The organism is Mycolicibacterium boenickei (assembly GCF_010731295.1).
Classification (GTDB): Bacteria; Actinomycetota; Actinomycetes; order Mycobacteriales; family Mycobacteriaceae; genus Mycobacterium; species Mycobacterium boenickei.
In genome coordinates this window covers 4,947,936-5,002,526 of record NZ_AP022579.1, presented here as the reverse complement: position 1 = coordinate 5,002,526, position 54,591 = coordinate 4,947,936, and the positions used below count along the sequence as shown (strand labels likewise).

Genomic DNA, 54,591 nt, shown 5'->3' with positions numbered 1-54,591 from the left:
GCGGGCCGATGTGCGGTGGGCGCAGGTCGCCGCGGTGCGGGTGGACCGCCGCGGACAGGGCTGGTCGGTGCTCGACGACGAGGGCGCGAGTTGGTATGCCGACGCGGTGATGCTGGCGGTCCCGGCCCCGCACCTGCCCTCGCTGATCGAACACATCGCCCCGCGTACTGCGGCGGCGGCCCGGCGTATCCGGGTGGCCTCGGCGGCGGTGGTGGCCCTGGCTCTGCCGGGCGGAACGCCGTTGCCGCAGCAGTCCGGGGTCCTGGTGGCCGCGGGCGAACGGCTCAATGCAAAGGCGATCACGATGTCCTCGCGCAAGTGGGGCCGGCGCGGGAATGTCGAGATGGTGCGGTTGTCCTTCGGCCGCTACGGCGACGACATGGCTCGCAGTACTGGGGACGAGGACCTGCTGGCCTGGTCGGCGCGCGATCTGAACGCGCTGTTCGGGGTCGCGGTGGAGCCGGTGGACAGTCACGTGCACCGGTGGATCGACGCGATGCCCCAGTACGGCCCCGGCCACCCCGATCTGGTCGCTGAACTTCGTGCGGGCCTGCCCCCGACGCTCGCCGTGGCCGGCGCATATCTGGACGGGATCGGGGTGCCGGCGTGTGTGGGCACCGCCACCCGGGCGGCCGCGGAACTGGTGTACAGCGGCGTGGCACGATAGGCGTATGGCCAAGCTCGACTACGACGAACTCAACTCCACGATCCGCTACCTGATGTTCTCGGTGTTCGCGGTGAGCCCGGGGGAACTGGGTGAGGAACGCACCCAGATCACCGAAGAGGCCGCGGCGTTCTTCAAGACCCAGGAAGAGCGTGGAGTGGTCGTGCGCGGCCTGTACGACGTGGCCGGCCTGCGGGCCGACGCCGACTTCATGGTCTGGACCCACGCCGACAACATCGAGGCGCTGCAGGCGACCTACTCGGACTTCCGCCGCACCACCGCGCTGGGCCGGATCAGCGACCCGGTGTGGAGCAGCGTTGCGCTGCACCGCCCGGCCGAGTTCAACAAGAGCCATGTCCCGGCGTTCATCGCCGGTGAGGATCCGGGCAACTACATCTGCGTGTACCCGTTCGTGCGCTCCTACGAGTGGTACCTGCTGCCCGACGAGGAGCGTCGCCGCATGCTGTCCGAGCACGGCATGGCCGCCCGCGGCTACAAGGACGTGCGGGCCAACACCGTGCCCGCGTTCGCCCTGGGCGACTACGAGTGGATCCTGGCCTTCGAGGCGCCCGAACTGCACCGAATCGTCGACCTCATGCGCGATCTGCGGGCCACCGACGCCCGTCGCCACACCCGCGAGGAGACGCCGTTCTTCACCGGCCCGCGGGTCAGCGTCGAGGATCTGGTCGCCAAGCTGCCCTGACCAGGGTCTTTAGTTAGCGGGTCTACCCTCGCGGGCATGACTGCTCCGCAAGAATCCGATCATTTCGAAGAGATGTACCGCGACGAGCGGACATCGCACGGCCTGCCCGCCGCGACCCCGTGGGATATCGGTGGGCCGCAGCCGGTCGTGCAGCAGCTCGTCGCCTTGGGTGCGGTCAAGGGGGAGGTGCTGGATCCGGGTACCGGTCCCGGTCACCACGCCATCCACTATGCGTCAAAAGGGTTGTCGGCCACGGGTGTTGACGCGTCACCGGCCGCGATCGAGCGGGCCCGGCAGAACGCGCAGAAGGCCGGCGTGACGGTGGATTTCCGGGTGGCCGACGCCACGAGGCTCGACGGGCTGGAGGGGAAGTTCGACACCGTCGTCGACACCGCGTTCTACCACGTCTTCACCGGTGAGCCCGAAATGCAGAAGTCGTACGTACGCGCCCTGCACCGGGCCACCAAACCTGGTGCGCGGCTGTACATGTACGAGTTCGGTGAGCACAACGTGAACGGCTTCAAGATGCCGCGTTCGATGACTGCCGACGATTTCCGCGGGGTGCTTCCCGACGCCGGGTGGGAGATCACCTATCTCGGCACCACGACGTATCAGGGCAACGTCAGCGTCGAGGTCTTCGAGACGATGGCTGCGCGTGACACCGACATGGCCGACCAGATGGCCCCGGTGCTGGAGCGACTGCGCGTCATCGAGCCGTGGCTGGTCGACGGCCGGGTGCACATGCCGTTCTGGGAGGTGCACGCCACCCGCGTCGACTGACCCCCGCCTTTGGGGTCAGGTGGTCTTGGGCACCAGCTTCAGCGAGATGGAGTTGATGCAGTACCGCTGATCGGTCGGGGTGGGGTAGCCCTCGCCTTCGAACACATGACCCAGGTGGCTGTGGCAGTTGGCGCACAGCACTTCGACGCGGCGCATGCCGAGCGAGGTGTCCGAGCGTAGGATCACCGCGGCCGAATCGGCCGGATCGAAGAACGACGGCCACCCGCAATGGGATTCGAACTTCTCGCTGCTGCGGAACAACTCGGCGCCGCAGGCCCGGCACTCGTACACGCCTTCGGTCTTGGTGTCGGTGTACTCACCGGTGAAGGGCCGTTCGGTGCCGGCCCGGCGCAGCACCGCGAACTCCTCGGGGGTCAGCTTCTCGCGCCACTCGTCATCGGTCAGTTGCAGCTTGGGACCGTCGGTCGTCATGAACCCAAATTACGTGGTGTCCGCCGGTGCGCGCCAGGTACGACGGATCCGTACAAGCGCAGGCCGCCGTCGGCGCGCTAGCCTGCGGTATGGGCGGCAGCTGGCTCACCAGGCCCGGCATGACGGCGGTGGTGGGTTCGTTCGGTGACATCGAGGTGCACCACCATCCCGCGGTGCAGCTCGCGGTCGGGATCGGTGGCCCACTGGTGTTGGTGTCCGGCGACGGTGCCGAACAGCGCTGCTCCGTCGCGGCGGTGGCCGGCGGTACCCGGCATGCGATGCGGCCGGGCGGCGCGAGTGCGGCGCTTTCGGTGTATCTGGGTGCTGAAACATCCACTGCGACAACGCTCAACGCCGTGATCCGGGCGCACGGTGACCATGCCGGCCTGTGGGCGATCGGCGGTGCCGATTCACTGGCGGCGTCGGTGGCCGACGCGGTGCGGGCCGAGGATCTCGCCGGTGCGGCGGAGATGGTCATCGACGCGCTGCTGGGCTGGTTCGGCGCCGACACCGAGGCAGCGGTGCACCCGCAGGTGCGCGAGGCGATCCAACTCGTCACGGCCCGGATCCCGAGTCGCACCGATCTGGGCTCGGTGGCCGGCGAGGTGGCGATGTCGGCGGACCATCTTGGCCGGCTTTTCCGCAAACAGACCGGGACGTCGTTCGGGGCGATGGCGCGGTGGACGCGCCTGCTGTCCGCGCTCGAGCATCTCGGCGCGGGGGCGTCGATCACCGATGCGGCGCATCTGGCCGGGTTCGCCGACGGCGCGCATGCCACCCGGGTGTGTCGTGAGCTGACCGGTATCGCCCCCAGTGACGTGGCGCGGGCATTGGGCTGATCGGACGGATCCGTTCAAGCGTTGCCCCGCGATTCGGCGCGATGCTCGACGCACACACCGAGGACAGGAGCTCCCATGCCGGCAATGTCACAGATCGAGCGCGCCTTCTGCAAGACGGCGCTGTGGCGAACGGGGACCGGGCAGGCAGTGCTCGGCAGCATCCCGATCGATCGGCTGGGCCACGATGTGCTCGAAATCGGCTCGGGCAGTGGCGATATCGCAGTTCGACTGCGGCAGGCGAAACCGGAGCTGGCCATCACCGCGACCGACTTCGACCCGGCCATGGTGCGCACCGCGGCCCGGCGATTGCAGAGGTTCCCGGATGTGACGGTGCGCGGGGCCGACGCCACCGATCTGCCGTTCGCCGACGACTCCTTCGACTCCGTGCTCAGTTGCCTGATGCTGCACCACATCGTGGAGTGGGAGAAGGCGATCGCCGAGATCGCCCGGGTGCTGCGGCCCGGTGGTGTGTTCACCGGCTACGACCTGACCCGCACTCCGATGGCGACGGCGATCCACCGGCTCGACCGGTCACCGTTCCGGTTGGTGAATCCCGGCGAACTCGACGACGTCTGCGCGCGCCACGGTCTGCAGATGCAGACCCGGACCCGGCTGGCGGGTCAGGTCATGCAGTTCACCTCAGACTGACGCGGCTTCCTTGTCCTTGGCCTCGGGACGGCTCAGCCACGGCGGGTCGATACCTCCGTCGAGCCTGCCGTCCTGTTTGGCGTCCAGATACCGGAAGTACAGCACGCAGAACACCACGACCAGCATCAGCGACCAGCCGTAGGTGATCTTCATGTACTCCAGGAACCGCCCGGTGGTGGGCCAGCGCCACAGCAGCCAGCGGTCCATCGTCATGAACCCGTAGACCGCCAGCCAGGCCGGCCAGTTACGGAGAACCGAGTTCGGCAGGACCACGGTCATCAGGAACGGGAACAGCGTCATCGAGTAGTAGCCCTGGGCCAGCGAGAGCACCAGCCACGAGGTGATCAGCAGCACGCCCGAGGACGTCAGCATCCAGAACAGTTGATCGCGCTCGCGGTAGTAGCGGTACAGCAGCCACAGGCTGACCGCGGCGAGTACCACGAATGTCACCCGCAGCGCGACGATCAGCCACATCGGCAGCCCGTAGTAGATGCCGTTGCCCAGGATGGCGGAGTTGAAGTAGTCGCGGGTCTCCATGATGTAGGGCAGCGTGTTGCGGACGAAGCCCATCGGGTCTGCCGACAGCGGCCAGGCGACGGCGTTGAACACGACGGGCACCGCGATCGCCGTCACCAATGCACGCCACTGCCGGTTGAGCAGCGGCAGGAGCAGCAGCACGCCGAGCAGTGGTTTGACCACCAGCGTCATCCCGATCGCCGCGCCGGCCCACCACTGATGTCCCACCTTCCCCGACAGCAGCCAGGTGAAGAACAGCACCTCGGCGAGCAGGATGCAGCCGTTGATGTTGGTGAAAACCAATGTGTTGGTCACCGATTCGGTGCAGAACATGGCCAGCAGCAGAGCCGGCAGCGCCACCGAGGTGAGCGAGAACTTGAAGAGGCGCACCAGAAGGGCGGCCGCAATGATGACGGCCACCGCGTTGATCGCGACGAACCAGAAGCGGGAGGCGAACTCCGGCAGGAAGCCGAACGGGGACAGCAGCAGCGTGCCGCCCGGGGGATACAGGTAGTGCGGGTCGACGTAGCTGAAGTGCTCGTTGTAGATGGCCCAGTGCCGTCGGAAGTTCGACACCGCGCGGTACACCGGACCGAAGTCGTCGGTGATGTAGCCGTTGGTGGCCAGCACGTAGCTGCGATGGATGATCGACAGGATCGCGAGCGGCCACAGCACCGAACGCAGCACCGAGGCGGTGCTCGGCGGGGTGGTGCGAGGACGGAAAAGGTTCAGAAGACCGAATCTGACTGGATTGGTCGTGGATTCTGCTTCGGCCACCAGCGAACCTTATACCGACGCCGATCAGGCCCGGCGTCAGGCGGGACAGTACGTGTCGGTCTCGGGCAGTTTGCCGCTGTCGAGATAGCCCGTCAACGGGGGCAGAGCGCACGCGGTGTAGATGCTGGCGCCGTGGCCGATGCCCTGCCACATCACCCGGCGGTTGTTGGCACCGGCGTTGATGATGGTCGCGGCGACGGCCGCGACGCCCTCGCTGCCGACGATCGGATCGTTGCGCACGCCGAGCAGCAGCACCGGAATCTTGAGGTCCTGCGGGTCTTTCGGTGCGGTGCCGCTGGGCCAGTTGAGGCATTTGACGAGGTTCAGTGCGCCGACGGCGCCGAACTGCGGGTAGAGCTTGCCCCAGGCGACCACCAGCTCACGGACGCGGTCCGGGGTCGGCCGGTTCAGCGCGTCGCTGCAGGAGTTGACGAATTGGCCGTCGGTCTGGCGCAGGCCGTCGGTCTGGGTGATCAGGGCCGAGATCGGGCCTGCGTCACCGGCGCGAGCCGCGGCCAGGGCCGTCGCCAGGTTGTTGGTCGCGGCGATCCGGTCGCCTTGCGGGAAGCCCATTCCGGTGGTGATCGCGTCGGCCAGGGTGGCCACCGAGGCCCCGCCGGGGCCGCGTCCGGCGCGCGCATCGGCCAGTAGCGCGTCGACGGCGCCCTTCGGATCGGGAGCCAGCGGGCAGTTGGTGGCCACGCACTGCGCGGCGAACGCGTCCAGCGCGGCCTGCTGGCCCTTGACGCGTTGCTCGGCGGCGGTCTCGGCACCGACTGCCAGCGGCAGCGGGGAGTCGAGGGCCAGTCGCGACACCTTGTTGGGATGCAAACCGGCGTAGGCCAGGGCCACCTGTGCGCCGTTGCCGATGCCCAGCAGCGCCAGGGTCGGCACGTCCCAGGTGCTGCGCAGCCGCTCCAGATCCTCGGCCGCGTGCGCGTTGTCGTAGGCCGAGTCGCCAGGGGCGATGGTGTCGGTGCAACTGGTGGTGGCGGTCATGGTGACCGCGCCGAGGTTGGCCACCGGATCGTCGCCGGCCTGAAACTGGGTCTGGTCCAGCATTTCCTGACGGTCGTAGACGTCGCGGCAATCGAGTGCGCCGGACATGCCCATGCCGCGCCGGTCGACGGCGACGATGGGGTGGGTCTTGAGGATGTCGGTTCCCGAGCGCGCCAACCAGGTCGGCAGCTGCACCGAGCTTGGGATGTCGGATCCGGTGGTCATCACCAGCGGACCGGCGTCGGGCGGGGTCTGGGGCGAACGGGCCCGCACCACGCCGATGCTGACCGTGCCGGTGGCCCCGTTGATCGAGTCGAGGTCGGCGTCATAGCTCGCGCACTCCAGCGTGACGTCGGCGGGCGGCTGGATTCCGGCGCTGTTGAACACCCGGGGGGTGCAGTCCCGCCAGGACAGGTCGTTCTTGGGCGCGTCGATACCGGGCGGACCGGGCGGGGCCGCCGACGTGGACTCGGGCTGTCCCTGCGGGTGGGCGCCGGAGTTGGTGGCGTAGCGCGGATCTGCGGCGAACAGTGGTGAGCAGGAGGTGAGCAGTAATGACAGGACGGGCGCGGCGACCGCCGATCTCCTCAGGGCTTTCACCAGCTGATGACGCATGCTGACCACAGTAGCGACACGTGCTGAGCCGATGCTCCTTGCGCAAGCGCTCGTCGGCGCTACCCGCGGACGTAGCGCGTGTAGAGGTAGCCCTCGTCGTCGGTGAGCAGGTGTGCCGGCCGCATCCGGGTGTGCGCCTGGCCCGGACCGGTGGCGATGCGCCGGGCCACCCCGCCGACCAGGATCGGTGCCACGGTCAGGCACAGCTCGTCGAGTAGGTCGTTCTCGATGAGCAGACTCAGCAGCGACGGGCCGCCCTCGGTCAGCACCCGGAAGAGCTTGCGTTCGGCCAGGATTCGCAGTGCCACGCCCGGGTCGACGCGCGTCGGGTCCGCGCCGGACGCGTCGAGTACCTCGGCGACCGCGCCCAGCCGGTGCCGTGCATCGGCGACGGTCTTGGCGGCGGTGAGGATCAGCGGCGGTGTCTCGGTGCGGGTGAAGAACTTGGCGTCATGGTCGAGCTCGGCCGATGCGGTGATGACGGCGATCGGCGGCACCTCTGCCTGCCCGCGGCGCTGGCGTTCCTGCCGTTGCGCCGGCGACAACTGCACACCGGAGTAGTTCTCGATCCGCACCGTCGCCGCGCCCATCAGGATGACGTCGGCGGTGTGGCGCATGAGATTGAACACAGCCCGATCGCCCGGGCTGCCCAGCCCACCGGACTTGCCGTCCTCGGTCGCACCACCGTCCAGGCTGCTGATCATGTTGCCACGCACCCAACATCTCTGCAGGTCATCGGGATATGCGTAGTAGTCGGCCAGTTGTCCGTCGGCGATCTTTTCGACGTTTCCCAGCACGGTCAGGTCAGTCCCGGCGGTGTCATCGGACATGAACTGAATTGGAGCACGTCGTTACGCTGCCTGAATGCACGGGTCCAGCGGCGTCGCTCATCTCGCCGATCGTCATCCCACTGTCACGCCGGAGCGGCTGGTCGCACAGCTGATCCCGCCGCCGACGTTCGCCGACGTCAGCTTCGACAGCTACCGCCCGGATCCCGCCGAACCCTCCCAGGCCGCCGCGGTGGAGTCCTGCCGCAGCTTCTGCGAACAGGCCGCGATTCGACGGGCGGGCAAGAAGAAGCTGTTCGGCAAGCGCGAGGTGCTGCCCGGGGTCGGGCTGTACCTGGACGGCGGATTCGGCGTCGGCAAGACCCACCTGTTGGCCTCGACGTATTACACGCTGTCGCAGGGGGAGGCGCCGACGGCGTTCGCCACGTTCGGCGAGCTGACCCAGCTGGCCGGCGTGTTCGGCTACAACGAGTGCATCGACCTGCTGTCGGAGTACTCGGTGGTGTGCATCGACGAGTTCGAGCTCGACGACCCGGGCAACACGACGCTGATCTCGCGGTTGCTCTCGGCGTTGGTGGAGCGCGGTGTGTCGATCGCGGCCACCTCGAACACCCTGCCCGAACAGCTCGGCGAGGGCCGATTCGCCGCCCAGGACTTCCTGCGGGAGATCAACACGCTGGCTCAGATCTTCACCACGGTGCGGATCGAGGGGCCTGACTACCGCCATCGCGACCTGCCGCCTGCCCCCGAGCCGTTGTCGGACGACGAGGTGGCGCAGCGGGCCGAGGGCGTCGTCGGCGCGACCCTCGACGATTTCGACGGCCTGTGCGCGCATCTGGCCACCATGCACCCGTCGCGCTACCACGCGCTGATCGAAGGAGTCACCGAGGTGTTCATCACCGGGGTGCACCCGATCGAGGATCAGAGCGTGGCGCTGCGGCTCGTGGCGTTGACCGACCGGCTGTACGACGCGGGCGTGCCGGTGCTGGCCTCAGGGACCAAGCTGGACACCATTTTCAGCCCGGAGATGGTGGCCGGTGGGTTCCGGAAGAAGTACCTGCGAGCGACCTCGCGTCTGCTGGCCCTGACCGCTGCCGCGCAGAAGACCGCTTAGACCGGTCGGACCATCACGTAGTCGTTCTCGGTGCCGGTCCCGAGCCGGAAGGTCTTGGTGCCGCTGACGGTGAAGCCGTTCTTGGCGTAGAAGCGTTGCGCGCGTTGGTTCAGTTGGTTGACGCCCAGCCACACACAGCTCGCGCCGGATCGGGTCCCGGCGTCCAAGGCCGCGGTCATCAGCGCCTGGGCCACGCCGGCGCCATGGTGGTCGGGCAGCACGTAGATCTTCGACAGCTCCAGCGCCGGCCGCAGCGCCACCGCTCGCTGGACGGCGTCGTCGTCGGGGACGCCGTGAATCAGCATGGCGTATCCCGTGATTGAGGTGTCCCGTGCCACCAGCACGATCCGGTTCGGGTCGGTGAGGTACTCGCCGAAGCGTTCCGCGGAGAGGTTCTCGGCGATGAAGGCGGCGACGTTGTCGGGCGTCGCGGACGGGGGACAGGCCAGCGGAAAGGTGACGGCCGCGACGGCGGCGAGTTCCGGAAGGTCGGCTGCCGCGGCGCGCGTGACTATCAAGGCAGGGGCGCGCCGGGCTGCCACAGATTCCACTGCGCCAGGTGCTTGCCCGACTTGGTGTCGGTCAGCACCACGTTGGTGACCAGGGCGCGGTAGACGTCCCAGTAGACGTCGCCGTTGACGGTGGCGCCAGGGGGCGCGTTGCGCAGCGCCTCTTCGAGCCGGTTGGGCGCGTCGGTGTGCTTGGGCGCGTAGGCGTCCGCGTACGGGGTGACGCCGTTGAACGTGAACGCCAGTGCCATCGCGTAGGGGTTGGGTGCCTGGATGGTGGTCACCGTGATCGGGACCCGCCACGGACCGCCCTGGGCGCGCCACCGTGGCGAGCCGTTCCAGCCCCAGCCGGGCGGAACGTCGCTGGCGAGCACGTCGTGCACAGTGACGTCGGCGATGATGCCGTTGGCAGTCTGGACCCGCAGGGTGTCGCCGATGTTGCCGATGGGTGTGCCTTCGGCCGAGGCCGCCGGCGGGGCCACGAGTGCGGTGACAGCCACCACCATGGCCGTGAACATGAGCGCAAACCAGCGAGGCATCCAGGCATGATCGCACACAGTGAAACGTGTTACAGCCGGATGGGTCAGGACACCCAGGGGCCGACGCCGCCCACCTTGTCGATCCGGATCCGGGTGAGCCAGCCCGGCGGCGCGTCCTTCGGGGGGAACGGAACGTCGGGAGCGGCCAGGGTCTGGGCCAGTTCCTTGAGGAGTTCCGGTGCGCCGCCTTCGACGATGCGGGCAGTGCCGGTGATCGCCAGGTAAGGGCGCATCACCTCGCCCACCCGACCCGGGTCGATGATCGTCACCGCGACCCGGGGATCGCGGCGGACATTGCGGACCTTCTTGTGTTCGGACAGGTGGGCCGTGACGAGTTCATCGCCGTCGGGGGTGGACTGCAACGCCACCCAGACCAGCGTGACCTGTGGGCTGCCGTCCGGGTTCAGCGTGACCAGCGTGGCGTCGGCCCCTGCGCCGATCAGTTCGCGTGCGGCGTCGTTGAGTATCACGGTTGGTTCTACGGATGGCCGGCCGCCTTCATTCCCGGCTCATTCTTCGGCGGCCTGGTCTTTGGCCATGAACGGTGCCAGCGCGGCGGCCAGGTCGGTCTCGAATCGTTGCGGGTCGGCGCCGAGGCGGTGCAGTGGTCCGTCCTCGTCTTCGGCCTCGGCCAGGGCGAGCAGGATGTGTTCGGTGCCGATGTAGTTGTGGCCGAGCCGAAGTGCTTGGCGGAAGGTCAGTTCCAGTGCCTTCTTGGCGCCGCCGTTGAACGGGATCAGGGCCGGGACCTCGCCGGCCGGCGGCGGCAGGGTGATGGCGTCCCGGGCCGACTCCTCGGTGATGCCTTGACCCGCAAGGAGTTTGGCGGCAAGGCCGTCGGGTTCGGCGAACAGTGCCAGCAACAGGTGCTCGGGCGTGATCTCGGCGTTGCCTGCCGCGTGCGCGGTGTTCTGGGAGACAACGACCACGTTGCGGGCGCGCGGGGTGAACCGGCCGAATCCGGCGTTGGGGTCGAGGGTGGCCGGGTCGAAATCGGGAACCTTCGGTACGAACCGTTTCTGGGCGGCCTGCTTGGTGACGCCCATGGCCTTGCCGATGTCGGTCCAGGAGGCGCCGGAGCGCCGGGCCTGGTCGACGAAATGTCCGATGAGGTGGTCGGCGATGTCGCCGAGGGCATCTGCGGCGATCACGGCGTCGATCAACTGCTCGAGGGGTTCGGTGTGCGCCTTCTTGATCGCGCCGATGAGGTCGTCGAGGCGGACGGGGTTGGTGAGGGTGACTGGCTTGGTCATGGCGTCAACTCTAGGTTGACGATAGCGGGTCGTCAACCAAAAGTTGACGATGGTCGGGCGTCGGCGACCGGAGCGCCGGGCATCCGCCCGTGCGGATCGGGCAAGATAGCGCCGGTGAATCTCGAAGAGCGCGTGCTCAACCTGTTGCGGCCGGTGCTGCGGCCGGTGATGCGGGTGCTGTCGCTGCGCACCATCGTCATCGTCGGTGCGCTGTCGGTGGTGGTCACCGTGATCACGCTCGGGACCTGGGTGTGGCTCGGCGTCACCAACGACCAGTACAGCCAGCTGGACCGGCGTCTCGATTCGTTGAGCAGTCTCGGCGACGTGAGCACGCTGCTCAGCGCGACGAAGCAGGGCGCGGCGGACAAGTCCATGCCCGACGACGGCGGCCTGGTCCGCACCGCACACATCGGCGGTGTCAGTGTCTCGGTCCCCAGCGACATCGTCTTGCCCAAGCTGGAGAACGGTTACGCCAACACCACGATCGACGGGGTCGAGTACCGCGTGCGCACGTTCACCGCCGGTCCGGCCAGCATCGCGCTCGGGGCGCCGCTGGCCGAGACCCAGCGCCGGATCGACGAGCTGCACCTGCGCGTGCTGTTGATCTGCGGCGGTGTCATCGGCAGCACCATCGTGGTGGGTTGGATGATCTCGCTGGTGATGATCACGCCGTTCCGGCTGCTGGCGCAGCAGGCGCGGGCCATCAACGCCCAGTCCAAGCCCGACGAGGTGCAGGTGCGCGGTGTGCGCGAGGCCGTGGAGATCGCCGAGGCCGTCGAGGGCATGCTGGCGCGCATCGGCAACGAACAGGAACGCACCAAGGCCGCGCTGGAGTCGGCCCGCGACTTCGCCGCGGTGGCCTCTCACGAGCTGCGCACGCCGCTGACGGCGATGCGCACCAATCTGGAAGTGCTGTCCACCTTGGACATGACCGCCGATCAGCGCCAGGAGGTGATCGGGGACGTGCTGCGCACGCAGAGTCGTATCGAGGGCACCTTGACCGCGCTGGAGCGGTTGGCGCAGGGGGAGTTGACCACGGTCGAGGACTTTGTGCCGATGGATGTCACCGAACTGCTCGACCGCGCGGCGCACGACGCGTTGCGCACCTATCCGGGCTTGCGGGCCACGCTGATGCCCTCGCCGACGGTGCTGATGCTCGGCATGCCGGCGGGCCTGCGTCTGGTGATCGACAATGCCATCGCCAACGCCGTCAAACACGGGGGTGCCACCGAGATCCGGCTCAGCGCGGTCAGTTCGGCCGACGACGTGCAGATCGTGGTCGACGACAACGGTTCCGGGGTGCCCGAGGCGGAGCGGGCCGAGGTGTTCGAGCGGTTCGCCCGGGGCTCGACCGCGTCGCGTTCAGGGTCCGGGCTGGGCCTGGCTCTGGTGGCCCAGCAGGCCGAATTGCACGGTGGCACAGCGGCTTTGCTGGAGAGTCCGCTGGGCGGAGCGCGGTTGTTGTTGCGGCTGCCGCTGAGACGGGCGCGCGTGGAGGACGCGCCGTTCTGAGTTCAGGGGTGCGACGGTTCCCCGGTGACGCGGTGGTCGGCGTGGTTGAGCCCTTCTTGGACCAGACGGCTCAGGTGCCCGTCGCGCAGCCGGTAGTAGACCCGGCGTCCGTCTTTGCGGGTGTCGACCATGCGGGCGAAACGGAGTTTCGCCAGGTGCTGGCTGATCGAGGTGCGGGATCCTCCGGTGGCCTCGGCCAGTGCGGTGACATCGGCCTCGCCCTGGGTCAGGAGCCACAGCAGGTGAAGCCGGGTGCGGTCCGACAACATCCGAAACGTCTCGCTGGCGACGTCGAGCCGCTCCTGGTTGGGCGCGCCCTCATGGACCAGGCTGTCCTGCGGCCGCGACGATGGACTCCCGGGCTGCGGTGCCATGGAACTCCCTCCCGTGACGCGGCCACGTCGTGACTGCCGCCAGTGTCGCGAGTGTAGCCAGCGCGGCCAGTAGGAGGGCGGCAATAGCTTGGTTGAGCGTGGCGCCGACCCAGCCGGCCACCGGGTAGGTGAGCAGGAACCCGGAGTGTGACAGCGAGAACTGTGCGGTGAACACCTCGGTGCGGTTCTGGTCGGTCGAGTTGCGGCGCAGCAGGCGGGCTGACGGTGTGTTGATCATCGAGGTGCCTGCACCGGTGACCGCCCACAGCGTGCACAGCGTGATCCAGCCGAACGCTCCGGAAGGTGCGGCAAGGATGAAATCGGTTGTGGCGCCCAGTGTCCCGGCGCAGACGACTGCGCCGGTGAGCATGATCGCGCGGTCGGGGATCGAGTTGAGCAGCCGCGGCAACGTCAGCGCGACCAACATCGAACCACCGCCGAAACTGGCTAGTGCCAACGCAAGACCGCTGTCCCGACCGTCGAGCAGGGTCCGGACATAGATCACGGTGTTGACCACCACGAGCGCGGTGGCGGCTGCCACGACGACATTGAGTGCCAGCAGGGCCCGCAGTTGCGGCGAGCGCCACATCACGCAGACGCCGGCCAGGGTGCGGTCGCGAAACCGAGCCGGACGCGCGGTTTCCGGGGTGCGGGGGCTGCGGGCCAGCGAGATCGCGGTAGCCGAGGACAGGAATCCGGCGACGGTTCCGAGGAACAGGGTGGGGTAGCCGACGACGGTCAGCAGGGTGGCCGCGAGTACCGGACTGGCCAGCGATTCCAGGTCGTAGGCGAGGCGGGACAACGACAGTGCCCTGGTGTAGGTGTGCTCGTCGGTCAGTGCCGATGCGATCACCGCCTGATAGGCGGGTGTGAACGTGGCGGATGCGGCCTGCAGTAGAAATACCAAAAGGTAGATCTGCCAGACGGATTCGACGAATGGTAGGCAGAGGGCGACGCCGGCCCGCAGGATGTCCGTCGCGACGAGGACCGACCGGGGCCGCAGCAGAGAGGTGGCCGCAGCCATCACCGGAGCGACGAACACATAGGCGATCATCTTGATCGCCAGCGCGGTTCCGAGCACCGCACCGGCGTCGTCTCCGGCGATGTCGTACGCCAGCAGCCCCAGGGCGACGGTCAGTAGACCGGTGCCGAGCAGCGCCACGACCTGCGCCGCGTACAGACGCCGGAACAAGCTGATGCGCAGGGGATGGCTCGTCACCCCGCCAGTATGTCAATAAGTGCGCAGTTGCGCACTTATGTGACTTGAGTCGAAGGTCAGCAGTCCGGAGCCGGCATCCGGGCCAGGAGCTCGTCGAGAAAGCCCGTGGCCTCGCGCCCCGCGCGTTCGACATCGCCGGCGGCGATCGCCTCGACCAGTTCGTCGTGCGGGAACATGCCGCCCGGGCCTGCGCTCGTGGTCGCGACGCTGGCGGTGATCGCCTCGAGAAGCCCGCGGTAGATCTCGATCAGCACCGGGTTGTGCGACGCGCGCACCACCGCCAGGTGGAACTCCGTGTCGGAGTGGGTGAACTGCGCGTGGTCGGTGGTGTCGGTGTGTGCCAGCAGGGCGCGCAGCTCGGCCAGGTCCTCGTCGGTGCGCGCGGTGGCAGCCAGTCGGGCGCCCTCCACCTCGAGGCAGCGCCGCACCTGCAACACGTCGCGCAGCTCGGATCCGCACAGCCGGCGCAGCGCTGCCGATACCTCGCTGGTGGCGCGGACGTAGGTGCCGTCACCCTGGCGGACTTCGAAGATGCCGTTGTGTGCCAGCGCCCGGATGGCCTCACGCACCGTGTTGCGCCCGACCCCCAGCGCCTCGACCAGTTCGGGCTCGGTGGGGATCCGGCTGTCCACCGGCCATTCGCCGGAGGTGACGAGGGTGCGCAACTGCTCGATGACCTGGTCGACCAGGCCCGTGCGTCGCGTTGTGGCGAGAGGCACTCAAAAGTCCTTTCATCCAATCATAGGATGTATGGCATCATAACCGGGTGAGTCGGACCCTGCGCAATGAATCCCTGAACGGTTACGAGCACGATCTGGAGCTCGAGCTGGACGGTGCCGTAGAGGTCCGCCCTGGGGCGATGGCGGCAGGCGGAGCCCTCCTGGTCGTCGCGGTGATCCTGACCGCGCTGAACCTGCGCCCGGCGATCACCAGCATCGGACCGGTCCTCGGGGAAATGCGGGAATCGCTCGGCGCCTCGGCCGTCTGGGCCGGTGTGCTGACCACCCTGCCCGGGCTGTGCTTCGCCGCAGCGGGCCTGACCGCGCCATGGCTGGCCCGCCGGATCGGGTTGGGCCGGGCGATCTCGGTCGCCCTGGTGATCCTCAGCATCGGTCTGGTCACCCGCGTGCTGGACGGCCCCTACGTGGTGATCGGCGGGACGCTGGTGGCCACGGGCGGAATCGCGCTGGTCAACGTGCTCATCCCGGTCGTGATCAAGGGTTCTTTCCCGGCTCAGATCGGTCTGATGACCGGTGTCTACACCGCGGCCCTGCAGGGCGGCGGTGCGCTGGGATCGGCGGTCACCCCGCCGCTGGAGCCCCTGCTCGGCGGCTGGCGCGGGGCGCTGGGTTCCTGGGCCTTGGTGGCCGTCGTCGCGCTGCTGTTCTGGCTGGTGGGCGCGCGGGGCATCAGTCAGGCCCGCACCGAGGAAGCTGCCTCGGGCGCTTCCGCCCGGTCCCTGCTCCGCAGCCCGCTGGCCTGGACCATCACGTTGTTCTTCGGCTGCCAGTCGTTCCTGGCCTACATCATGATGGGCTGGCTGCCCGAGGTGTTCATCGACAGCGGGGTCAGCAAGACCGACGCAGGGCTGCTGCTCGGCTTGGTGTCGATCCTCGCGGTGCCGATCAGCCTGATCGTGCCGCCGCTGGCGGCAAAGCAGAAGAACCAGAGCGGGTGGATCGTCGGCCTCGGGGTGATCGGGATGGTCGGCATGATCGGACTGCTCGTCAATCCGGGCGCGGCGCCGCTGCTGTGGAGCTTCTTCGTCGGCATCGGGATGAGCGTGTTCTCGTTGGCGCTCACCGTGATCGCGCTGCGGGCCCGGGATGCCGAGGACACCGCGAGGCTGTCGGGCATGGCGCAGGGCTTCGGCTACCTGCTGGCCGGCGTGGGACCGTTCACGTTCGGCTTGCTCCACGACATGACCGCGGGCTGGACCGCGCCGTTCGTCATGGTCCTGGTGGTCTACCTGGTGCAGATGGTGGCCGGTGCACAAGCCGGCCGTAACCGCTACGTCTGAGCCACAAGCCTGGTTTGTGACGCCACAACATTGCGGCGCCTACCGGTGATCGGAACAGCCCACCACCATTGGTGAGGTGACCACCTACGCAGCCGCCTACACCGCCGAGAGGCCGTTCCACACCGCGCTACTGGCCGAATTGGACAGTGCGGGTTCGGCGTTCCGGCACATCACGCCGAACTGGTTCGCCTCGGTCATGGGCACCGGCATCGTCGCGACCGCGGCGGCCACCCTGCCGCTTCGGCTGCCGGGTCTGCACGGATTCGCCACCGCGGTGTGGATTCTCGCCGGCACCGTGTTGGTGGTGCTGACCGGGGCGTTCGCCACGCACTGGATCCGGTATCGGGAGCAGGCGAAAGCGTATGCCGCCCATCAGGTGGTGGGTCAGTTCTACGGTGCCCCGGCGATGGCACTGCTCACCGTCGGGGCGGGGGCGTTGCTGTTCGGCCCCCCGATCATCGGCCCGTCCGCGGCGCTGGCCCTGGACGTGGTGCTGTGGACCGCCGGTACGGCACTGGGACTGGTTGTCGCCCTGTGGCTTCCGTTCGCGATGATCACCCGTGAGGATCACACCGACGTGGAGGCGGTCCCGGCCTGGATGATGCCGGTCGTGTCGCCCATGGTCTCGGCCTCCACCGGCGCCCTGCTGCTGTCTCACCTCGGGCCGGGGCAGGCCGGGATGACCTTGCTGGTGGGCTGCTACGCCATGTTCGGTCTGAGTCTGCTGGCCGGCCTGATCACCACGACCATGGTGTATTCGCGGCTCATGCACGGCGGCTTCAGTCAGGTGCAGGCGATCCCCACGGTGTGGATCGTGCTCGGTGTCGTCGGCCAGTCGATCACCGCGGCCAATCTGCTGCCCGCCCACGCCGGTTCGGTCCTCACCGACGCCGGTACGGTCTCGGCCCTGCACGCGTTCGGCATCGTGTACGGCTTGGTGATGGGTGGCTTCGGGGCGTTCGTGTTCTGCCTCGCGGCGGCACTGACGGTGCATGCCGCGCGGCGGGGGTTGTCGTTCAGCCTGACCTGGTGGAGCTTCACCTTCCCGGTGGGTACCTGCGTGACGGGGGCCTCGGCGCTGGGTGCGGCGACCGGTGCGGTGGCGATCTCCTTGCTGGCGGTGGCGTTGTACGTGCTGTTGTTGGGCGCCTGGGCGACGGTCGCCACCAACACGGTGCGTGGGGTGCGGTCCGGCCGCCTACTGCGCGGCTGACGTCAGGCGATGCGACGCGATGTGGCTGAGCAGGTCGCGGACCGCCCCCGCCGGCGGGGTGCGCCCTCCCGACCAGATCGCGCGCAGCTCGCGACGCAGATCCAACCCAGCGACGGGCACTTCGCGCAGCCGGCCGAGGGCGAGGTCGTCGTCGACGGCCAGCCTGCTCATCACGGCAGGCCCGGCGCCGGCCAGCACCGCGGCGCGCATCGCCGCCGCGGAGGACAATTCGATCGCCGGATCGGCCTGCCGGATCGACGGTCCCAGCGCGGATCGCAGCGCAGCGCTGAGGGCTTCCCTTGTGCCCGAACCTGTTTCGCGTGACACGAGCGCGGTCTCGTTGAGCTCGGCGGGGCTGATCGGGGCCGATCGCCGCGCCCATTTGTGCTCCGGCGGTACCACCGTCACCAACTCGTCACGGGCGATCACCCGGCCGTGTAAACCGGCTGGGGCGCCTGGAGATTCGATGAAGCCGAGGTCGGCCGAACCGTCGTGCACCGCGGCGATCACCTGGTCGCTGTTGGCCGCGGTGAGAATGACCCGCGGCGCGCCGACACCCCGGCGCGCGGCATCGGCCTGCAACGACACCAACCACCGTGGCATCAGCTGCTCGGCGATGGTCAGGCTGGCCGCGACGGTGATCCGGCTGTGACTTTCGCTGCGCATCGCGGCCAGTCCGGCGTCCACCCGTCCGGCGACATCGAGCAACTGATCGGCCCACTCGGCGACCACCACCCCGGCGGCGGTCAACCGTGATCCACGGGGACTGCGCTGCACCAGTCGCACCCCGGTCTGGGCTTCGATCGACGCCAGGCGGGCCGATACTGCCTGCTGGGTGAGCCCGAGTTCGCGGCCGGCGGCTCCGAGGCTGCCGGTGCGCGCGATCGCCAGCAGCACTTCGAACGCTGCGAGCTCGGGCATCCTTGCGCTGAGCGGCATGTCCAGGATCGTAGGTTGTGGTCACAAACCGCGCTTGTGAACTGCCCGGTTGTGGTCCGGCGTCGGCGGTCGTGTAGCCTGGCCGACGTGACTATCGGTGTGTGTGCCAGCTATTGGCGCTTTATCAAGGCTCCGGGCGGAGCCGATAAAGCGCAGCACTAAGCACGCATCCACCCGGAGCCCAGGCAGTGACCATCGGTCGCTGCCTTTCGTCGTTACAGGGCGCCGGTTCTCTCGTAGGTGCCCACCACCAGGAAGGCACCTGAAAATGAATTTGGCGCAGATCGCCAACGCACCCGCCACTTCGGACCGCCGGGTCCGCAGTTTCAGCGCGATCCCCAGCCCGCACGACGTACTGACCGAGTTCCCGTTGGGGGAGCGCCGCGCTGAGCGGGTGTCCCGTGACCGCGACGAGATCGCCGACATCCTGGCCGGTCGGGACGACCGGCTCCTGGTGGTCGTCGGTCCCTGCTCGGTGCATGACCCGGCGGCGGCGCTGGAATACGCCAGCCGGTTGGTCAAGGTGGCCGACGAGCTCAAAGACCAGCTCAAGATCGTGATGCGGGTGTACTTCGAGAAGCCGCGCACCACCATCGGCTGGAAGGGCCTGATCAACGATCCGGGCATGGACGGCACCTACGACGTCGCGCGTGGCCTGCGGGTGGCCCGTCAACTGCTGCTCGACATCATCGACATCGGCCTGCCGGTCGGGTGTGAGTTCCTGGAGCCGACCAGCCCGCAGTACATCGCCGACGCCGTCGCCTGGGGCGCGATCGGCGCCCGGACCACCGAGTCGCAGGTGCACCGTCAGCTGGCGTCGGGCCTGTCGATGCCGGTCGGATTCAAGAACGGCACCGACGGCAACATCCAGGTCGCGGTCGACGGCGTGAAAGCCGCTGCGGCCGAGCATGTCTTCTTCGGTATGGACGACATGGGCCGGGGCGCGGTGGTGAGCACAGCAGGCAACGAGGACTGCCACGTGATCCTGCGCGGCGGGACCGACGGACCCAACTACGGGGCCGACGCGGTGGCCGATGCCGCCGCCAAGCTGACCGCTGCCGGGCTGCCCGGTCGTGTCGTGATCGATTGCAGCCACGCCAATTCCGGCAAGGACCACATCCGCCAGGCGTCGGTGGCCGCCGAGGTGGCCCAGTTGGTGCGCGACGGGTTGCCGATCAGCGGCGTGATGCTGGAGAGCTTCCTGATCGCCGGTGCCCAGTCGCCCGAGGCCCGTCCGCTGACCTACGGCCAGTCCGTCACCGACAAGTGCATGGATTGGGACGCAACGGATCTGGTGCTGCGGGAGTTGGCCGTCGGCAACTCCTAAGTGCCGCTCGGCTTGCGGTACTGCCCACCGGGATCGCGGTCGAACTTGGGCGGGTTGGCGGGGTCGAGTTCGATCAGCACGTCGTTGCCTGCGTCGTGCGGTGCACTGAAGACGACGACGCGTGACCCCGCCAGCGGAACCCGGGCGTGATCGGCGACCATGTTCGCCGTCACCACCCGGCGTCCGGTCGGAGCATCGAACGCGACCGTGACGGTGAATTGCGGGTCGTCCGCGGTCCAGCGGTTCAGGAATTTCACGTTGCGCAGCTCGCCCGTGGAACGAACGCCGTGACCCCGCAACGCCGCCAGCCAGTGTTGACGCCGCCGGAGGTAACGCACGCCCCGCCATGCGGTGAGTGTGGCGATCGCCGCGCCGGCTGAGCACGCCGCGCTGGCGAGCGCGATGACTCCGCCGCTGAAATCTCTGAACCACACGGCGGCGCCGAGCAACCCGACGGCGATACCGGACAAGGTAGGGATCAGTGCGATCCAGTTGCCGGTCCGGCGTTGCCCGAACGTGTCGCGGGCCTCGTCGGCGACGATGGTCGAGAGGATGGCGGGCAGGAACGAGCCCAGGATCGTTGCGAAACCAAGCCATGGCGACGGGTCGTGGGTCTGCATGCGGTGACACCAGAACGCCGCCCCGACGGCGACGAGCGCCCACAGCACGAAGGTGAGCCCGGCGAAGAACCGAAGAGTCTCCGAGGGGTGGGTGATCGGTACGGTGATTTCGCCGTGCGTCTCCACGGTCGAGAAGTGGGGGAGCGTGCTTTCCCAGCTGCCGGGCTGCGGCGCGGTGTCGGAAGTCATGCGGTGCCCCCTTCGCTCGGAGTCACCAGTATCGCCGTGTGATGCCGGACCCCGGGCCTCACAGGCGGCAGACGGCGCCGGTTCTCACCAATTGTTCACCACCTCAACACAGATCGGTCAGGCGTCGGCTTCGTCTTCCGGGGCGGGCCGCTCGTCTGCCTCACTCTGCCAGCTTCCCGGCATCATCGGGGTGGTGGTGCCGTTGCCGAACGTGTCATCGGCCAGCGTGGTCAGCCCGGCCGGACCGGCGACAGCGGATTTCACTGCGGTGCCGGTGAATCCGAGATTGCCGGCGCCGCTGCCGGAGGCGCTGGTGGAGCGTTGTTCGGGCGGCGGCGCGGCGGCGTCGCCGTCGGCGGTCATGAACTCGTAGCGGTAGCCGCGGTCCTTGGCCGTGCCGGCACGACGCTTGCGGGCCTGCGCCCGTCGCTTGTTGATCGCCGCCGCGGTCGCGGCCGCAGCGGCCGATGCGCCGACGGACTCCGAGGACTTGGCGGTGGCGCTGTACTTCGATGTCGAGCCGAAACCGAATCCTGCACCCCCGCCCGGCACCGCATAGAGGGCGTTCTCGGCGCCGGCAGGCAGCGGAGTGGGAGTTGACGGTGCGGGGGCGGTGGGCGCGGAGGTGGGTGCCGTCGTAGGTGCGGCACCCGCAGTAACCGAGGCCGGAGCCGGGGAGCCGGGCAACGCGGCCACCGCGGGCTGCTCGGCACGCGGGGCGATGTCCTCGGCCGGCTGGTCGAGCGGGACGTCGTACGCCTGTGCCAGTCCGATGAGCCCGAGCATGCCGAGCATCGCGGGGGAGGCCGCCGCGACCGCCGCGGCGTACAACGGCGTACCCAGTACCGCGAACGTTGCCGTGTAGGCACCCAGGAAGAACACGTTGATGTAGGTGGTGAACAGCAATGACGGGTCGGCGATGATCTCGGCCAGGACCTGGGGAATCCGCCACGGCTCGAGAATGAATTCCCTGAGCTGGTCGTACATCCCGTAGAAGTGCTCAGACTGCCCGGCCAACCAATTGCCGATCGGATCGTTGGCCTTCACCCACTCGACGAACTCCTCGTACGAACTGATCAAGTCGCTCAAGCTCAGGGAAGAACCGGACTCGGAAGCCCTGGCCACGGTCGCGGACTGCGTCATGGTGGCCGATGCGGAACCGGCTTCGCCGACTCCCGGCGTCACCAGCAGCGGGGCCGGTGTGGAGGTCGGTGTGGTGGCGACCGCGACCGCGGTGGCGCCCTGGTAGACGGTCATCGTCGTCGCTGCCTGGATCCACATGCGTACGTAGTCGGCTTCATTGACGGCGATCGGGACCGTGTTGATCCCGAAGAAGTTGGTGGCCACCAGGACACCGAGGGTCGTGCGGTTGGCGGCCAACTCGGCCAGGGTCGGCATCGCGGCCAGGGCGGCGGTGTAGGAGGCGGCGGCGGTCTCGATCTGCGCGGCCACCCCGGCGGTGCTCGCACTCGTCTCACTCAGCCAGGCCAGGTAGGGCACGTGTGCCGCCGTGTAACGCTCGGCGCTCGGGCCCTCCCAGGCGCCGGCCTGCACGGTGCCCATCAGTGCGGTCAATTCGCTTGCCGCCGAGGAGTATTCGGTGCTCAAGGAGCTCCAGGCTCCGGCCGCGGCCAGTAGCGGTCCGGCGCCGGGGCCGCTGCTCAGAAGCGCGGAGTGCACTTCGGGCGGTACGGCCATCCAGACCGGGGCGGTCATCGGGGACCGTCCGGCAGGGTGATCGACGACGCGTTGTCGCGGTTTGCTGCCTTGGAATGGGGAGTGCAGATGGTCATCGGGTTGTCCGGGGTGCACTGCACGCAGGCGGCCCGGAGCCTCCTTTCGATCGCTTTGCCCCCCAGCAGCTAAGTATGGTTAGCGTAAGCTAACTTCAGCTGATTTGGGGTATGAAGTTCCTATGTGTTGGCGGAATCGTCAATTCGAGTTCGGGGTGAGGTCAGCGCTGGTAGGCGGGCAGCTTCTCGGCGAGTTCGTCGAAGACGCGCTGGTTGAGGCTGAAGGCCAGTTTCACCTCGTCGACCACGCGGTCGATCTCATCCGGGTCGAGGTCGAGTCCGTCGAGGCGGGCGCGGTAGGCGTCCTTGTACGGTTTGGGCCGCATCGGGAAGTCGTAGAAGTCCAGACCTTTGCCATCGAGCTCGAACGAGCGCCCCAGGATGCGCCCGATGGCCTGGCCGCCGGAGAGGTCGCCGAGGTAGCGGGTGTAGTGGTGCGCCACCAGGGCACCGCCCCACGGAGAATCGGCGAACCGGTCGCAGTAGGCGCGCACGGCGGGTGAATCGACATCGCGGTCCGCGCCGGGTGCCCAATGGGCCAGATCCGCGTCGATGGCATCCAACCGCTCGAGGGCCGGGTCGTACACGGCGCCGACGAGGGGATCGTTGCGGTGCTCGCGGACGGCGCTTTCCAGCGCGGCATAGATCGCCCGCAGCCGCAGCAGGTAGTCGATGTAGCCCTGCTCGTTGACCCGGCCGCTCAGCAGCTCGGTGACAAACGGCGAATGCTCGGCGGCGTCGTGCTGGTCGGTCGAGTCCTGACGCATCGCCGCGGACAGTGAACGGACGGACTCGGTTGCGACGGCGCTCGGCGGCATACTCGGCTCCACTTGGTAGGGCTCAACTTTGACATCTTGTCAGCATGATGCTGACAACCTGTCGAGAACCTAACACGGCGTCTACCGGTTCGGGGGCCTACGGGTTCGAGGGCGGGTCGTGATTAAGCGGCGCCCAGGGCGCGCAGGACGAACCGTTCGATTGCCTCGACAGGAAGGTGCCGCGGCGCCAGACAGGCATGAATCAACGACATCGTGGCCGGCTCGTCGTCGACGACGAACTGCCCGGTGGCCACACCCTGGGCCAGGATCTCGCGCAGCACGTCTTCCACCGCCACGACGTGGTCGCGGATGGCCAGCATCGTTTCGGGCGACAACGTGCCGTAGAGCTGCATGCCCATGCCCATGTGGAATTCCTGCCCGGCCTCCAGCTGATGCCGGATGTAGACGCCCAGACGTGCGACCGGAGCGTCGACCTCCGACAGTGCGGCGCGCAGTCCGTCGAGGTAGCGCGTCGTCTCGTGGGAGGCGAAGGCGATCACCACGGATTCTTTGTCTGGGAAGTGGTGATAGATCGCGGTGCGGCCGATGCCGGCCTCGGCCGCGAGCTTGGCCATCGTGATGGCATCGAAGCTGTGCTCGGCCATGAGTGTGGCGAAGGCCTCGAAGATGCGCTGTTGGACCAGCTCGCGGTGTTCTTCGACCGATGAGGCGCTGATCCTGGGCACGCTCGACTCTAACGCCCGCCACGGAATCCGAAGCTGTTAGTCCAGCCTTAGCAATCGGCCGGCGATCACGCGGTCCACTACAGTCTCGATACCCAACTGAATGAAGGGCGGTACCTCGTGTTGCGTGCCTTGCGGGGCTCGTCCATCCCTTCGCGCGTCGGCGTCGCGGCGCGCACCCTGCATCCGGTCGGACTGGCCGTCGCCCTGCTGTTCTTCGCCTGGTCGATGAGCCCGTCGCTGTTGCCCCGCGCCTGGTATCTGCAAGGCGTCGCGACGGGTATCAGCGTCGGCATCGGGTACGGGTTGGGGCGTGCCATCGCGTGGTTGGTGCGCCGCTGCGGGATCCGCCCGCAGTGGTCGTCCGGCACCCGCCGGATCGGGTGGTGGGCGCTGGCCGGTACCGCTGTTGTGGTCGTCCCGACGTTCCTGGTGCTCGGGTCATGGTGGCAGCAGATCCTGCGCGACCTGATCGGGATGCCGCGCACCGAGCGGTCCTTCTACCTCCTGGTGTTGCTGATCGCGGTGGTCATCGCGATTGGCCTCGTCGTCATCGGACGTGGATTGCGCTGGGCCACCAACCGTTTGACTGACGTCGGCGGGCGGGTCGTGCCCGCGCCGGCCGCCCGGCTGACCGCGGTGGTGATCGTGGTGGCCCTGGTGGTGATGGGGCTTGACGGCGCCCTGCATCGTGGACTGCTAAGCATGGCCGAACGGTCGGCCGAGGCTGCCGACAAGAGCACCGCGGAGGGCGTGACACAACCGAATGCGCCGGAGCGCTCCGGTTCGCCGGCCTCGGCACAGGCGTGGGACACCCTCGGGCGGGAAGGGCGCAGCTTTGTGGCCGGCGGCCCGAGCGCGCAACAGATCTCGACGGTGACCACGCAGCCGGCGCTCACCCCGATCCGGGTGTACGCCGGCCGCACCTCGGCGGACAGCGTCAGCGGCATCGCCGAGCAGGTCGTCGCCGAACTGCATCGCACCCACGCGTTCGAGCGCAAGGTGCTCGCGGTGGTGACCACGACGGGCCGGGGCTGGGTGAACCCGAATGTCGCGGCGGCGCTCGAATACGTCAACGGCGGGGACACAGCGATCGCGTCCATGCAGTATTCGTTCCTGCCCAGCGCGCTGTCCTTCATCGCCGATCGGGAAACACCGCCGTTGGCGGGGCAGGCCTTGTTCGAAGCGGTGCATCGGGTTTGGGCCACCCTGCCGGAAGCCAAGCGGCCGAAACTCGTGGTGTTCGGGGAGAGCCTGGGTTCCTTCGGCGGACAGTCGGCGTTCGCCTCGGGCGCGGACATCGTCGCCCGCACCGACGGCGCGTTGCTGGTCGGCACACCCAATTTCGCTCAGCCGTGGGGGAGGATCACCGCCAACCGTGACGCCGGCTCGTTCGAGCGCCTGCCGGTGGTCGACCGGGGACGCCACATCCGCTTCGCTTCCCGGACTTCCGATGTGAATCTGCCCGGTCCGTGGGAGTTTCCGCGCGTGGTGTTCTGGCAGCATGCCAGTGACCCGATCACCTGGTGGTCGTTCGACCTGCTGCTGCATCGCCCGGACTGGCTGCGGGAACCGCTGGGACCCGATGTGGACCCGGGCATGCGATGGCTGCCGTTCGTGACGTTCTGGCAGGTGACGCTGGACATGATCTTCTCCGCGGATGTGCCCTACGGATACGGGCATGCCTTCGGCCCGGATGCCGCCGACCTGTGGGTCGACATCCTGGCGCCGCGTCCTTGGGATCCCGCGCTGACCGACCGGATTCAGGACGCGATCGCGCGGAGCGATCAGTCCGGCTGACCCGGCCGCCGGACGACCGAACGGTACGCGGCTCGATCACACTGTTGAGCGGATGACGGGATTCGAACCCGCGACCCTCACCTTGGCAAGGTGATGCGCTACCAACTGCGCTACATCCGCGCGCCACGAGCGAGATCGTCGCCCGTCGCGAAGCCGAACAGTAGCCCACCGGTGCGCGCAGACACAAATCCCTCGGTTTGACTTGCATTGTGGGGCAACAAGAACAAATCCGCGCAACGGGCGGGCGCCGGTGATCCGGATGCCGGACGCAGGCGGCGGAGGCCAGTTCGTAGGATTCGTGGATGCCGCTCAACGTCGGTGAGGCGTTCTCCGTGTTCCGGATCGTTCGATCGCTGGGGTCAGGCGGGACAGGGGAGGTCTACCTCGCTCAGCATCCTCGGCATGGCGGACGTGTTGCGCTGACGGTGCTGCCCGAGGATTGGTCCGCCGAGCCCGGGTACCGGGACCGGTTTCACCGCGAGGCGGATACGGCCGTCACGTTGTGGCATCCCAGCCTTGCCAGGGTCTGGGGTCACGGGGAACACGACGGTCGGCTGTGGGTCTCGAGGGCGTTCGTCGACGGCGCCGATCTCGCCGGTCTTCTCCAGCGGCAGTACCCCAACGGTATGCCGCGCGAACAGGTTCTCCGCATCGTCATCGCGGTTGCCGGGGCACTCGACTACGCGCACAAACATGGTCTGCTGCATCGCGACGTCAGGCCGGGCAACATTATCCTCAGCGACGTCGACGGTGAGGCGGAGCCGCCCGCTGTGCTCGTCGGTCTTGGAATTGCTCGCAACGTAGGCGCTGCGGACAACCCCGGCTATGCGGCACCGGAACAACTGGTGGGAGAGGACGTCGACGGCCGGGCAGACCAGTACGCCCTGGCCTGCACCGCGTACCACCTGCTGACCGGGGCACAGCTGTTCGCCCACCCGAACCCCGCCGTCGTGGTCAGCCGCCACGTCAACTCCAAGCCGCCGGCCTTGGCCGACATCCGACCCGAGTTGGCCGATCTCGACCCGGTGTTTGCCAAAGCACTCGCCAAGAACCCGGCCGACCGATTCGCCAGCTGCGGCGCTTTCGCCCACGCGCTGGCCGATGAAACCCCGATGCCCGCACTGATTTTGACGCCGGCACCGGCCGCACCGGTATTCGGTCAACAGGCGAGCGGGTTCCGGTTACCCGACTTGCCGAGCTGGGCACCCGTCGCGTCGATCGTGGCCGCCGCAGTCGTCGTCGGCATCGGCGTGTGGCAGCTGTGGCCCGCCGCTGACGCCGCGGCGAGTGCGCAGCCGGACTCATCGCCGGCCACCTCGGTTGCGAGCGTGACGAACGCGGCGGCCACCCCGCCGCCCGCCGCTCCGGTTTTCGACGGGCTCTACCGCCTCGACTACGACAACCCCCGCGCCACCCTCAACGGCAACCCGTGGCCGGCGGCGGGCAACCAGATCGCCAGCTACTGGTGGGCATTCCGGTCGGCCTGCACACCCTCGGGGTGCGTTGCCACGTCGACGCGGATGGACGGTACCAACCATGCCGTCGCGTATACCGAAGGCGGCGGTATGACAGCGGTATTCCGCCTCGTCGACAATTCGTGGCTGGGTGAGCCGGGGCGCGGCACACTGCCCTGCGAGGCGCCGAACGCCGGGCAGCAGGCGATGGATACGGCCTTGGCGTTGACGCCGCAGCCTGACGGCGTGCTGGCCGGCGCTCAAACGACGACCATTCAATCCAACGAGTGCGGGCTGCAAGGCGCGGTGATCACCGTGCCGGTTCTCGCCACCCGGCTCGACGAAGTTCCACCGGGCAGCCCGATTGCCGACCCGGTCGCGGTGGCGGCCCCGCTGCCGCCCGCTCCTCAGCTGCCTCCGCCGCTGCCGCCGGCCCCTGCGCCGGTGCCGCTGCCCCAGCCTCCGTTGGCGCCGCCCCCGCCGCCGTCGATCGGCCCGATCATGCCGCCGCCACCTCTTCCGCCGGCCCCGCCGCCGGCATAGGTACCGAACCTTCCTGGCCCACCGGCAGTTCCGGCTTGCCGGGTTTGGAGAAGCGCCTCTCGTGACGCCGACGGTGTGTGAGCAAGTCATGGGTGCAGCGGCGACGAGCAGTTGATCGCCGTTCGGGGTAAGCGCCCCGGGCGGGCCCGTCAGGGCGCCGATTTTGGGCAAAAAAATAGCCCCTGATCAGGGGCTATAGTGGTGCGCGATACTGGGATTGAACCTGTATCATAGAGTTCTCTCGGCTAGTTGGTTTACCAGCCACAACAGGCGTCTTACCTGCTGATATGCGTTACAGTACCCAACAGAAACACGGGAATCAAGGACCGTTTGGGGAATCTCGTAGGTATTGTTATTGCCCATATATTGCCCAAAATGGAGGGTAAGCGGATGGCGAAACGACAGGTAAGGGAGCGGCGGAGCTTCGGACGAATCCGCCAACGCGCATCCGGTCGCTGGCAAGCTGCGTACACGGGGCCGGACGGCATCGTGTACCCGGCTCCTGCCACCTTTGCCGCCAAGATCGACGCCGAAGCCTGGCTCACCGACCGCCGCCGCGAGATCGACCGGGAGCTGTGGTCTCCACCGGCTACTGCTGAGCAGACTAAGAAGGCGAAGAAGAAGGCCACGACCTTCGGTGACTACGCCAACAAATGGGTAGACGAGCGCCTAGTGAAGGGCAAGCCGCTGAAACCCCGAACCAAAGCGCACTACGGAAAACTGCTCGAACACCACATCAACCCAACGTTCGGATCCAAGCCTGTCGCCAACATCACCCGCGAATCCGTCGACCGCTGGTATCGCAAGCTCGATCCGGATACGCCAACCATCCGGGCGCACTCATATAGCCTGCTGCGGTCCATCCTTGAAACCGCCGTTACGGACGACAAGCTCCTAGATGCCAACCCCTGCGTCATCAAGGGCGCTGGACAGTCGGAGCGCAAGGTTAAACCGAAACCCCTCGACCACGACGAGCTGGCCACTCTCGTCGCCGCGATGCCCGAGAACCTGCGAGCCATGACATTGCTCGCCGCATGGGGAGCGCTGCGATTCGGTGAACTCGTAGAACTCAGGCGCGGCGATATCGCCGGGGACGTGGTTCGAGTGCGCAGGGGAGCTGTACGCCTCACGGGTGAATGGATCGAGGGGGATCCGAAAACCGCCGCTGGTAAACGAGACGTGGTGCTGCCGTCAAACATGATCCCTGCGTTACAACTCCACCTAGACAAATATGTGGGCAAAGGCAAGGACGCTCTGTTGTTCCCGCCAGTCGGGGGAGTCGGGCACCTGCAGCCCAGCACCCTGTATCGGCACTTCTACAAGGCTCGCGCGGCTGCTGGCCGGGAAGACTTGCGCTGGCACGACCTCCGGCACAGCGGTGCCGTGATGGCGGCTGTAGCCGGCGCCACCCTGGCTGAACTGATGGCGCGACTTGGACATTCGAGTCCTCAAGCCGCGCTGCGCTACCAGCACGCAGCCCAGGGCAGGGACCGCACCATTGCTGAACGCATGGCGGCACTCGCGCAGTCCACGAGCGAGTAGCTGACCGACGGTCAGGCCCGGTCCAAGAATTGATGTGATCTATGTCACATTTAAAGGAGAAGGCTTGCTTTTCGAGGGCTGGTCAGGGGTGCCCCTGAAGTGCTGAAAGGGCAGTTCAGGGGCACTTGTTTGAGCCGAGACTCGACGGAACGTCTTCCGGTGTCTAGTTTCTAGACCCCCTCAACCAAGGGAAACGTATGTTCGAATATTTCCATGACTTTCACGCAAACGGCACCATCTGAGGAAACGTTGCTGACGCTGCGGCAGTCAGCCGACTACCTGCACGTCACCGACCGCACTGTGCGCAACTACATTGCGCGCGGCCTAATCCCGGGAAGGCGGATCGGACCAAAGCTTCTCCGTATCCGATTCAGCGACCTGGAACGGTTTGCTGGCAGTTAGGCATCCGGCAAACACGCAGACCCTACAACCGAATAAGTGCAGTGACTACCACATCAAAGTCGCTGAACCACAACTGAATAAGTGCCCGCATGAGCCCTATACGACGGGAGGTGCGACTTGACGCACCCAAAAAATGAACCGGCCCCGCACCACCAGGACCGGCCCACCACGAACCACATTCTCTCTCAACAGTTTAGCGCACTTGACCGACGTCGCAAAGCGGCGCACCGCTGCCAGCCTCTCGAATGCGGATGTCAGGATCCCTGGATTTGTCGCTGTCACGATCCGGAACTCACTGACCAGCAGATAGAAGCTGCTATCAATGCCGCCGAACTTCTTCTCCAGCACGGCCTAATGCCACTGTTTACGATCCCCACGCGGCGCGCACTCTGGCGTGTAGGCCGGCGCGATCTCGCCACCCTCACCGAGGTCGTCGCATGACGACGGTCGAGGTAGAGCCTGAAGTCAACCTTCTCGCTGGAATTATCACTGCTGCCGAACTCCACAACGAGGTCTTTCCTGAGTTGGTGCAGTTCGTGCACGGCATCGTGCAGGAGGGGTTCGGCATTGTCGCTGGCCCGCCAAAGCTCGGAAAGAGCTGGTGGACATTGAATCTTGCGCTCGCGGTGGCGGCAGGTGGCTCCGCGTTCGGCAAGATCAAGGTCGATCAAAAACCGGTTCTGTTGCTGGCGTTGGAAGATTCACGACGAAGGTTGCAGTCCCGGATCCGAGCTGTGTACGGCGCCGACATGCCGCCACACAAGCTGCACATCCTGACCTCAGTACCGCCTGGCCTACTTATTCCAACGATCACGACCTGGCTCATCGGCAATCCTGGCGGGCTCATCATTCTTGACACGTTGGGACGCGCTCGTCAGCAACGCAAGCGGGCTGATGATCCATACCTGGCCGACTATCAGGCAGGTGTTGCGCTGAAAGAGATTGTCGACGCCTTTCCGGGATCAGCACTGCTCGGTGTGCATCACACGCGCAAGGCGTCCTCAGATGACTTCGTTGATGACTTGTCTGGCACCCTCGGCCTAGCCGGCTCAGCAGATTACGTGTTAGTGCTGAGGCGGTCGCGCGGCAGTAATGACGCCACGTTGCAAGTCACAGGACGAGATGCTCCTGAGGGGGAATACGCCTTCACCACAGCAGAAGGCGCTTGGACCTTGTCGGGTTCCGACCTAGCCTCGGCTGCAACCGAGGCTCAGACGCGGCGTGAGACGAAGAATCTGGGCGACCGGGCACTCGACGTATTGACCGTCGTGAACGACCGTGCCCCGCATTTGCACACGACAGCGTCTGACGTGGCCGAAGCGCTTGGCATCGCCAATGACCAGGCTCGCGTCTATCTCAACCGACTGGCGGGTGCTGAGCGGATTGTCAAAGCCGCACGCGGTGCATATACGAGTGTTACGACCGTTACGAGTGTTACGAACGGCACTGTTGCGTACCTAAACCCAGCTCTTATCAGCGAAAACGATGCGAACGTAACAGTCGAAACAGACGTAACACCTACCTGCCAGTGTGGCACTGCTCTTGTCATACAGGGCTCCATTGAGAGCGGGCAATGCATGGAGTGCTCGTACTTGGGAGGCTCCGAATGACGCTCCCAGAAACGATCCCCGAGGCAGCACCATCTACAGATGATCTGGCAGGTTGGCGGATCGCGGTCCGCTGTTCTGTTTGTGGACATTGGTTGACCGATCCCGCCTCTGTCTTGGCTGGCGTCGGACCGAAGTGCGGCGGTGTAAGTGAGTGATCTCGAAGGGCTTTTCGGGGCGCTCTCCGATGTCCCCCGGTTAGAGGGTGCGAAGTGTGTCGGCAAGCATGAATTGTTTGATGCGCGTGAGGAGCGTGAGTCTGTCGAGCATGCGGCGGAGCGTCACGAGGCTGCCATTCATCTCTGCCGGTCCTGTCTAGCGCTTTCAGCCTGTGCTGCGTGGTTTGACTCTTTGCCGAAATCGAAGCGTCCTGGGGGCGTTACGGCGGCACGCCCGAATCCGATGCCGCCTGGCCGGCCTGAGCCCCGACAAATCGCGTGAGGTGGGCCAACCGCCGTGGAGGCGCGCAGTTTCCTTCGCATCCGGAACTGGCGATCATGATGCGCCAGCCTCGATCCCCTCTGGAGTTCGAATCCGCAACCGACAGTGAACTATCGGAATATCGCGACGCGCTCAACGAGGCTCTGCTTTGGGGGCACCTTCCGCCACAGGATTCACGCTTGCTGGTCGAACTGTACCGGCGTGGTGGCAAGGACCGGCGACTGGCGCGTACAGCAGCATCACGAATCACGATGGCGGAGGGCGGTTTATGAGCCTCAGCGAGCGTGAGATATGTGACGCGTACCGAGTTGTCTCAGCTGAGATACGGCGACGAACTTTGAACAAACCCAAACCGATTCCGGTTGAGGGTTGGGTGGGTCACTTGTATGAGCGTCTTGACCAAGAGGTCCGCGCCATGTCGTCACGGCGACATGAAAAACAGGGCACCACTGGAGAATTAGATCCAGAAGAAGAATGGATCGGCACCACCATCGCATCCAAGATCCTCGGGCTCACAGTGCGCCAAACTCAGCGCCTCTTCCGGGACCTCGATGGCATAACCGTGGGCAAGACAAAGATCTTTCGCCGCTCCATCGTTGAGGACTACGCGGAGGAGAAACGCCGTGGGAACACTGCAAGCAGCCTTGGAAGAGGCGCTAGCGGCGCTGCCTGACGATGAGTGGGACGCCCTCCAGGTTCGGGTTCGTGGGCCTCTTTGTGAGCACCCCATCGGAAAGGCGCGAAAGCGCCGTGGCGCAACGGGAGTGGTCGATGAGGGGGTCGGCGTATGCCAATCCTAGTCGACGTTATAGCGCGCCTCGATGAGCGTTCTGCCGCTGTTGCCGCTGCCAGGATTGAGCGCCAGTTTGGTGCTGCTGGTACGTCGGCTGGTGATGCTGCGGGTCGTGGGATGTCTGCGGCGATTGATCGGTCTACGAGCAATATTGGGCAGCGGGTTACGGGGCAGTTCACGACGCATGGTCAGACTGCGGGCAGGAACTTCGGTACCGGGTTTACCGGGCAAGTCGGCCAGACTGTGGGCAACACGAGTGGTTTCACGTCCGCCCTTGCCGGATATCAGGGTTCCGCTACTCAGGTTGGTTCGCTTGCCGGTAAGGCTCTTGGTACGGCGTTCACGGTCGCTGCCGGCGGTCTGATCGGCGCAGCCAGCCTCACCCTGTTCAAGGGTTTTGAACGCTACAAGTCGATTGATGCGGCGAAGAACCGACTCGAGAATCTGAACCGCACCCTGGAGTCGACCGGGCGTGCGGGTATCGATGTGAAGGCCGTGATGGACACGGTCACGCAGGCAGTGACGGATACACCGTTCGCGATGGACAAGGCGTTCTCTGTTGCCACTCGGGCGTTGGCGTCGAACACGGGTGATCTGAAGCGGTTCATGACCGTTGTCACGGATGCTGCCGGGTTCGCCGGGGCTGGTGTTGATGAGATCGGTGGCGCGTTTTTGAAGATCGCGAATACCGGCAAGGTGTCGATGGAGGAGATCGGTAACGAGCTTCGGAACATTCCGATTCTTCCTTGGCTGCAAGAGCAGTTGGGTGTTACCGGTGGTGAGCTTCAGAAGTTGATCTCTGATGGCAAGGTCGGCCTGAACGATTTGATGAAGGCTGTTGAGTCGCATGCGTCGGGGTTTGCGAAGGCATCTGGCGACACCATCGAGGGCGCCATGTCGAACATGCAAACGTCGGTGGCCCGCCTGGGTGCGAACTTCCTGGGTGCGATTTTCGGGAAGCCCACTGAGGACGGCAACGAACTCGTAGAGGTGCTGAAGACGCTGCGAGTCCGCGTCGATGACGTCGGAGGATGGGTAAACGCACACCAGGGCGACATTCGAAAGTTCTTCGAAGACGGTGTGGCAGCAGGCAAGACGATCCTTGAACTGTTGAACGAGCTGAAGAACGCTCTTGGCGGCACGGAGAACACCATCAAGATCGTTGCCGCCGCGTTCATAGCGTGGAAGACGATCGGTGTCTTCAAGACTGTCAGCGATCTCGTTGGGATGTTCGGCAAGGCTGGCGGCGCACTGGATGTGTTGCCAGGCAAGGCCGACAAGGCTGCCAAGGGCATCGGTGCCGCTCTTGCTGGGATACAGATTCCGGCTTGGTTGGCAACGCTGATGAAGTGGGGCGGTCCGGCGATGGTCGGGTTGCAGTCCGATCAGAAGGACGCCACTGACCTTGGGTTGCCCGAGGTGAAGTTCGACAAGGATGGGCGCGCATACTTCGATACCCCGCAGAACAAGTTCAACGTTCCCGGGTATGGAGGCGGCAGCGGCCTATTCGACTATGACGACTGGCAGGCTCAGGTCCGCCCCAACCCTGCCCGCCGTGACGGCTTGGCTCCCTTCTCGCTGAACGGCCCCGCTGGGTATGCGCCTGCCGGCAACCCGATCCTGGATGCACCAGGTAGCGGAGCTGGTTCAGGTTCCGGCCCGAAGCTGCCCGACGCCCCAGTGGTCCCGTATGACACCAGCTTGCCGCCCGGAATCCTCGGGATGCCCGCTGACGCTTCAGTGTTCGGTGCTGAGTCCAGCTTCCTAGACGCCCGCCAGAAGTTGGCCGAAAAGTCAGCTCGTGTTGCGCAGTTGGAGCGTGACGCCAACGCAACCGAAGACGACCGGCTCAACGCCCGCAACGAAGCCGCAATGGCACAACGCGACTTCGACGCGGCTGAGATGCGTATGGGTGAAGCTCGTCAAAACCAGTATGAGCAGTTGACGAAGCAGTCGGACAAGTACGCGAAGAAGCTTGAAGGACTGACCAAGGATCTTGGCGATGTTGGCGCATCGCTGGATGCGGACTTCGGTATCTCGAAGGGCTTGGTTGGTATCGCCGAGAACATCACGAAGTTCGTCGCCAACCTCGCCGCCGCACCACTACTCGGCCAATTGTCAGCCATCGAGAAGGCCAATCCCACGCAGGGTGGACACGGGATGATGGGTGTGCTCGCCGCGCAAGGCGCATTCGGGCCGATGTATCAGAACAACCAGTACGCCGACCTGGTCAGCGGTCTCAGCGGCGGCAGTGTCGCTGGCGCGATGAGTTACCCGGCTGCTGCTAGCGGAATGCCCTTCGGCCCAAGCGGTATGGCCAAACCGGGTGAATCCGCACGAGACTTCGCCCACCGCGTAATGATGCCGTTCTGGAAGCAGCAGGGCCTCACCGTCGGCGATCACGCCGCAGACTATGCGGGCGAGCATCAGAACGGTGCGCTGGACATCATGGTCAAGGACCTTGCCCAGGGCCAACAGGTTCTCCAACAAGTGCTCAGTGACCCCAACGTCTACGGCGCGATCTTCGACAACAAGACGTACGGCTACGGCCACGGCTTGACGCCGCAGGACTACAAGTCCGGCCACACCGGTAACCCGACGCAGGATCACCAGGACCACGTCCACGCTTGGTACAAGCCCGGGGGCAGCAACAACATCACGCCGACACGTGTCGGTCCCGCATCGATCGGGCCTCCCGCTTCCCCGGCCACCGTCGGTGCACCGAGCTACGGCCCAGCGTCGAACACTCCTGCGCTGCCGCCACTTACCGGCGTCCCGTCAATGCCAGGCGGTCCGATGGCTTCCGGCATGCCACAAGGGCTCCCAATGGGCGCCCCGCTCAACACCACACAGATCGGTGCAAACGTGGCACCCGCATCCGGCTCAGGCTCCGGCGGCATCGCTATGGATGGCGGCGGCGCCATGGGCATCGCGATGCAGGCCGGCGGAATGGCACTCGACGCAATGGCTCCTGGCGCAGGCCAAGCCGCACAAACCGGCATGAAACTCATCAACCGGGCAATCCAGTACGGCGGACAGGTAGCCGGCATCGGCGCCCAAGGCTTGATGGAAACGTTCCTGCCTACAGGTGGCAGCGAGTTGGCGAGCAACAACTGGCTCACCCGCATCGTCGGCGGACTCGCCGGAGCTGCACCCGCTCTACCCAACCTTGCAGGCAAGGGTGCTGAACCGTTGCAGCCCAACCAAGTCGACCCCAACACCACCCAACACGGCCAAGGCGGTCAGCCGGGCCCCACATTCGGCGACATCAACGTCACCACAACCCGCGACGACGGAGCAGCCCAAGGCCGAGACATCGGCTACCACCTGCAAAACATGTACGCCGCACCAGGAATGTAAGCAGCACCACCACATTTAGAGGAGAACAACCACATGGCAATCGGAAACGGACTCTACGCAGAACCCGGCGACACACAGTCGATGTACCCCGAACGGGACAACTACGTCGCACCGCCCCCTCCCGACGAGTACCGCATCGACCCCCAGCCGGTCAAGGTTCGCGCCGCAAGAACAGAAGGCACCGTCGTAGAACAGGCGCACGCCGCGATCGTCCACGCGTACAACGAATTCGGCAAACACCTCAAAGCGGTCGACGCCAACAAGCACCGCTACTCAACCGACGGCTACCGCGAACAGATCGACGCATTCAACAACACCGACGCCGTGAAGGTGATCGATGACCACGTAGAGCGAGTGAGAGCCCGCCGCGATGAAGCCAAACAGGAAGCCGACAATGCCTTCCGCGCCCTCTCACCAAACGGCGACGTAGCCGCCGAATCCCGAGCCACCCGCTACTGGAACCGCGCCGAACGACTCCTCGACAGTACGAAAGGCGACAAGCTTGGTGTCGCCCGCGAACTCGTAGCCAAAGCAAGCCGCGAAGAACTCGGGACCCTCCTCCAAGAGCTACCGACCTACCTGCAATCAGTCGGATCTCCCAGCAGTTGGATCGACTCGGACGTGGCGACAGTCGTACCCGAATACAGCGCAGCCAAAGCCAAACTGAATCGCGCCGAGCAGGCTCTCCAGCTCATCAGTGCCGATGCCAGCAGGATCAAGCAAGGCTTCGTCGCACACCGCATTTCCGTGCCGCCTAGTGATCCGTCCAAATACGACCCGGACCGGAAAAAGAAGTAGACCAAGAGCTTCGGGTGGCGAGCTAACCGCCGCAACGGCACCTGCTCGTGACTCCGCCCGAACGGTACGCCCGAGGTAGTCACCCTCAACGGCGCACCACCCGGCGCACACCGCACTGGCCTAGACACACCAGGGCAGGACAGCGCCACAACGGCCCCGCCCCCCACACCGGTTTTCTTCCCATGCACGGTGACGGGGCGGGGCCACCACAAAGCTTGCGCGGCAGTGCACCTGAGATTTCTGGTGGTTGCGATCTCGGACGCCGCACCCGCGCAACGGTGCCGCCCAGTTGTCTCATGTCGTTCGGGCTGGGCGGCACCACCCAAACATCACGCGTAAAAGGAGCACTCACAATGCCTTTGATTCACCCGCACGAGGAAACTGTCAACCAGATCCTCAAAGACTTCGAAAACGACGCCAACCGTGAATCGTTGGAGATCCGTCTCCGCTTCACTAAAGAAGCGGGAACACAGAACGTCCGCTACGCGGGAGCGGGGTACTGACCATGACCGCACCCATCGACCCCACACAATGGGTACGACTGCGCGGGCTCTACGGACGCACCCTCAGAGCCCAATGCGAGCAACAAGAGCCCAACGATCCACATGCCGCTCAATCCCTATTCACACAAAAGATCTACGCCGCAGAACCACTCACCATCAGCGGTAACCAACTCGACCACTTCGACGGGCCAGTCCCAACCGCCTCCGACGTCCCAATCTTCATCGACCGACACACCCGCACCTACGTCGTCACATCAGATGACAAGGTGCGCCTAGCAGACTAGCGAGACGCAACATGCCGAGAGCGCCGAAAGTCTGCACTGCAGATGGATGCACGACACTCGTGCACGGCGGCACCCGCTGCCCGCAACACCCATACCCATACGGCTGGGGAACCAGCAACTGGAAGAAGCCCAAAGGCTGGGACGCCACACGTGCCCGAATCCTCGCCCGCGACAACGGCATCTGCTACCTCTGCAACACCCCTGGCGCCACCGAAGTCGACCATGTTCGCAACCAAGCACGCGGTGGAAACGAAGACGGCCACAATCTCCGAGCTGTACACAAGGATTGCCATAAGAAGAAAACAGCACGGGACAGGCACAAGAAATGAACAGAGCACCGATCCGCCGCGACGCAGTACAACTAGTGCGCTGCGCTCGCCACGGGAATCCCCGAATGCGATACGCAATCCTCGCCGACTACGGGATCGATGAACACGATCACCCCATCGTGGACCTGTTGATCCACCTCGCCTACTTCGTCCACGAACTGGTCGAAGACAATCCAAAGACTGGCTCAACCTGGATGGAGATCCGTTACAACAACCTCGTCTGCGGGCCACACGAAGACGCACATCGGTTTGTCAACGCAGCATTCGAAGGTGACTGGGAAGCGGTGTGGAACAACATTCGCCACTACACCGACGACCTTCCCGACGACGTCGGCAAGCACGGACCCAAAGGCGCTGGGGAACTGATCTGGCAGCTCGCCGACTTAGGCAACAGCGTCCTTCGGACGGTCCCCGAAGGCTGGGACGAATGGCCAGAGTCGTTCTACCAAAGCACCTTCGAGATGGACCTCGGTGATCACGATGAGGATCCAGACTGACTAGACCCCCTGGCCTGGACCCCCTACCCGCCGTCCCCTCTCAGTAGCGGATGGAAGCTGATGATTCTTGTCTGTACGGTTCCCCAGGTTTTCGAACCGCACGCCCCGCATTAAGGAGTAATTGCATGTGGAGCAGGAGAAAGCCGGCCTTGATTCCGTGCGGTTGGTGCGGGCATCGGGTGCCTGAACGCGTCACTGGCAGACGGCGCCGTTGGTGCTCTGATTCCTGCCGGATGAAGTCGTATCGAGCCCATAGAAAGCGGCGTTGTGATGTGCACTGTGACGACACCAGCGATGCAAAAGGGATCGGCGACACCCGATTGGTGCGCTGAACCCACGACCTGTGTGTAGAGAAATGACGGGGCTGGTTTTAGCCCTCCATCTCCTTCTTAACTTCCTCGCGCGCCAGCTCACGCGCCTCGGCGTAGTAAGCCGTCGGGTTCTGGAGGATCTTCTCTGCGCGCTCGTTCAGCTCGTCATGAACGGGCTTCATCGTCACTGCCATCGCAACCCGCCTCTCGTATAACTACTGACATAGATAGTGTACGTGCCGGTAAGCCTATTGCTGGCCAGCACCAGGGACAACCTGAGCGATCGTGTTGGCGACCGCGATCAGTCCCGCCATGGCGCGCAGGAGGTAGACGTCGCGTTTGTCGAGGTCACCGGCTTTCGGCGCATCAACGGTCAGCATGCCGTATGCGGTGCCGTGACCGACGACCGCAACAGATATGAAGGTCTTGTACGTCTGATCTCCGTCATCCGCCCAATGCGGCAGAGGTTCCTTGATGACATCACGGCACCGGACCTGACCATCGGTCATCACCAGCTTGATCGCGTCCGCCCCCCGGGGGGTTGCGCTCGTGAACTCGGAAAGAACTGGGTCTGCCCGACCCGCCTGCTCCTCCAATACGAGCTGTTTGAGTGGGGCGGCCTGTGCCGGCTGGGCTGTTACTTCGACCAGCTCAAAGTAACAAGACCGTGTCATTAACCCAGGACCGACGATATCTGCAGCGGCCCGAACGACGATGGCTCTAATTTCGTTCCGCAGGGCTGCTGGGTCCTCGACAGTGCGCCTGACTATCCGCCGCAAGACTGGGTTCAGAGTAAAACTCAAGTGGAGCCGGGAGCGCGTAAGGTCGCTTATCTCTGTCCGCTTCCGCCGCCAGGCTGCATATGCGGGGACTCCGGCAGCCAGCAATACGAAGAAGATTTGCCCGCCGAACCACCGCCAGTCATAGGTGCCATCTGCGCGCTTGACGAACAAGGTGCAGGTTGGCACTCCGACAATCGCTACTACCGTCAGAATGAACCTGCTTAACGTTCCCCACTTGACAGCCATGGCACTGACCCCCGTGCAGTTCCGATGCTCGCAGTATCCTCAAAAGTTATCGCTGATGAGCATCGGCCCACAGCCGATTCCAAGGAAAACCCTTGGCATGTAGTGTCAACAATTTTCACTCGGAAATAATGCTGCTCAGACTGACGGCTCGCGCATCGGACAAGGCGGCCCGATCTGCCCAGGTCGGGCAGACGAAAGACCAGGGACTCACGGCGCTTGTTTTGCGCGATCTTGGTAGAGCCTTAGGAAATCTTCCATCAGCCTCGTCGCAGGCCACGCGATGCCAAGCAAGCGTTTGTAATCTGTGGTCAAGCGAACAAGCGAGACACCTTCGTCCGCGGTGGAACGTTTCTCCATCGCATTCATCCCAATATTGGCCCAGGGTCGCCCGTGCGCGAAGCCGGAGCAAACTTGCCAGATTAAGTAGGGTCTGCGGGCCAACGAATACTGATCTGCGTATTGCAGTGCTTCTGAAGAAGTGTAGCCATCTCGTATCCGCTTAAGATCACAGTCGGCTGCACGCGCGATGTCTACAAGTTTGTCGAGCTTGGGCGCTAATGGGGTCTCGTTTGGCATACCTTTTGTAGCTCTGCTTTGGTCTTTGAAATTCTTTGCCCACCACCGCATTGCTCGTTCAACTCTGATCCGCCGGTCAGGTGGATGTAGCAGCCAAAATCCAGCACCGAAATTTTCGAGGGCTCCACGAGCGAGGCTGTAGTCGGCAGACGAATGGATTACGGACGAATCTATGACCAACGTTTTGAGGGCGTGCAGATGGTCTACGCCAGCGTTGAGACACCATCGTGCGCAGTGGGATAGGTGGTAGGGACTGCTGCAGGCATCGTCCCCGGCAAGCTCAGACGATGTCTGCACAATGAAGTCATCTGGGTCCTGGATGCGTGCCACTACCCCCTCGATCGCCGAAGCGATCTCCAGCCATTTGTTTGAGACAATCTCATCAGTTAATCCATCGGACTCGGCCACTGTGCTCAGTCGCCGCCCTCGCTTGGCATGTCTGAATCGGTTTCATTGCCGGCATTGTCGTCTGCAGCCGCCCAGGAAATATCTATACTTGGCATAGATTCAAATATTCTATCTAATGTCCGAGCGTGCTCTTCGCGTTGAAGCCTATCGTTGAGCGCATCTCTCAGGGCCTTTGACTCCAATAGGGTGTCGACGTCGACTTTATTCCTATCGACTAATAAGTCGAATATCTTTTGATACACCAGCGCGTTGAGATTTCTCTCCGAGAAGGGCGGCTGCGCTCCTGCCGGCTCGATATTCTCGACTGTCTTGATGGTCGCTGGCTCGACCGTGGTGCCGAGGTGCAGGTTTGCTAGCCAGAGAAATGTGGATAGCGGCACTTGGTGGTATGTGCATAAAGGGGAAGCTAGTCGCATCTCTGCGACCAGCGCAGGCAGTGGACCCAGCGATTGCCCACCCACGGACTCCCGGTACCAGTCACCTTTCCGCTCATCGTTTGTGACGAAAAGGAGAGGGCGTCCGGCCTCCTTGGCGTGATCTAGTAGTTCGTACCAGATCAGATAGTCGCCTGAGGGATCCTCTTTGCCCTGCGCATCGGCAAACCCGGGGGGTATTCCATCTTTGATTCGTTGCACAGCCGTTGCGCGACGTTTCTTCAATTCTTCGACGGATGGGGCGGAACCCAGGGATCCGTCCTCAATGAGGTCGTCCAGTGCCTTGAGGACAGGGTCGTCTCGACGTGCTTCTTCAAGGCTGAGCGCATGTTCCTTCTGAAGTTCGGCCAAGCCGTCCTTAAGAACCTTGGTTGCCTCGCCGAAAATGCTCTCGACGTGCTTCTTAAGTTTGCTGTCGCGAATGCCATTCAGCACGTCCTGAGGCAGCGTGACCTTGCCCAGGATCTTGTCGTAGGCAGATGCAGTGTCATGTACCACTTTGAGGCGGTTGCGCTGGAACTCTAGCGCCACCTGGTACGGAATGAAGAGACGGTTTTTGACGCTTGAGATGACTTCCAGGATGTCGTCTCTTTGTTCGCGGTTCACCCGATAGAGGTCAAGCAGAGCGTTGGTGTCCAGAGAAATCGTTCCTGTTTTGACGATGTCTGCCAGGGTCTCGTCATTGTGCGGGTACCACTCCGACAAGACCGATTTCATCGACACCATGACCCCCTCAGTGACATGTGGTGTGGTCCGCCAATGTAGCTGGTCTGGAGTGGATTACTGAAGGGGGATAGGCGAATCCGCCCCCCGGGGAACCGTTTGGTGGTGGATACCGTCTAATCCGGTATGCGCACCATTGAGGCGATTGATACCGAGCTTTGGTTGATCGCGGTGGTTCGTGCTGCGTGCCGGCGGGATGGTGAGCCGTTGCCGAGGATCGCGCGGGCCGACGAGCTGCTTGATGAACGCCTCGGCGCTGTTCGGGTTTGTCGGTGCCCGGTGGCAGAGTCCTGACTTGGGTGCCCGAGCTTGCCTTTCTCTTGCTCGGTCACCCGGCGGGTGACCCGGGGATGCCTCCTTTCTTCCCCGGTTCATCTCGCCTTGCGTTCACCGCAGCGGGCAGATGTTCGCTAACTCGGCGCCATGCTCAACCCGCGCCATGTCAGCGTCGTACCGGGCCTGCATGTTGATCCAGAACATGTCCGACAACCCGAACGCCTTCGCCAACCGCAGGCCAGTGTCGGCGGTGATTCCGCGCCGTCCGTGGATGATCGCACTGATACGGGACTGGGGGACGTCGATGGTCTTCGCGAGTACGTACGCAGAGATCCCCATCGGCTCCAGGAACTCGGTCTCCAGGATCTCGCCGGGGTGCGTGGGTTTGAAGTCGGCCATGGTGGGACCTTCCTCTCTAGTATTCGCACTCCCAGTTGCGGCATGTGCGGCGTGATTCGAGGCGCTGGCGCTTGCCGGGGCGGATGTCCCAGCCGTGGTCCTGGCAGAGCTTGCAGCAGCACACGCGGGTGCCTGTGAAGACGAATGCGCGCCGGCAGTGGGTGGTGCAGTAGATGAATGCGGTCGCGTCCTCGATTGGAGGCAGGTCGCATGTGCCGTCAGTGTGGTTGTGCTGCTCCTCGATGGCGAGGTCGCCGTGCATCAACTTCACCCAGAACGGCTTGGTTTTGTCGGTTCTGCTCATGGCACACTCCTGTCGGCGGTGCGCCTGGCTGGTGGCCAGGCGGCATGCCGGAGGTGTGTGAGTAGGTCATGGGAACCCCCTTGGTGTTCTGAAGAAAGTTGTTCAGAATACGACAGATTCAGTGCGTGGGGTAGCGGCGCCGGACTGCTAGGTCCGCTTCGGTTTGAGCACCCACGCAGGGATCCAGTGCGTGACAGTTCTGGTGTCGGCGCCGTAGCGGATGGGGTAGGTGACGAGGCCCCACCATTGGCCTTGTTCGCACAGCGCCCAGCAGGAAAGTGCGCCTTCCACGACCTTGGCCATCTGCAAACCGGACGGGTGGTAGCGGCCCGTGGAGTGTGGTTCCCGTGGGAACAGCGCGATTAGGTCGATGAGCACGGGTACGGGCGGTCGCACGGCGTGGAACACGTCGCGGACTGGCTGGCCGCCGTAGCCGATGGCCTGCATATCGCCCACGGATCGATCATATGTTCGAATCGATTCGGAGGCGACCATAGGGTGTGCACCGCCGCACACACCCTTGGCCCCTGACCAAGGGTGTCGGTGACCGTCGACACCCTTGGGCGTCCATGGACTCGGACACCCTTGAGTGTCAGCGAGGGTGTCCCCAAATCGGGACACCCCTTAGTCGAGGTTCTTGTAGTCGCTCCGTGGCTCCCAGGACTTGCTTAGCATCCACGAATCGATGTCCTCGGCGGTTAACCGGTACTCGCGCCCTTTGCCGATCGAGTAGGCGGGAAGGTCGCCACGTTTCACGGCATCTCGGATGATCGGCTCCGACACTTTCAGGTATTCGGCTGCGCCCTGGACGGTCAACCACACGGTCATGCCGGTGATCTTTGCATTCCTCCGCAACGACGCCGCCGTGCGCCGCGCCAACGAATTTTTGCCGATATGGCAAAAATGAACCGCCCGGTCGTCGCCAACCGGGGCGGTTCAGTTTCGGCGGGCGCTCAGTCCACGCTGGTGTCCTCAAGATCCTCGGCGTACGCATGGAAGGTCGAGGCGACCTCCAACAGCGTGAGGCCTGGCCGCATCTTGATATGCCAGTGCGCTTCGATGCGCCGCTGCATCTCGGCAAGCAGTTCCTCGGTGCTGTAGTCGCAGGGTGTTGCGCTGTTTTCGCGCATAGGGATACGCTCCTTGTGGTTTTGGTGCTGAGCCCCTGGCAGGGGGTTTGGGTTTTCGGAGGCGGTTCCCTGGCAGGGGAGCCGCCTTCAGTCATTTGAGCAGAGGTTTTCGGGTGGGCCGTCTAGGAACGGTCGGAAATCGCTGAAAACCTGGGCTGCTCAACAGAAATGAAAAGAGCCGCGTCACAGGGGAGTGTCGCAGCTCTTGATGTGGTGGTCCGCGTGGCGCGGCGATAGGCATGGGCGGGAAGCTCCCTCGATACGTTACGAGTGAGAGAGCGCTATTGCCCGATAGTTGCCCGGTCGGTCTCTAGGTGATCTAGACACTTACGTTGACCTGCAAAGAATGTGGTGCGCGATACTGGGATTGAACCAGTGACCTCTTCCGTGTCAGGGAAGCGCTCTCCCGCTGAGCTAATCGCGCGGGTTGAAACTCTTACTTGGAGGTGGAGACGGGAATCGAACCCGTGTGCACGGCTTTGCAGGCCGTTGCCTCACCACTCGGCCACTCCACCGCTGGGGTTGATGCCACAATCGCACCTTCGAGCGGATGACGGGATTCGAACCCGCGACCCTCACCTTGGCAAGGTGATGCGCTACCAACTGCGCTACATCCGCGCGCCACGAGCGAGATCGTCGCCCGTCGCGATGCAGAACATTAGTCCACCGGTGCGTGCAGACACAAATCGCCATTACGGGAGGGCAACGCGCGGCCAAAAACGATGTTTCAGAACAGGTGATAGGCCTGCCGGGAGATGGCGAACCCGTGGCGGGTTTTCATGTCGCGGCAGGTGATGCCGGTGTCGGCGCTCTCGCACCGCAGGGTCCCGGCCGTGATCGAATCCCCGTATCCCAGTTCGGCGCCGGAGCCCAGGGCGGTGTCGCCCGCGCAGACGAACTCGGCGGGCCGGCCCGGGCTCAGTGTCATGCCCTGGCCGTAGGCGTACTTGCAACCGGCCGGGCGCAGCGGCGGTGCCCAGCTACGGTCGCGGATATCGCAGCGTGCCACCGAGGCGTCGAGGTAACACCCCACGTTGCCCGACGGCGAGGTGAACGCGGTCGGTTCCTTGACCTGCCGATTCACCACGTCGGCGACGCTGTGGAAGTTCGGCGTTACGGCAGCCGCTCGATCTGTCTTGACGGCAGGGGCGCTGTGGCACCCCGAAAACAGCGCGCCAGCAGCAAAAACTGCGCCGCCGACAGCTGGCCAGCGGACCCGCAGGTGAACCATGACGGGTGACCATACGCCCACGTCGGCGTGCATATTTGGCAAATCAAACAAGTCGGTCGGCGGGATACCGATTCGGGCCTGGCCGTAGATGCGTGCTAGTGTTCGACGTCGTTCCCACGGTCTCGTAGCTCAGTGGGAGAGCGTCCGCCTCACACGCGGAAGGTCGCTGGTTCGAACCCAGCCGGGACCACCATCACCACCCACGGCTTCGGAGAAATCCGAGGCCGTTTTTTGTGGCCGGACACACACACCGGCGTGACCGAGGGTTGTCGCCGCGATTCGGTAGGGTCCTCCGACGTGACTCAGAGCGTGACCGTCGGAACCATCAAATCCGTAACCGCCCGTCTGGCCGAGGAACTCGCCGTGGCCGAACGGCAGGTCGCCGCCACGGTGGCACTGCTGGACGAGGGCTCGACGGTCCCGTTCATCGCGCGGTACCGCAAGGAGGTCACGGGCGGTCTCGACGACGGTCAGCTGCGCACCCTGGAAGAACGTCTGGGCTACCTGCGTGAGCTCGACCAGCGGCGCGAGGCGGTGCTGGCCTCGATCGAGGAGCAGGGCAAGCTCACCGATGAACTGCGTGCGGCCTTGATGGCCGCCGAGACCAAGGCCCGGGTCGAGGACATCTACCTGCCGTACAAGCCCAAGCGGCGCACCAAGGCCCAGATCGCCAAGGAAGCAGGCCTGGAGCCGCTGGCCGAGCGGCTGCTGGCCGATCCGACGCTGGTGCCCGACGAGGTGGCCGGTGAGTTCCTCAACGACGACGTCGCCGACGCGGCCGCGGCGCTCGAAGGTGCTCGGCACATCATCATCGAGCGGGCCTCCGAGGACGCCGAGCTGGTCGGCGCCACCCGTGAGAAGTTCTGGTCCGACGGCTCCCTGCGCACCGGCCCCTGGTCGGAAGAGGCTGCGAAAAGCCCTGCCGCCCAGAAGTTCCGGGACTACTTCGAGTTTTCCGAGCCGCTGGAGAACATGCCGTCGCACCGGGTGCTCGCGGTGCTGCGCGGCGAGAAAGAGCAGGCACTGTCACTGAACTTCGACGGCGGTGAGGACGAGCAGTACCAGGCGATGATCGCCCAGTCCCTCGGTATCGACATGACCGCCAAGGCGCCTGCCACCCCGTGGTTGGCCACCACCGTGCGGTTGGCCTGGCGCGCCAAGCTGATGATCTCGGCCGCGGTCGACGCGCGGGTCCGGCTGCGTCAGCGTGCCGAGGAAGAGGCCGTCGCGGTGTTCGCCCGCAACCTCAAGGACCTGCTGCTGGCCGCGCCGGCCGGCACCCGCGCCACCCTCGGTCTGGACCCGGGTTTCCGTACCGGCGTCAAGGTCGCCGTCGTCGACGCCACCGGCAAGGTCGTCGACACGTGCGCGATCTTCCCGCATCAGCCGCAGAAGCAGTGGGATCAGGCCAAGGCCACGTTGGCGGCCCTGATCGCCCGGCACAACGTCGAGCTGATCGCCGTCGGCAACGGCACCGCCTCCCGCGAAACCGACGCGCTGGCCGGTGAGCTGATCGCCGACATCCGCGCGGCCGGGGCCAAGGCGCCCGCCAAGGCGATGGTCAGCGAGGCGGGGGCGTCGGTGTACTCGGCCTCCGAGTACGCGGCCCGGGAGATGCCGAACCTCGATGTGACGCTGCGCGGCGCGGTCTCGATCGCCCGCCGGCTGCAGGATCCGCTGGCCGAGCTGGTCAAGATCGATCCCAAGTCGATCGGCGTGGGGCAGTACCAGCACGACGTGACGCCGGGGTCGCTGGCCCGCAGCCTCGATGCGGTGGTCGAAGACGCGGTGAACGCGGTGGGTGTCGACCTCAACACCGCTTCGGTGCCGCTGCTGGCTCGGGTGTCTGGGGTGACCGAATCCCTGGCCGAGGCCATCGTGGCGTACCGCGAGAGCGCCGGCGCGTTCCGCAGCCGCAAGGCGCTGCTGGACGTTCCGCGACTGGGCCCCAAGGCATTCGAACAGTGCGCGGGCTTTCTGCGGATCCGCGACGGGGAGGACCCGCTGGACACGTCCGGCGTGCACCCGGAGTCCTACCCGGTGGTGCGGCGCATCCTGGACCGCGCAGGCGTGACGCTGGCCGAGCTGATCGGCGACGAACGCACTCTGCGGGGGCTCAAGCCCGCCGACTTCGCCGATGAGCGGTTCGGTGTCCCGACGGTGACCGACATCCTGGCCGAGCTGGAGAAGCCCGGGCGCGACCCGCGTCCGGCATTCTCGACGGCTACTTTCGCCGCCGGGGTGGAGAAGGTCGCCGACCTCAAGCCCGGCATGGTCCTCGAAGGGGTGGTGACGAACGTGGCCGCGTTCGGCGCCTTCGTCGACGTGGGTGTGCACCAGGACGGTCTCGTGCACGTCTCGGCAATGGCCGACCGGTTCGTCTCGGACCCGCACGAGGTGGTGAAGTCCGGGCAGGTGGTCAAGGTCAAGGTCGTCGACGTCGACGTGGAACGGCAGCGCATCGGACTGAGCTTGCGGCTCAACGACACTCCGCAACGCGAGCAGGGCAAGCGGCCCGAGCGCGGCGGTCAGGGTCAGGGCGGCCAGAACCGCAACCAGGGTCGCGGCGGTGGTAACCAGGGGCGCGGCGGGGATCGGCGAAACCAGAATCGCGGCAACAACTCCGGTCGCCGGGAGGCCAACCAGCCGATGGGTTCGATGGCCGAGGCGCTGCGCAACGCGGGCTTCGGAAAGTAACGCCTACGACGTCTGCTCCGGGGCCTGATCGGCCCCGGAGTGGTGGCGCCGCCAGGACCGGTAGCCGCGGTGGGCGGCGAATGCCCCGATGACCGCCGTGACGCACCAGACCCCGATCGCCGTGTAGGCCAACGGGGCCGACAGGTCGCCGATCGACGCGCCGAGTGCGGTGTAGACGAACGCGCGGGGCACCGAGCCGATGAACGCTCCGACCGCCATCTGCCACAACGGCACACCGAACGCGCCGAAGGCATAAGAAGCCAGCGCGTCGGACAGTCCGGGGACGAAACGTTGCCCGACCACAGCCCACAGGCCGCCCCGCTCGATCTGGTGATCCAGCCGGTCCGCACGTTGCGCCCCGAGCAGGGCCCGGGCGCTGTCACGGCCGGCGCGCCTGCCGATCAGGCTGGCCATCACCGCGGTGCCCACTGTCGCTCCCAGGGTCACGAAGGTGCCCAACACGGGGCCGAACAACAGGCCGCTGCCCGCGGCCAGGATCGGGCCCGGCACGAACAGTGCTCCGAGGCACGCGGACACCACGACGTACGCCAGCGGAGCAGCCGGGCCGGTCGAGCTGACCAGGCCCCGGATGTCGTCGACATCGATGATGCGGGCCACGGCCACCAGATAGAACAGGCCGAACAGAAATGCCGCGAACGCGACGAGCCGCAGGATATGCGGGCGCCGATCGGTGGCGGGGGAGTCATCGTGGTCAGTCATGCCGACCACGATTCTTCCCCACGGCCGTGCCGCTATTGCGGCACGCGGTCAGATGGCCGACCTCGTTCAGCTCGCGCGGCTGGAACTCTCGGCTTTCCGGGCCGCGATCGTGGCCCGGACCTGATCCATGTCGAGTGCCGCGACCTGGGAGATGAGATCCTCCAGTGCCGTCGGCGGCAGTACCCCGGGTTGGCTGAAGACCAGGACGCCCTCGCGGAACGCCGCGATGGTGGGGATGGATCTGATGTCCATCAGCGCTGCCAACTCGTTTTCCTGCTCGGTGTCGACCTTGGCATGCACGATCTCGGGGTGGCTTGCTGCCGACCGCTCGAAGATCGGGGCGAACGCCCGGCATGGGCCACACCACGAAGCCCAGAAGTCGACGAGCACGATGTCGTTGTCTCGGATCGTGGATTCGAAATCCGCGTAGCCGATGTTTCGGGTGGTCATGTAGTTCTCCTTGTCTGGTGTCGAGTGGCCGGCGAGGTCCGGGGGTCGATTCGTTCGAATGAATCAACATACCCCCAGGGGTATATATTCCACGACTTCGTTCCGCCCTCTGGGCGACGGCTCCGCGGGTAGCGTGGCGGGAGGACGTGCGCGCCTGGTCTGCGACGGAAGGAACCAAGAGATGGACATCGCATTGGTGGCCACCACCAGAGGGCCGTTCGACGAGGCGGTCGCTCGCACGCGAGAAGCGCTGGCCGGTCAGGGGTTCGGTGTGCTGACCGAGATCGACATCAGGTCCACCCTCAACGCCAAACTGGGCGGAGGCGCCGGGGACGAGGTGGGGGATTATCTGATCCTGGGTGCGTGCAATCCGCAGTTCGCCCAGCAGGCGCTCAACGCCTTCCCACCGATCGGCGTGCTGCTGCCGTGCAACGTGGTGCTGCGCACCGGACGCGGCGATGACGCCGTGGTCGTCGTCGAGGCGATGAACCCCAACCTGATGGCCGAGGTCACCGATGAACCCGCGCTGGCCGAAATCGCCGCCGAGGTCGGTCGGCGCCTGCAGGCGGCACTCGACGCCCTCTAGGGCAACCTCACCCGCTGTCGACTCACTTCCAGTCGCGAAACGCGGAGAGCAACCGGTTGCGGAATTCCGGGTCCAAGTCCTCACTGGGGATCCGGCCGAGCGTCTTGACAGTGGCCTGCAGCTGCTGGACGTAGTTCTCGCAGCCGTCGCACTCGAGCAGGTGTGTGTCGAATCGTGCCCTGGTCTCCAGATCGAGAGAGCCCTCGAGATAGGCCGTGACCAGTTCCACGAGTGCGTTGCAGTTCATCGAGCTGTCCATTGCGGTCACACCTTCTCCCTCAGGTAATCCTCCAGCACCTGACGCACGGCCGCCCGGCCCCGGTGCAGCAACACCCGCTGATTGGCGGCACTGATCTCGAGCAAGGCACTGACCTCGGCGGATTCGAGGCCGAGCACATCCCGCATCATCACCACTTGGCGTTGTCGTGGTGGCAGCTTGTCGAGTTCGCGGCGGGCCACATCCATCAGTTCGTGGCCGAGAACCGAACCTTCGGGGGTGTCAGGGAACGGGACAGGAGCCTCGTTCTCCTTCCAGTGCCCTGCCCACATGTCGCCGGCCTCCCGGAACCGGGCGGGGTCGACAGTGCCGCCGCTGGCTGCGAGCACCTGCAGGTCGGTGTTACGGCGCTCCTTCACGCCGCGCGCCTTCGCGATGTTCACCATGATCGTGAAAAGCCATGTGCGTAGCGATGATCGGCCTTCGAACCGGTTGATACCCCGCAGCACGGCGATCCAAGTTTCCTGGACGACCTCCTCGGCAAGCTCGTGGGTCGATACGTACCCGCGCGCCACCCGCAGCATGGCGGGCGTGTGGAGGTCGACGAGAGCGGCGAACGCCGCCTCGTCGCCGGCGCGTAGGTCGGCGATGAGGGCGGCTTCACCTTCAGCCGCACTGGTGGCCACGGCCGAATCGTAACGACTCAACGGCGTTGGGTAGGGCCTGTCGAGAGCGCATCGAGCAAGGTCCACACCGAGACGCCCAGCAGGGCGAGGTCCTTCACCAGAAACTGGCCGGTCGCCGACAACACCGGAAAACCACCTGCCGATGCTTCTCCGATACCTGGTGTGGTGAACATGAAACTGATGGTGGCGAGGAACAGTCCGATCGCCAGCACGCTGCCCACCGCCGATGCGCGTGGGAACCAGGGCTTGACCGCCAGCAGTCCGGCGGTCGCGAGTTCGAGCACGCCAAGCAGGTTCGAGAACGCGGTGATCGAGAAGATGCCGTACAGCCAACCCATCAGGGGGCTGTTTGAGACGAGCGGCTCTATCCCGTGGGCTTCATACGAGGTGAACTTCAGCGCCCCGATCCAGGCGATCACCACCACCAGACCGTAGCGGGGCAGAAGGGTGCCGGCGGAGTTGAGGATCGAGTGGGCCCGCACGGCGCTCGGGCTGAGGGACTGGCGAATGACGCTCATGAGCGGTTCCTTTGAGTTCGGAGTGATGGTTACCGAACTCAGTGCCCGTTGGATGGCCGAGCGTTACACGCGTTGTTGAGACGCGGCGTCGATCACGCCGTCGAGAATCTCGCGTGAGGTCGCCAGCTCGCGGATGGCCCGCTCGATGCGGTCACGTTCGGCGGAAAGCTCGGTCAGGAGTCGAGGGGTGGCCTGCGGTGCCGGGCCGCCGTCGGCGTCGCGCATACACGGCAGCAGCGTCGAGATGGTGCGGCTGTGCAGCCCGGCGGCGTACAGCTCCTGGATGCGGATCACCCGATCCACGGCCTTCTCCGGATACTCGCGTTGCCCGCCGGGCGTGCGGTCGGAGGCCAACAGCCCCTGTTCTTCGTAGTAGCGCAGTGACCGCTGGCTGACCCCGGTACGGCGGGCAAGTTCGCCTATACGCATATGTCAGTTATACCGGCGCGACTTGACCCTGACATTGGTGTCAGCTCGTACCGTTCGTCATGACCACGTTCCAGCCGCCTTTCACCTACAACCCGATCGTCGACCGCGAACCGATCCATTGGCCCGGGGGTGCGCGAGTCGCGGTGTACCTCGGGCTCAACGTCGAGCATTTCCTCGCCGATCGGCCCTCGACCAGTATCTGGCCGGGGACCGCGGATCTGATCCCCGACGCGCTCAACTACGGGTGGCGCGATTACGGCGCCCGAGTGGGGATTTGGCGCACGATCGAGGCGCTCGACCGGCATGGCATCCGTCCCAGCGTGCTGTTGAATTCGGCCGTCATCGAGCACCATCCGCAGATCGTGGCGGCCGGGGTGGAACGCGACTGGACCTGGTTGGCGCACGGACGGACCAACTCGATCCTGCACACCGGGTTCACCGTCGACGAGGAACGGCGGCTTCTCGCCGAGATCACCGACGATATCGCCGAGGCAACCGGCCGGCGTCCGCGCGGCTGGATGGGACCGGGTCTCACCGAAACCGCTCACACCCCGGAACTGTTGGCCGAACTCGGTTTTCATTACGTCCTCGATTGGACCAACGATGACCAGCCATACCCGCTGACCGTCCCGGGCATGCTCAGCGTGCCGTACTCGGTGGAACTCAACGACCTGCTGATCTTCGGGAAAGGTTTCACCGGAGCGGAATTCGTACAGATGGTGATCGACCAGTACGAGCAGCTGCGGGCGGATTCGGCGGCCGGCGGCCGGGTGATGGCGCTGGCGTTGCATCCGTTCGTGATCGGGCAACCGTTCCGGCACAAGTATTTCGACCGGGTGCTGGAGTATCTTGCCGCGCAACCTGACGCGTGGTTGACGACCAGCGACGAGATCGCGTCAACCTGGCGGAGTGCTTGCGAACGCCAATAGCCGCAGCACGATTGGAGCCACAATGCTGGACCGTGGCTGTGCGGGGTGTCACACTGCGGGTAGAGCGGCGGGGCCGATGATGGGTGGTTTGCGTCGCGGGAGCGCGGGGAGGACCACGATGACAGCGATCACCGGCATCGCCCACCGCACCAACGGCACAGCGCCGCCGTCGGTGCCCCTTGCCGACATCGACCTCGGATCGCTCGACTTCTGGGGGCTTGACGACGATCTGCGTGATGGTGCCTTCGCCACCCTCCGTCACGACGCGCCCATCTCATTTTTCGGGGTGGCCGATTTCGCCGGATTTCCCGCCGGCGCCGGGCACTGGGCACTGACCCGATACGAGGACGTGCACTTCGCCAGTCGGCACCCCGAACTGTTCAGCTCAAGCCCGACCAGCACATCACTCAACGAGGTCCCCGCCGAGATCGCCGAGTTCTTCGGGTCGATGATCACGCTGGACGACCCCCGCCACACCCGGCTGCGGTGCATCGTCAACCGGGCTTTCACACCCAAGGTGATCGCACGGATCGAGCAGAGTGTGCGGGACCGTGCGCATCGCCTGGTGGCGGAGATGGTCGACGCACATCCGGATGGCACCGCGGACTTCGTCGAGGAGGTGGCCTCTCCGCTGCCACTGCAGATCATCTGCGACATGATGGGCGTCCCGGAAGAAGATCAGGCCAAGCTCTTCCACTGGACTTCGGTCATCATGGGGGCCGGCGATGACGAGGTATCCACCGATGACTTCGGTGCTTACCTTCAAGTGGCCACCGAACTCGCCGGTTACGGCGTCGCCCTGGCCGAACAGCGCCGCGAGCATCCCGCCGACGACCTCACGACCAGTCTCGTTCAGGCGGAAGTCGACGGAGAACGGTTGTCGTCCAACGAGATCGCGTCGTTCTTCATCCTGTTGACGGCGGCGGGCAACGACACGACCCGCAACGCGATCAGCCACGGCATGGTGGCGCTGAGCCGATACCCCGATGAACGGGCCAGATGGTGGAACGACTTCGACCGGCTGACGCCGACGGCCGTCGAGGAGATCGTGCGGTGGGCGTCACCGATCATCTTCATGCGGCGCACGCTGACCCAGGACGTGGAGCGCAGCGGCGTTCAGATGAAGGCGGGCGACAAGGTCTCCATGTGGTACAACTCGGCCAATCGTGACGAGCAGACCTTCGCCGACCCATGGCGGTTCGATGTGTCGCGAGACCCCAATCCGCACGTCGGATATGGCGGCGGCGGAGTGCATTTCTGCCTGGGAGCCAACCTCGCCCGCCGGGAGATCCGGGTGGCCTTCGATGAACTGCGTCGCCAGGTTCCCGACATCGTGGCGATCGGGGAGCCCGCCATCCTACGGTCGGCGTTCGTGCACGGGGTCAAACATCTGCCGGTTGCATGGACCGCCTAGCGCGCGTCGAGGGGCCACGCGAAGTCACGATGCGACCCCGAGGGGTTTTTCGGGCTGCTGTGGCAGCGCCTGGTCTGCGATCGCCTGCAAGGTACGCAGGATCACCGCGATGTTGGGATCGCGTTGTCTGCCGGCGCGAACCACCGCACTGATCGTGCGGCCGCCGAGGGTGAGGCCTTGCACGATCAGACTTTCCAGATTGGCCGGCACCGATAGCCGGGGCACGATCGCCGAGGCGATCTCGGTCGCAGCCAACTCGCAGATGTTCTGCGCCCCGATCAGCCGATGCTTGATCTGCGGTGTGAAACCGGCGTTCTCGCAGGCATGTATGGCGGCGATCCCCAACCCGGAGTTCTGAGGGCCCGTCACCCAGAATCCGTCGGCCAGCGCGGCAAGACCCTGCTTGCGGATCTTCAGGTGCGAGTGGGTGGGAGCCAACAGCACCAGGGGCTCGAACAGCAAGGGCACCGTGGTCAGGCCGCCGGTGGAATCCGGCCCGAGGCAGTCGTACTGGCAGGTGATCGCGATGTCGACCTCGCCCTGACGCAGCAATCGCAGCGCAGCCGTGCTCGTATCCTGCTGAACCTGTACCCGGAGATCAGGCTCTTCGGTGCTGAGCCGGTGCATCAGCGGAACGGCCAGCGTCGGAATCCCCATGTTGAACGTGGCGATGGCGACTTGGCCGGATATCCGGTCCCGGGTTTCGGCCACAGCGCTCATGGCCTCGTCGACCGCGGCCAGGACCCGGCGCACATGCTCGGCAAGCACCTGACCGCTGCGGGTCAGTCCGAGGGTTCGTCCGTCCCGCCGGAACAGCACCGCTCCGACTTCTTCTTCCAGCACACGAAGCTGTTGGGAGACTGCAGAACTCGTGATGCTGCGATGCTCG

At 65.4% G+C, this 54,591-nt stretch carries 59 protein-coding genes and 5 tRNA genes (2 of these 64 running past the window's edge); 26 read left to right on the top strand and 38 right to left on the bottom strand.

Annotation, left to right across the window (positions count from 1 at the left end; all coding sequences use genetic code 11):
- The 3 genes in view from G6N57_RS23855 to G6N57_RS23845 are tightly spaced (at most 36 nt apart) and all read left to right on the top strand, a layout consistent with a single transcriptional unit that may run on beyond the window.
- Positions 1–667, top strand: the 3' end of a protein-coding gene (locus tag G6N57_RS23855; RefSeq protein ID WP_077739119.1) for a protoporphyrinogen oxidase. 689 nt of this gene lie to the left of the window's left edge; only the last 667 of its 1,356 coding nucleotides appear in the window; its start codon lies beyond the left edge, outside the window; its stop codon occupies positions 665–667.
- Between the two features lie 4 nt (positions 668–671).
- Positions 672–1,367, top strand: coding sequence for a hydrogen peroxide-dependent heme synthase (hemQ, locus tag G6N57_RS23850; RefSeq protein ID WP_077739120.1), 696 nt, complete (start codon positions 672–674; stop codon positions 1,365–1,367).
- A gap of 36 nt (positions 1,368–1,403) precedes the next feature.
- The gene (locus tag G6N57_RS23845; protein WP_174814508.1) at positions 1,404–2,147 is read left to right on the top strand and encodes a class I SAM-dependent methyltransferase; all 744 of its coding nucleotides are present in this window, start codon (positions 1,404–1,406) and stop codon (positions 2,145–2,147) included.
- A 15-nt stretch (positions 2,148–2,162) separates the two neighbouring features.
- Here the strand turns inward: G6N57_RS23845 and msrB are convergent, their stop codons facing one another.
- Positions 2,163–2,579 (bottom strand): peptide-methionine (R)-S-oxide reductase MsrB, encoded by a 417-nt coding sequence (gene msrB, locus G6N57_RS23840; RefSeq protein WP_077739121.1) that lies wholly within the window; start codon positions 2,577–2,579, stop codon positions 2,163–2,165.
- Positions 2,580–2,605: 26 nt separating this feature from the next.
- Between msrB and G6N57_RS23835 the strand changes: the two genes are divergently transcribed.
- The gene (locus tag G6N57_RS23835) at positions 2,606–3,418 is read left to right on the top strand and encodes a helix-turn-helix transcriptional regulator (RefSeq protein WP_133118367.1); all 813 of its coding nucleotides are present in this window, start codon (positions 2,606–2,608) and stop codon (positions 3,416–3,418) included.
- 75 nt (positions 3,419–3,493) lie between these two features.
- A complete protein-coding gene (locus tag G6N57_RS23830) occupies positions 3,494–4,066 on the top strand; it encodes a class I SAM-dependent methyltransferase (RefSeq protein WP_077739123.1) in 573 nt (190 codons plus the stop codon).
- On the opposite strand, the gene aftC is transcribed toward G6N57_RS23830, so the two are convergent.
- Genes aftC through G6N57_RS23815 form a run of 3 tightly spaced genes read right to left on the bottom strand, consistent with a single transcriptional unit; the run spans position 4,058 to position 7,803 of the window.
- Positions 4,058–5,362, bottom strand: coding sequence for an arabinofuranan 3-O-arabinosyltransferase (gene aftC, locus G6N57_RS23825; protein WP_077739124.1), 1,305 nt, complete (start codon positions 5,360–5,362; stop codon positions 4,058–4,060). The genes G6N57_RS23830 and aftC overlap by 9 nt on opposite strands.
- A 33-nt stretch (positions 5,363–5,395) precedes the next feature.
- Positions 5,396–6,973 carry an alpha/beta hydrolase gene (locus G6N57_RS23820; RefSeq protein WP_077741694.1) on the bottom strand — a complete coding sequence of 526 codons (1,578 nt, stop codon included), beginning with the start codon at positions 6,971–6,973 and terminating at the stop codon, positions 5,396–5,398.
- Positions 6,974–7,032: 59 nt separating this feature from the next.
- Complete coding sequence (locus tag G6N57_RS23815; RefSeq protein ID WP_077739125.1) at positions 7,033–7,803, bottom strand: pyrimidine reductase family protein; 771 nt, start codon at positions 7,801–7,803, stop codon at positions 7,033–7,035.
- Between the two features lie 34 nt (positions 7,804–7,837).
- Here G6N57_RS23815 and zapE point away from each other — a divergent pair, with 34 nt between their 5' ends.
- Complete coding sequence (gene zapE / locus G6N57_RS23810; RefSeq protein ID WP_077739126.1) at positions 7,838–8,875, top strand: cell division protein ZapE; 1,038 nt, start codon at positions 7,838–7,840, stop codon at positions 8,873–8,875.
- On the opposite strand, the gene G6N57_RS23805 is transcribed toward zapE, so the two are convergent.
- Genes G6N57_RS23805 through G6N57_RS23790 form a run of 4 tightly spaced genes read right to left on the bottom strand, consistent with a single transcriptional unit; the run spans position 8,872 to position 11,176 of the window.
- Positions 8,872–9,426, bottom strand: a complete 555-nt coding sequence (locus tag G6N57_RS23805; protein ID WP_077739127.1) for a GNAT family N-acetyltransferase — start codon at positions 9,424–9,426, stop codon at positions 8,872–8,874. The two genes, zapE and G6N57_RS23805, sit on opposite strands and share 4 nt — an antisense overlap.
- The gene (locus G6N57_RS23800) at positions 9,390–9,923 is read right to left on the bottom strand and encodes a hypothetical protein (protein WP_077739128.1); all 534 of its coding nucleotides are present in this window, start codon (positions 9,921–9,923) and stop codon (positions 9,390–9,392) included. The genes G6N57_RS23805 and G6N57_RS23800 overlap by 37 nt, the downstream gene beginning before the upstream one ends.
- Positions 9,924–9,967: 44 nt before the next feature.
- Positions 9,968–10,393 carry a PPOX class F420-dependent oxidoreductase gene (locus G6N57_RS23795; protein WP_077739129.1) on the bottom strand — a complete coding sequence of 142 codons (426 nt, stop codon included), beginning with the start codon at positions 10,391–10,393 and terminating at the stop codon, positions 9,968–9,970.
- A 39-nt stretch (positions 10,394–10,432) separates the two neighbouring features.
- Positions 10,433–11,176, bottom strand: coding sequence for a Clp protease N-terminal domain-containing protein (locus G6N57_RS23790; protein WP_077739130.1), 744 nt, complete (start codon positions 11,174–11,176; stop codon positions 10,433–10,435).
- 168 nt (positions 11,177–11,344) lie between these two features.
- Between G6N57_RS23790 and G6N57_RS23785 the strand changes: the two genes are divergently transcribed.
- The gene (locus G6N57_RS23785) at positions 11,345–12,688 is read left to right on the top strand and encodes a sensor histidine kinase (RefSeq protein WP_075924381.1); all 1,344 of its coding nucleotides are present in this window, start codon (positions 11,345–11,347) and stop codon (positions 12,686–12,688) included.
- Positions 12,689–12,690: 2 nt separating this feature from the next.
- Here G6N57_RS23785 and G6N57_RS23780 read toward each other — a convergent pair whose 3' ends face one another.
- The 3 genes from G6N57_RS23780 to G6N57_RS23770 are packed head-to-tail and all read right to left on the bottom strand — an operon-like array spanning position 12,691 to position 15,000.
- The gene (locus G6N57_RS23780) at positions 12,691–13,062 is read right to left on the bottom strand and encodes an ArsR/SmtB family transcription factor (RefSeq protein ID WP_075924369.1); all 372 of its coding nucleotides are present in this window, start codon (positions 13,060–13,062) and stop codon (positions 12,691–12,693) included.
- Positions 13,007–14,281 carry an MFS transporter gene (locus G6N57_RS23775; RefSeq protein WP_077739131.1) on the bottom strand — a complete coding sequence of 425 codons (1,275 nt, stop codon included), beginning with the start codon at positions 14,279–14,281 and terminating at the stop codon, positions 13,007–13,009. The genes G6N57_RS23780 and G6N57_RS23775 overlap by 56 nt, the downstream gene beginning before the upstream one ends.
- A 56-nt stretch (positions 14,282–14,337) precedes the next feature.
- Positions 14,338–15,000, bottom strand: coding sequence for a FadR/GntR family transcriptional regulator (locus G6N57_RS23770; RefSeq protein ID WP_036444833.1), 663 nt, complete (start codon positions 14,998–15,000; stop codon positions 14,338–14,340).
- 140 nt (positions 15,001–15,140) lie between these two features.
- On the opposite strand from G6N57_RS23770, the gene G6N57_RS23765 reads away from it, so the two are divergent.
- Both G6N57_RS23765 and G6N57_RS23760 read left to right on the top strand, forming a co-directional pair.
- Complete coding sequence (locus G6N57_RS23765; protein ID WP_077741695.1) at positions 15,141–16,301, top strand: CynX/NimT family MFS transporter; 1,161 nt, start codon at positions 15,141–15,143, stop codon at positions 16,299–16,301.
- 76 nt (positions 16,302–16,377) lie between these two features.
- Positions 16,378–17,514 (top strand): TDT family transporter, encoded by a 1,137-nt coding sequence (locus G6N57_RS23760; protein WP_322790643.1) that lies wholly within the window; start codon positions 16,378–16,380, stop codon positions 17,512–17,514.
- Here the strand turns inward: G6N57_RS23760 and G6N57_RS23755 are convergent.
- A complete protein-coding gene (locus tag G6N57_RS23755) occupies positions 17,500–18,453 on the bottom strand; it encodes a LysR family transcriptional regulator (RefSeq protein WP_077739133.1) in 954 nt (317 codons plus the stop codon). The two genes, G6N57_RS23760 and G6N57_RS23755, sit on opposite strands and share 15 nt — an antisense overlap.
- Positions 18,454–18,721: 268 nt before the next feature.
- Between G6N57_RS23755 and G6N57_RS23750 the strand changes: the two genes are divergently transcribed.
- Positions 18,722–19,780, top strand: coding sequence for a 3-deoxy-7-phosphoheptulonate synthase (locus G6N57_RS23750; RefSeq protein ID WP_077739134.1), 1,059 nt, complete (start codon positions 18,722–18,724; stop codon positions 19,778–19,780).
- Here the strand turns inward: G6N57_RS23750 and G6N57_RS23745 are convergent.
- From G6N57_RS23745 to G6N57_RS23730, 4 genes are all read right to left on the bottom strand, one after another.
- The gene (locus tag G6N57_RS23745; protein WP_077739135.1) at positions 19,777–20,589 is read right to left on the bottom strand and encodes a hypothetical protein; all 813 of its coding nucleotides are present in this window, start codon (positions 20,587–20,589) and stop codon (positions 19,777–19,779) included. The two genes, G6N57_RS23750 and G6N57_RS23745, sit on opposite strands and share 4 nt — an antisense overlap.
- Positions 20,590–20,706: 117 nt before the next feature.
- On the bottom strand, positions 20,707–22,305 hold the full coding sequence (locus G6N57_RS23740) for a PPE family protein (protein WP_097926272.1): 1,599 nt from the start codon (positions 22,303–22,305) through the stop codon (positions 20,707–20,709).
- A 238-nt stretch (positions 22,306–22,543) separates the two neighbouring features.
- Entirely contained in the window at positions 22,544–23,200 is a 657-nt protein-coding gene (locus G6N57_RS23735; protein ID WP_077739136.1) for a biliverdin-producing heme oxygenase, read from the bottom strand.
- Between the two features lie 122 nt (positions 23,201–23,322).
- Positions 23,323–23,886 (bottom strand): TetR/AcrR family transcriptional regulator, encoded by a 564-nt coding sequence (locus G6N57_RS23730; RefSeq protein ID WP_077739137.1) that lies wholly within the window; start codon positions 23,884–23,886, stop codon positions 23,323–23,325.
- Positions 23,887–24,003: 117 nt separating this feature from the next.
- Between G6N57_RS23730 and G6N57_RS23725 the strand changes: the two genes are divergently transcribed.
- Entirely contained in the window at positions 24,004–25,683 is a 1,680-nt protein-coding gene (locus G6N57_RS23725) for an alpha/beta hydrolase (protein ID WP_407665950.1), read from the top strand.
- 47 nt (positions 25,684–25,730) lie between these two features.
- Here G6N57_RS23725 and G6N57_RS23720 read toward each other — a convergent pair.
- Positions 25,731–25,803: transfer RNA gene (locus tag G6N57_RS23720), tRNA-Gly, on the bottom strand.
- A 182-nt stretch (positions 25,804–25,985) separates the two neighbouring features.
- Here G6N57_RS23720 and G6N57_RS31720 point away from each other — a divergent pair.
- From G6N57_RS31720 to G6N57_RS32330, 3 genes are all read left to right on the top strand, one after another.
- A complete protein-coding gene (locus G6N57_RS31720) occupies positions 25,986–27,680 on the top strand; it encodes a serine/threonine-protein kinase (protein WP_097926271.1) in 1,695 nt (564 codons plus the stop codon).
- 390 nt (positions 27,681–28,070) lie between these two features.
- A complete protein-coding gene (locus tag G6N57_RS23710; protein WP_077741697.1) occupies positions 28,071–29,222 on the top strand; it encodes a tyrosine-type recombinase/integrase in 1,152 nt (383 codons plus the stop codon).
- A 213-nt stretch (positions 29,223–29,435) separates the two neighbouring features.
- Positions 29,436–29,624: a helix-turn-helix domain-containing protein gene (locus G6N57_RS32330; protein WP_077739139.1), complete on the top strand. Its 189-nt coding sequence runs from the start codon at positions 29,436–29,438 to the stop codon at positions 29,622–29,624.
- 96 nt (positions 29,625–29,720) lie between these two features.
- Here G6N57_RS32330 and G6N57_RS23700 read toward each other — a convergent pair whose 3' ends face one another.
- Positions 29,721–29,972 (bottom strand): hypothetical protein, encoded by a 252-nt coding sequence (locus tag G6N57_RS23700; RefSeq protein WP_162563910.1) that lies wholly within the window; start codon positions 29,970–29,972, stop codon positions 29,721–29,723.
- 89 nt (positions 29,973–30,061) lie between these two features.
- Here G6N57_RS23700 and G6N57_RS23695 point away from each other — a divergent pair, with 89 nt between their 5' ends.
- From G6N57_RS23695 to G6N57_RS23665, 7 genes are all read left to right on the top strand, one after another.
- Positions 30,062–31,234, top strand: coding sequence for an AAA family ATPase (locus tag G6N57_RS23695; RefSeq protein ID WP_077739140.1), 1,173 nt, complete (start codon positions 30,062–30,064; stop codon positions 31,232–31,234).
- Positions 31,198–31,389 carry a DUF6011 domain-containing protein gene (locus tag G6N57_RS32325; protein WP_407665949.1) on the top strand — a complete coding sequence of 64 codons (192 nt, stop codon included), beginning with the start codon at positions 31,198–31,200 and terminating at the stop codon, positions 31,387–31,389. Before G6N57_RS23695 ends, G6N57_RS32325 begins: the two co-directional genes overlap by 37 nt.
- A gap of 1,193 nt (positions 31,390–32,582) precedes the next feature.
- Entirely contained in the window at positions 32,583–35,825 is a 3,243-nt protein-coding gene (locus tag G6N57_RS23685; RefSeq protein WP_197908751.1) for a tape measure protein, read from the top strand.
- A 33-nt stretch (positions 35,826–35,858) separates the two neighbouring features.
- Positions 35,859–36,623 (top strand): hypothetical protein, encoded by a 765-nt coding sequence (locus tag G6N57_RS23680; protein WP_077739142.1) that lies wholly within the window; start codon positions 35,859–35,861, stop codon positions 36,621–36,623.
- A gap of 296 nt (positions 36,624–36,919) precedes the next feature.
- Positions 36,920–37,126 carry a hypothetical protein gene (locus G6N57_RS23675; protein WP_133118366.1) on the top strand — a complete coding sequence of 69 codons (207 nt, stop codon included), beginning with the start codon at positions 36,920–36,922 and terminating at the stop codon, positions 37,124–37,126.
- 295 nt (positions 37,127–37,421) lie between these two features.
- Complete coding sequence (locus G6N57_RS32320) at positions 37,422–37,739, top strand: HNH endonuclease (protein WP_077739143.1); 318 nt, start codon at positions 37,422–37,424, stop codon at positions 37,737–37,739.
- A 119-nt stretch (positions 37,740–37,858) separates the two neighbouring features.
- Positions 37,859–38,236 (top strand): hypothetical protein, encoded by a 378-nt coding sequence (locus G6N57_RS23665; RefSeq protein ID WP_133118365.1) that lies wholly within the window; start codon positions 37,859–37,861, stop codon positions 38,234–38,236.
- Between the two features lie 370 nt (positions 38,237–38,606).
- Here the strand turns inward: G6N57_RS23665 and G6N57_RS32220 are convergent, their stop codons facing one another.
- The 13 genes from G6N57_RS32220 to G6N57_RS23605 all read right to left on the bottom strand — a co-directional run bounded on the left by G6N57_RS32220 (position 38,607) and on the right by G6N57_RS23605 (position 44,909).
- Positions 38,607–38,729 carry a hypothetical protein gene (locus G6N57_RS32220; protein ID WP_268950327.1) on the bottom strand — a complete coding sequence of 41 codons (123 nt, stop codon included), beginning with the start codon at positions 38,727–38,729 and terminating at the stop codon, positions 38,607–38,609.
- Positions 38,730–38,795: 66 nt separating this feature from the next.
- A complete protein-coding gene (locus G6N57_RS23660) occupies positions 38,796–39,575 on the bottom strand; it encodes a GAF domain-containing protein (RefSeq protein ID WP_077739145.1) in 780 nt (259 codons plus the stop codon).
- Positions 39,576–39,782: 207 nt separating this feature from the next.
- A complete protein-coding gene (locus tag G6N57_RS23655; RefSeq protein WP_133118364.1) occupies positions 39,783–40,559 on the bottom strand; it encodes a hypothetical protein in 777 nt (258 codons plus the stop codon).
- 5 nt (positions 40,560–40,564) lie between these two features.
- Positions 40,565–41,719, bottom strand: a complete 1,155-nt coding sequence (locus G6N57_RS23650) for a PIN domain-containing protein (RefSeq protein ID WP_077739146.1) — start codon at positions 41,717–41,719, stop codon at positions 40,565–40,567.
- Between the two features lie 384 nt (positions 41,720–42,103).
- Positions 42,104–42,391, bottom strand: a complete 288-nt coding sequence (locus tag G6N57_RS23645) for a HigA family addiction module antitoxin (protein WP_077739147.1) — start codon at positions 42,389–42,391, stop codon at positions 42,104–42,106.
- A gap of 16 nt (positions 42,392–42,407) precedes the next feature.
- Positions 42,408–42,695, bottom strand: coding sequence for a hypothetical protein (locus tag G6N57_RS23640; RefSeq protein ID WP_077739148.1), 288 nt, complete (start codon positions 42,693–42,695; stop codon positions 42,408–42,410).
- A gap of 147 nt (positions 42,696–42,842) precedes the next feature.
- Positions 42,843–43,142 carry a hypothetical protein gene (locus tag G6N57_RS23635; RefSeq protein WP_407665991.1) on the bottom strand — a complete coding sequence of 100 codons (300 nt, stop codon included), beginning with the start codon at positions 43,140–43,142 and terminating at the stop codon, positions 42,843–42,845.
- 177 nt (positions 43,143–43,319) lie between these two features.
- Entirely contained in the window at positions 43,320–43,523 is a 204-nt protein-coding gene (locus G6N57_RS23630; RefSeq protein ID WP_077739150.1) for a helix-turn-helix domain-containing protein, read from the bottom strand.
- Between the two features lie 125 nt (positions 43,524–43,648).
- Positions 43,649–43,825 carry a hypothetical protein gene (locus G6N57_RS23625; protein ID WP_162563911.1) on the bottom strand — a complete coding sequence of 59 codons (177 nt, stop codon included), beginning with the start codon at positions 43,823–43,825 and terminating at the stop codon, positions 43,649–43,651.
- 349 nt (positions 43,826–44,174) lie between these two features.
- Positions 44,175–44,249, bottom strand: a tRNA-Val gene (locus G6N57_RS23620).
- A 17-nt stretch (positions 44,250–44,266) separates the two neighbouring features.
- Positions 44,267–44,340: transfer RNA gene (locus tag G6N57_RS23615), tRNA-Cys, on the bottom strand.
- Between the two features lie 30 nt (positions 44,341–44,370).
- A tRNA-Gly gene (locus tag G6N57_RS23610) sits at positions 44,371–44,443 on the bottom strand.
- A gap of 109 nt (positions 44,444–44,552) precedes the next feature.
- The gene (locus G6N57_RS23605; RefSeq protein WP_077741699.1) at positions 44,553–44,909 is read right to left on the bottom strand and encodes a DUF6636 domain-containing protein; all 357 of its coding nucleotides are present in this window, start codon (positions 44,907–44,909) and stop codon (positions 44,553–44,555) included.
- Positions 44,910–45,174: 265 nt separating this feature from the next.
- On the opposite strand from G6N57_RS23605, the gene G6N57_RS23600 reads away from it, so the two are divergent.
- Both G6N57_RS23600 and G6N57_RS23595 read left to right on the top strand, forming a co-directional pair.
- A tRNA-Val gene (locus G6N57_RS23600) sits at positions 45,175–45,249 on the top strand.
- 104 nt (positions 45,250–45,353) lie between these two features.
- Entirely contained in the window at positions 45,354–47,753 is a 2,400-nt protein-coding gene (locus G6N57_RS23595) for a Tex family protein (RefSeq protein ID WP_077739151.1), read from the top strand.
- 3 nt (positions 47,754–47,756) lie between these two features.
- Here G6N57_RS23595 and G6N57_RS23590 read toward each other — a convergent pair whose 3' ends face one another.
- On the bottom strand, positions 47,757–48,473 hold the full coding sequence (locus G6N57_RS23590; protein WP_077739152.1) for a TVP38/TMEM64 family protein: 717 nt from the start codon (positions 48,471–48,473) through the stop codon (positions 47,757–47,759).
- 66 nt (positions 48,474–48,539) lie between these two features.
- A complete protein-coding gene (trxA, locus tag G6N57_RS23585; RefSeq protein ID WP_077739153.1) occupies positions 48,540–48,923 on the bottom strand; it encodes a thioredoxin in 384 nt (127 codons plus the stop codon).
- 181 nt (positions 48,924–49,104) lie between these two features.
- On the opposite strand from trxA, the gene G6N57_RS23580 reads away from it, so the two are divergent.
- Positions 49,105–49,509: a DUF302 domain-containing protein gene (locus G6N57_RS23580; protein WP_077739154.1), complete on the top strand. Its 405-nt coding sequence runs from the start codon at positions 49,105–49,107 to the stop codon at positions 49,507–49,509.
- A gap of 22 nt (positions 49,510–49,531) precedes the next feature.
- On the opposite strand, the gene G6N57_RS23575 is transcribed toward G6N57_RS23580, so the two are convergent.
- The 4 genes from G6N57_RS23575 to G6N57_RS23560 all read right to left on the bottom strand — a co-directional run bounded on the left by G6N57_RS23575 (position 49,532) and on the right by G6N57_RS23560 (position 51,359).
- Positions 49,532–49,768, bottom strand: coding sequence for an anti-sigma factor family protein (locus G6N57_RS23575; RefSeq protein WP_234815868.1), 237 nt, complete (start codon positions 49,766–49,768; stop codon positions 49,532–49,534).
- Between the two features lie 5 nt (positions 49,769–49,773).
- Complete coding sequence (locus G6N57_RS23570) at positions 49,774–50,412, bottom strand: RNA polymerase sigma factor (RefSeq protein ID WP_234815866.1); 639 nt, start codon at positions 50,410–50,412, stop codon at positions 49,774–49,776.
- Between the two features lie 17 nt (positions 50,413–50,429).
- Positions 50,430–50,930, bottom strand: a complete 501-nt coding sequence (locus G6N57_RS23565; RefSeq protein ID WP_051576877.1) for a YkgB family protein — start codon at positions 50,928–50,930, stop codon at positions 50,430–50,432.
- Positions 50,931–50,993: 63 nt separating this feature from the next.
- Positions 50,994–51,359 carry a MerR family transcriptional regulator gene (locus G6N57_RS23560; RefSeq protein ID WP_077739156.1) on the bottom strand — a complete coding sequence of 122 codons (366 nt, stop codon included), beginning with the start codon at positions 51,357–51,359 and terminating at the stop codon, positions 50,994–50,996.
- 59 nt (positions 51,360–51,418) lie between these two features.
- Between G6N57_RS23560 and G6N57_RS23555 the strand changes: the two genes are divergently transcribed.
- Both G6N57_RS23555 and G6N57_RS23550 read left to right on the top strand, forming a co-directional pair.
- Positions 51,419–52,288, top strand: coding sequence for a polysaccharide deacetylase family protein (locus G6N57_RS23555; protein WP_077739157.1), 870 nt, complete (start codon positions 51,419–51,421; stop codon positions 52,286–52,288).
- 118 nt (positions 52,289–52,406) lie between these two features.
- Positions 52,407–53,702, top strand: coding sequence for a cytochrome P450 (locus tag G6N57_RS23550; RefSeq protein ID WP_077739158.1), 1,296 nt, complete (start codon positions 52,407–52,409; stop codon positions 53,700–53,702).
- 24 nt (positions 53,703–53,726) lie between these two features.
- Here the strand turns inward: G6N57_RS23550 and G6N57_RS23545 are convergent, their stop codons facing one another.
- Positions 53,727–54,591 carry the 3' portion of a LysR family transcriptional regulator gene (locus G6N57_RS23545; RefSeq protein ID WP_234815865.1) on the bottom strand. Its footprint extends 71 nt past the window's final position, so 865 of the gene's 936 nt are visible here — the last part of the coding sequence; its start codon lies off the right edge, out of view; its stop codon occupies positions 53,727–53,729.

Excerpts from the sequence above, each read along its gene's own strand:
- hemQ (WP_077739120.1), top strand. The coding sequence starts at position 672 with ATGGCCAAGCTCGACTACGACGAACTCAACTCCACGATCCGCTACCTG.
- G6N57_RS23845 (WP_174814508.1), top strand. The coding sequence starts at position 1,404 with ATGACTGCTCCGCAAGAATCCGATCATTTCGAAGAGATGTACCGCGAC.
- msrB (WP_077739121.1), bottom strand. The coding sequence starts at position 2,579 with ATGACGACCGACGGTCCCAAGCTGCAACTGACCGATGACGAGTGGCGC.
- G6N57_RS23830 (WP_077739123.1), top strand. The coding sequence starts at position 3,494 with ATGCCGGCAATGTCACAGATCGAGCGCGCCTTCTGCAAGACGGCGCTG.
- G6N57_RS23820 (WP_077741694.1), bottom strand. The coding sequence starts at position 6,973 with ATGCGTCATCAGCTGGTGAAAGCCCTGAGGAGATCGGCGGTCGCCGCG.
- G6N57_RS23815 (WP_077739125.1), bottom strand. The coding sequence starts at position 7,803 with ATGTCCGATGACACCGCCGGGACTGACCTGACCGTGCTGGGAAACGTC.
- zapE (WP_077739126.1), top strand. The coding sequence starts at position 7,838 with ATGCACGGGTCCAGCGGCGTCGCTCATCTCGCCGATCGTCATCCCACT.
- G6N57_RS23800 (WP_077739128.1), bottom strand. The coding sequence starts at position 9,923 with ATGCCTCGCTGGTTTGCGCTCATGTTCACGGCCATGGTGGTGGCTGTC.
- G6N57_RS23790 (WP_077739130.1), bottom strand. The coding sequence starts at position 11,176 with ATGACCAAGCCAGTCACCCTCACCAACCCCGTCCGCCTCGACGACCTC.
- G6N57_RS23785 (WP_075924381.1), top strand. The coding sequence starts at position 11,345 with ATGCGGGTGCTGTCGCTGCGCACCATCGTCATCGTCGGTGCGCTGTCG.
- G6N57_RS23780 (WP_075924369.1), bottom strand. The coding sequence starts at position 13,062 with ATGGCACCGCAGCCCGGGAGTCCATCGTCGCGGCCGCAGGACAGCCTG.
- G6N57_RS23765 (WP_077741695.1), top strand. The coding sequence starts at position 15,141 with ATGGCGGCAGGCGGAGCCCTCCTGGTCGTCGCGGTGATCCTGACCGCG.
- G6N57_RS23755 (WP_077739133.1), bottom strand. The coding sequence starts at position 18,453 with ATGCCGCTCAGCGCAAGGATGCCCGAGCTCGCAGCGTTCGAAGTGCTG.
- G6N57_RS23750 (WP_077739134.1), top strand. The coding sequence starts at position 18,722 with ATGAATTTGGCGCAGATCGCCAACGCACCCGCCACTTCGGACCGCCGG.
- G6N57_RS23745 (WP_077739135.1), bottom strand. The coding sequence starts at position 20,589 with ATGACTTCCGACACCGCGCCGCAGCCCGGCAGCTGGGAAAGCACGCTC.
- G6N57_RS23740 (WP_097926272.1), bottom strand. The coding sequence starts at position 22,305 with ATGACCGCCCCGGTCTGGATGGCCGTACCGCCCGAAGTGCACTCCGCG.
- G6N57_RS23735 (WP_077739136.1), bottom strand. The coding sequence starts at position 23,200 with ATGCCGCCGAGCGCCGTCGCAACCGAGTCCGTCCGTTCACTGTCCGCG.
- G6N57_RS31720 (WP_097926271.1), top strand. The coding sequence starts at position 25,986 with ATGCCGCTCAACGTCGGTGAGGCGTTCTCCGTGTTCCGGATCGTTCGA.
- G6N57_RS23710 (WP_077741697.1), top strand. The coding sequence starts at position 28,071 with ATGGCGAAACGACAGGTAAGGGAGCGGCGGAGCTTCGGACGAATCCGC.
- G6N57_RS32330 (WP_077739139.1), top strand. The coding sequence starts at position 29,436 with ATGACTTTCACGCAAACGGCACCATCTGAGGAAACGTTGCTGACGCTG.
- G6N57_RS23695 (WP_077739140.1), top strand. The coding sequence starts at position 30,062 with ATGACGACGGTCGAGGTAGAGCCTGAAGTCAACCTTCTCGCTGGAATT.
- G6N57_RS32325 (WP_407665949.1), top strand. The coding sequence starts at position 31,198 with ATGCATGGAGTGCTCGTACTTGGGAGGCTCCGAATGACGCTCCCAGAA.
- G6N57_RS23685 (WP_197908751.1), top strand. The coding sequence starts at position 32,583 with ATGTCTGCGGCGATTGATCGGTCTACGAGCAATATTGGGCAGCGGGTT.
- G6N57_RS23680 (WP_077739142.1), top strand. The coding sequence starts at position 35,859 with ATGGCAATCGGAAACGGACTCTACGCAGAACCCGGCGACACACAGTCG.
- G6N57_RS23675 (WP_133118366.1), top strand. The coding sequence starts at position 36,920 with ATGTCGTTCGGGCTGGGCGGCACCACCCAAACATCACGCGTAAAAGGA.
- G6N57_RS32320 (WP_077739143.1), top strand. The coding sequence starts at position 37,422 with ATGCCGAGAGCGCCGAAAGTCTGCACTGCAGATGGATGCACGACACTC.
- G6N57_RS32220 (WP_268950327.1), bottom strand. The coding sequence starts at position 38,729 with ATGAAGCCCGTTCATGACGAGCTGAACGAGCGCGCAGAGAAGATCCTC.
- G6N57_RS23660 (WP_077739145.1), bottom strand. The coding sequence starts at position 39,575 with ATGGCTGTCAAGTGGGGAACGTTAAGCAGGTTCATTCTGACGGTAGTA.
- G6N57_RS23650 (WP_077739146.1), bottom strand. The coding sequence starts at position 41,719 with ATGGTGTCGATGAAATCGGTCTTGTCGGAGTGGTACCCGCACAATGAC.
- G6N57_RS23645 (WP_077739147.1), bottom strand. The coding sequence starts at position 42,391 with ATGGCCGACTTCAAACCCACGCACCCCGGCGAGATCCTGGAGACCGAG.
- G6N57_RS23640 (WP_077739148.1), bottom strand. The coding sequence starts at position 42,695 with ATGAGCAGAACCGACAAAACCAAGCCGTTCTGGGTGAAGTTGATGCAC.
- G6N57_RS23635 (WP_407665991.1), bottom strand. The coding sequence starts at position 43,142 with ATGCAGGCCATCGGCTACGGCGGCCAGCCAGTCCGCGACGTGTTCCAC.
- G6N57_RS23630 (WP_077739150.1), bottom strand. The coding sequence starts at position 43,523 with ATGACCGTGTGGTTGACCGTCCAGGGCGCAGCCGAATACCTGAAAGTG.
- G6N57_RS23625 (WP_162563911.1), bottom strand. The coding sequence starts at position 43,825 with ATGCGCGAAAACAGCGCAACACCCTGCGACTACAGCACCGAGGAACTG.
- G6N57_RS23590 (WP_077739152.1), bottom strand. The coding sequence starts at position 48,473 with ATGACTGACCACGATGACTCCCCCGCCACCGATCGGCGCCCGCATATC.
- trxA (WP_077739153.1), bottom strand. The coding sequence starts at position 48,923 with ATGACCACCCGAAACATCGGCTACGCGGATTTCGAATCCACGATCCGA.
- G6N57_RS23580 (WP_077739154.1), top strand. The coding sequence starts at position 49,105 with ATGGACATCGCATTGGTGGCCACCACCAGAGGGCCGTTCGACGAGGCG.
- G6N57_RS23575 (WP_234815868.1), bottom strand. The coding sequence starts at position 49,768 with ATGGACAGCTCGATGAACTGCAACGCACTCGTGGAACTGGTCACGGCC.
- G6N57_RS23565 (WP_051576877.1), bottom strand. The coding sequence starts at position 50,930 with ATGAGCGTCATTCGCCAGTCCCTCAGCCCGAGCGCCGTGCGGGCCCAC.
- G6N57_RS23560 (WP_077739156.1), bottom strand. The coding sequence starts at position 51,359 with ATGCGTATAGGCGAACTTGCCCGCCGTACCGGGGTCAGCCAGCGGTCA.
- G6N57_RS23555 (WP_077739157.1), top strand. The coding sequence starts at position 51,419 with ATGACCACGTTCCAGCCGCCTTTCACCTACAACCCGATCGTCGACCGC.
- G6N57_RS23550 (WP_077739158.1), top strand. The coding sequence starts at position 52,407 with ATGACAGCGATCACCGGCATCGCCCACCGCACCAACGGCACAGCGCCG.